The sequence below is a fragment of the Devosia sp. genome, assembly GCF_036676215.1.
In the GTDB taxonomy this organism is placed as follows: Bacteria; Pseudomonadota; Alphaproteobacteria; order Rhizobiales; family Devosiaceae; genus Devosia.
The window spans coordinates 1-55,546 of the sequence record NZ_JAKFDJ010000036.1 but is presented as its reverse complement, the minus strand read 5'-3'; the positions used below and the strand labels follow the sequence as shown (position 1 = coordinate 55,546).

General features: G+C 61.1%; 56 protein-coding genes, 4 tRNA genes and 2 pseudogenes (1 of these 62 cut by a window edge). 26 read left to right on the top strand and 36 right to left on the bottom strand.

Going from position 1 to position 55,546, the window contains the following annotated elements:
• The 8 genes from rpoB to V6M52_RS02655 form a co-directional block, all read right to left on the bottom strand.
• Window positions 1-3,802: part of a DNA-directed RNA polymerase subunit beta coding region (gene rpoB / locus V6M52_RS02690; protein WP_332699177.1), annotated on the bottom strand (this coding region is incomplete at its 3' end). 175 nt of the annotated region lie to the left of the window's left edge; the window shows 3,802 of its 3,977 annotated nt.
• 369 nt (window positions 3,803-4,171) lie between these two features.
• A complete protein-coding gene (gene rplL, locus V6M52_RS02685) occupies window positions 4,172-4,546 on the bottom strand; it encodes a 50S ribosomal protein L7/L12 (RefSeq protein ID WP_332699174.1) in 375 nt (124 codons plus the stop codon).
• A gap of 67 nt (window positions 4,547-4,613) precedes the next feature.
• On the bottom strand, window positions 4,614-5,135 hold the full coding sequence (rplJ, locus tag V6M52_RS02680) for a 50S ribosomal protein L10 (protein ID WP_332699171.1): 522 nt from the start codon (window positions 5,133-5,135) through the stop codon (window positions 4,614-4,616).
• Window positions 5,136-5,449: 314 nt separating this feature from the next.
• Window positions 5,450-6,136, bottom strand: a complete 687-nt coding sequence (gene rplA / locus V6M52_RS02675; RefSeq protein ID WP_332699168.1) for a 50S ribosomal protein L1 — start codon at window positions 6,134-6,136, stop codon at window positions 5,450-5,452.
• Window positions 6,137-6,139: 3 nt separating this feature from the next.
• Window positions 6,140-6,568 carry a 50S ribosomal protein L11 gene (gene rplK, locus V6M52_RS02670; protein ID WP_291361663.1) on the bottom strand — a complete coding sequence of 143 codons (429 nt, stop codon included), beginning with the start codon at window positions 6,566-6,568 and terminating at the stop codon, window positions 6,140-6,142.
• A gap of 193 nt (window positions 6,569-6,761) precedes the next feature.
• On the bottom strand, window positions 6,762-7,292 hold the full coding sequence (gene nusG, locus V6M52_RS02665; RefSeq protein WP_056232599.1) for a transcription termination/antitermination protein NusG: 531 nt from the start codon (window positions 7,290-7,292) through the stop codon (window positions 6,762-6,764).
• 41 nt (window positions 7,293-7,333) lie between these two features.
• Window positions 7,334-7,528, bottom strand: coding sequence for a preprotein translocase subunit SecE (secE, locus tag V6M52_RS02660; RefSeq protein ID WP_332699158.1), 195 nt, complete (start codon window positions 7,526-7,528; stop codon window positions 7,334-7,336).
• 144 nt (window positions 7,529-7,672) lie between these two features.
• On the bottom strand, window positions 7,673-8,374 hold the full coding sequence (locus V6M52_RS02655; protein WP_332699155.1) for an NlpC/P60 family protein: 702 nt from the start codon (window positions 8,372-8,374) through the stop codon (window positions 7,673-7,675).
• A gap of 312 nt (window positions 8,375-8,686) precedes the next feature.
• Here V6M52_RS02655 and V6M52_RS02650 point away from each other — a divergent pair, with 312 nt between their 5' ends.
• Window positions 8,687-9,094, top strand: coding sequence for a hypothetical protein (locus tag V6M52_RS02650; RefSeq protein ID WP_332699152.1), 408 nt, complete (start codon window positions 8,687-8,689; stop codon window positions 9,092-9,094).
• 17 nt (window positions 9,095-9,111) lie between these two features.
• On the top strand, window positions 9,112-9,240 hold the full coding sequence (locus V6M52_RS02645; RefSeq protein WP_332699149.1) for a hypothetical protein: 129 nt from the start codon (window positions 9,112-9,114) through the stop codon (window positions 9,238-9,240).
• A gap of 71 nt (window positions 9,241-9,311) precedes the next feature.
• Here the strand turns inward: V6M52_RS02645 and V6M52_RS02640 are convergent.
• Together V6M52_RS02640 and V6M52_RS02635 are read right to left on the bottom strand one after the other, a co-directional pair.
• Window positions 9,312-9,387 (bottom strand) — tRNA-Trp (locus V6M52_RS02640).
• A 56-nt stretch (window positions 9,388-9,443) separates the two neighbouring features.
• Window positions 9,444-9,851: an MAPEG family protein gene (locus V6M52_RS02635; RefSeq protein WP_332699147.1), complete on the bottom strand. Its 408-nt coding sequence runs from the start codon at window positions 9,849-9,851 to the stop codon at window positions 9,444-9,446.
• 170 nt (window positions 9,852-10,021) lie between these two features.
• Here V6M52_RS02635 and V6M52_RS02630 point away from each other — a divergent pair, with 170 nt between their 5' ends.
• Entirely contained in the window at window positions 10,022-10,609 is a 588-nt protein-coding gene (locus V6M52_RS02630; protein ID WP_332699144.1) for a HupE/UreJ family protein, read from the top strand.
• Between the two features lie 25 nt (window positions 10,610-10,634).
• On the opposite strand, the gene V6M52_RS02625 is transcribed toward V6M52_RS02630, so the two are convergent.
• A tRNA-Gly gene (locus V6M52_RS02625) sits at window positions 10,635-10,708 on the bottom strand.
• A gap of 288 nt (window positions 10,709-10,996) precedes the next feature.
• On the opposite strand from V6M52_RS02625, the gene V6M52_RS02620 reads away from it, so the two are divergent.
• The 4 genes from V6M52_RS02620 to V6M52_RS02605 all read left to right on the top strand — a co-directional run bounded on the left by V6M52_RS02620 (window position 10,997) and on the right by V6M52_RS02605 (window position 13,520).
• Window positions 10,997-11,081, top strand: a tRNA-Tyr gene (locus V6M52_RS02620).
• 472 nt (window positions 11,082-11,553) lie between these two features.
• Entirely contained in the window at window positions 11,554-12,306 is a 753-nt protein-coding gene (gene rlmB / locus V6M52_RS02615) for a 23S rRNA (guanosine(2251)-2'-O)-methyltransferase RlmB (RefSeq protein ID WP_332688588.1), read from the top strand.
• A complete protein-coding gene (locus V6M52_RS02610; RefSeq protein WP_332699141.1) occupies window positions 12,306-12,749 on the top strand; it encodes a hypothetical protein in 444 nt (147 codons plus the stop codon). The genes rlmB and V6M52_RS02610 overlap by 1 nt, the downstream gene beginning before the upstream one ends.
• A 273-nt stretch (window positions 12,750-13,022) precedes the next feature.
• A complete protein-coding gene (locus V6M52_RS02605; RefSeq protein WP_332699138.1) occupies window positions 13,023-13,520 on the top strand; it encodes a hypothetical protein in 498 nt (165 codons plus the stop codon).
• Between the two features lie 9 nt (window positions 13,521-13,529).
• Here V6M52_RS02605 and V6M52_RS02600 read toward each other — a convergent pair whose 3' ends face one another.
• Window positions 13,530-13,994, bottom strand: coding sequence for a YaiI/YqxD family protein (locus tag V6M52_RS02600; protein ID WP_332687608.1), 465 nt, complete (start codon window positions 13,992-13,994; stop codon window positions 13,530-13,532).
• Window positions 13,987-14,538: an AAA family ATPase gene (locus tag V6M52_RS02595; protein ID WP_332699136.1), complete on the bottom strand. Its 552-nt coding sequence runs from the start codon at window positions 14,536-14,538 to the stop codon at window positions 13,987-13,989. Before V6M52_RS02595 ends, V6M52_RS02600 begins: the two co-directional genes overlap by 8 nt.
• Before the next feature lie 53 nt (window positions 14,539-14,591).
• Here V6M52_RS02595 and V6M52_RS02590 point away from each other — a divergent pair, with 53 nt between their 5' ends.
• Window positions 14,592-14,945: a cupin domain-containing protein gene (locus V6M52_RS02590; RefSeq protein WP_332699180.1), complete on the top strand. Its 354-nt coding sequence runs from the start codon at window positions 14,592-14,594 to the stop codon at window positions 14,943-14,945.
• 150 nt (window positions 14,946-15,095) lie between these two features.
• Here V6M52_RS02590 and V6M52_RS02585 read toward each other — a convergent pair whose 3' ends face one another.
• From V6M52_RS02585 to xylF, 5 genes are all read right to left on the bottom strand, one after another.
• Window positions 15,096-16,223: an S-(hydroxymethyl)glutathione dehydrogenase/class III alcohol dehydrogenase gene (locus V6M52_RS02585; RefSeq protein WP_332699133.1), complete on the bottom strand. Its 1,128-nt coding sequence runs from the start codon at window positions 16,221-16,223 to the stop codon at window positions 15,096-15,098.
• A gap of 68 nt (window positions 16,224-16,291) precedes the next feature.
• Entirely contained in the window at window positions 16,292-16,930 is a 639-nt protein-coding gene (locus tag V6M52_RS02580; protein ID WP_332699130.1) for a DUF1345 domain-containing protein, read from the bottom strand.
• Between the two features lie 100 nt (window positions 16,931-17,030).
• Window positions 17,031-17,813 (bottom strand): ATP-binding cassette domain-containing protein, encoded by a 783-nt coding sequence (locus tag V6M52_RS02575; RefSeq protein WP_332687467.1) that lies wholly within the window; start codon window positions 17,811-17,813, stop codon window positions 17,031-17,033.
• Window positions 17,814-17,824: 11 nt separating this feature from the next.
• Window positions 17,825-19,126 carry a sugar ABC transporter permease gene (locus V6M52_RS02570; protein ID WP_332687474.1) on the bottom strand — a complete coding sequence of 434 codons (1,302 nt, stop codon included), beginning with the start codon at window positions 19,124-19,126 and terminating at the stop codon, window positions 17,825-17,827.
• Between the two features lie 132 nt (window positions 19,127-19,258).
• Window positions 19,259-20,302 (bottom strand): D-xylose ABC transporter substrate-binding protein, encoded by a 1,044-nt coding sequence (xylF, locus tag V6M52_RS02565; protein ID WP_332687468.1) that lies wholly within the window; start codon window positions 20,300-20,302, stop codon window positions 19,259-19,261.
• Between the two features lie 224 nt (window positions 20,303-20,526).
• Here xylF and V6M52_RS02560 point away from each other — a divergent pair, with 224 nt between their 5' ends.
• The 3 genes from V6M52_RS02560 (at window position 20,527) to galU (ending at window position 24,296) form a co-directional block, all read left to right on the top strand.
• Complete coding sequence (locus V6M52_RS02560; RefSeq protein ID WP_332687469.1) at window positions 20,527-21,744, top strand: ROK family protein; 1,218 nt, start codon at window positions 20,527-20,529, stop codon at window positions 21,742-21,744.
• Between the two features lie 172 nt (window positions 21,745-21,916).
• Window positions 21,917-23,344, top strand: a complete 1,428-nt coding sequence (locus V6M52_RS02555) for a mannose-1-phosphate guanylyltransferase/mannose-6-phosphate isomerase (RefSeq protein WP_332687470.1) — start codon at window positions 21,917-21,919, stop codon at window positions 23,342-23,344.
• 46 nt (window positions 23,345-23,390) lie between these two features.
• On the top strand, window positions 23,391-24,296 hold the full coding sequence (gene galU, locus V6M52_RS02550) for a UTP--glucose-1-phosphate uridylyltransferase GalU (RefSeq protein WP_332699127.1): 906 nt from the start codon (window positions 23,391-23,393) through the stop codon (window positions 24,294-24,296).
• A 34-nt stretch (window positions 24,297-24,330) separates the two neighbouring features.
• Here galU and cysN read toward each other — a convergent pair whose 3' ends face one another.
• The 12 genes and pseudogenes from cysN to V6M52_RS02490 all read right to left on the bottom strand — a co-directional run bounded on the left by cysN (window position 24,331) and on the right by V6M52_RS02490 (window position 35,270).
• Complete coding sequence (cysN, locus tag V6M52_RS02545) at window positions 24,331-26,217, bottom strand: sulfate adenylyltransferase subunit CysN (protein ID WP_332699124.1); 1,887 nt, start codon at window positions 26,215-26,217, stop codon at window positions 24,331-24,333.
• Complete coding sequence (cysD, locus tag V6M52_RS02540) at window positions 26,217-27,125, bottom strand: sulfate adenylyltransferase subunit CysD (RefSeq protein WP_332699121.1); 909 nt, start codon at window positions 27,123-27,125, stop codon at window positions 26,217-26,219. The genes cysN and cysD overlap by 1 nt, the downstream gene beginning before the upstream one ends.
• A 298-nt stretch (window positions 27,126-27,423) precedes the next feature.
• Window positions 27,424-28,173 carry an HAD family hydrolase gene (locus V6M52_RS02535; protein ID WP_332699118.1) on the bottom strand — a complete coding sequence of 250 codons (750 nt, stop codon included), beginning with the start codon at window positions 28,171-28,173 and terminating at the stop codon, window positions 27,424-27,426.
• 71 nt (window positions 28,174-28,244) lie between these two features.
• Window positions 28,245-28,469: pseudogene (locus tag V6M52_RS02530) on the bottom strand (universal stress protein); the annotation flags it as partial.
• 42 nt (window positions 28,470-28,511) lie between these two features.
• The gene (locus V6M52_RS02525) at window positions 28,512-29,651 is read right to left on the bottom strand and encodes an AAA family ATPase (protein ID WP_332699115.1); all 1,140 of its coding nucleotides are present in this window, start codon (window positions 29,649-29,651) and stop codon (window positions 28,512-28,514) included.
• A gap of 13 nt (window positions 29,652-29,664) precedes the next feature.
• Window positions 29,665-30,333, bottom strand: coding sequence for a TadE/TadG family type IV pilus assembly protein (locus tag V6M52_RS02520; protein WP_332689452.1), 669 nt, complete (start codon window positions 30,331-30,333; stop codon window positions 29,665-29,667).
• 2 nt (window positions 30,334-30,335) lie between these two features.
• Window positions 30,336-30,845, bottom strand: a complete 510-nt coding sequence (locus V6M52_RS02515; protein ID WP_332689449.1) for a TadE/TadG family type IV pilus assembly protein — start codon at window positions 30,843-30,845, stop codon at window positions 30,336-30,338.
• 5 nt (window positions 30,846-30,850) lie between these two features.
• Window positions 30,851-32,350, bottom strand: a complete 1,500-nt coding sequence (locus V6M52_RS02510) for a TadE/TadG family type IV pilus assembly protein (protein ID WP_332699113.1) — start codon at window positions 32,348-32,350, stop codon at window positions 30,851-30,853.
• Between the two features lie 80 nt (window positions 32,351-32,430).
• Window positions 32,431-32,694: a hypothetical protein gene (locus V6M52_RS02505; protein ID WP_332689443.1), complete on the bottom strand. Its 264-nt coding sequence runs from the start codon at window positions 32,692-32,694 to the stop codon at window positions 32,431-32,433.
• A 4-nt stretch (window positions 32,695-32,698) separates the two neighbouring features.
• Window positions 32,699-34,078: a type II and III secretion system protein family protein gene (locus tag V6M52_RS02500; RefSeq protein WP_332689440.1), complete on the bottom strand. Its 1,380-nt coding sequence runs from the start codon at window positions 34,076-34,078 to the stop codon at window positions 32,699-32,701.
• Window positions 34,079-34,118: 40 nt separating this feature from the next.
• Window positions 34,119-34,979: a Flp pilus assembly protein CpaB gene (gene cpaB, locus V6M52_RS02495; RefSeq protein ID WP_332699110.1), complete on the bottom strand. Its 861-nt coding sequence runs from the start codon at window positions 34,977-34,979 to the stop codon at window positions 34,119-34,121.
• 108 nt (window positions 34,980-35,087) lie between these two features.
• The gene (locus tag V6M52_RS02490) at window positions 35,088-35,270 is read right to left on the bottom strand and encodes a Flp family type IVb pilin (protein ID WP_332699107.1); all 183 of its coding nucleotides are present in this window, start codon (window positions 35,268-35,270) and stop codon (window positions 35,088-35,090) included.
• A 457-nt stretch (window positions 35,271-35,727) separates the two neighbouring features.
• Between V6M52_RS02490 and V6M52_RS02485 the strand changes: the two genes are divergently transcribed.
• The 5 genes from V6M52_RS02485 to V6M52_RS02465 are packed head-to-tail and all read left to right on the top strand — an operon-like array spanning window position 35,728 to window position 40,175.
• Window positions 35,728-37,125: a CpaF family protein gene (locus tag V6M52_RS02485; RefSeq protein ID WP_332699104.1), complete on the top strand. Its 1,398-nt coding sequence runs from the start codon at window positions 35,728-35,730 to the stop codon at window positions 37,123-37,125.
• Window position 37,126: 1 nt separating this feature from the next.
• Window positions 37,127-38,092 carry a type II secretion system F family protein gene (locus tag V6M52_RS02480; RefSeq protein WP_332699101.1) on the top strand — a complete coding sequence of 322 codons (966 nt, stop codon included), beginning with the start codon at window positions 37,127-37,129 and terminating at the stop codon, window positions 38,090-38,092.
• Window positions 38,093-38,099: 7 nt separating this feature from the next.
• Entirely contained in the window at window positions 38,100-39,068 is a 969-nt protein-coding gene (locus tag V6M52_RS02475) for a type II secretion system F family protein (RefSeq protein ID WP_332699098.1), read from the top strand.
• A gap of 39 nt (window positions 39,069-39,107) precedes the next feature.
• On the top strand, window positions 39,108-39,626 hold the full coding sequence (locus V6M52_RS02470) for a tetratricopeptide repeat protein (protein WP_332699095.1): 519 nt from the start codon (window positions 39,108-39,110) through the stop codon (window positions 39,624-39,626).
• A gap of 30 nt (window positions 39,627-39,656) precedes the next feature.
• Complete coding sequence (locus V6M52_RS02465; protein WP_332699092.1) at window positions 39,657-40,175, top strand: prepilin peptidase; 519 nt, start codon at window positions 39,657-39,659, stop codon at window positions 40,173-40,175.
• Between the two features lie 241 nt (window positions 40,176-40,416).
• On the opposite strand, the gene V6M52_RS02460 is transcribed toward V6M52_RS02465, so the two are convergent.
• Window positions 40,417-40,680: an antibiotic biosynthesis monooxygenase family protein gene (locus tag V6M52_RS02460; RefSeq protein WP_332699089.1), complete on the bottom strand. Its 264-nt coding sequence runs from the start codon at window positions 40,678-40,680 to the stop codon at window positions 40,417-40,419.
• A 222-nt stretch (window positions 40,681-40,902) separates the two neighbouring features.
• A tRNA-Thr gene (locus tag V6M52_RS02455) sits at window positions 40,903-40,978 on the bottom strand.
• Window positions 40,979-41,181: 203 nt separating this feature from the next.
• Here V6M52_RS02455 and V6M52_RS02450 point away from each other — a divergent pair.
• The 6 genes from V6M52_RS02450 to V6M52_RS02425 all read left to right on the top strand — a co-directional run bounded on the left by V6M52_RS02450 (window position 41,182) and on the right by V6M52_RS02425 (window position 47,912).
• On the top strand, window positions 41,182-41,865 hold the full coding sequence (locus V6M52_RS02450; RefSeq protein ID WP_332699086.1) for a hypothetical protein: 684 nt from the start codon (window positions 41,182-41,184) through the stop codon (window positions 41,863-41,865).
• Window positions 41,862-43,283: an O-antigen ligase family protein gene (locus V6M52_RS02445; protein WP_332699083.1), complete on the top strand. Its 1,422-nt coding sequence runs from the start codon at window positions 41,862-41,864 to the stop codon at window positions 43,281-43,283. The genes V6M52_RS02450 and V6M52_RS02445 overlap by 4 nt, the downstream gene beginning before the upstream one ends.
• A 200-nt stretch (window positions 43,284-43,483) precedes the next feature.
• Window positions 43,484-44,272, top strand: a complete 789-nt coding sequence (locus V6M52_RS02440; RefSeq protein ID WP_332699080.1) for a metallophosphoesterase family protein — start codon at window positions 43,484-43,486, stop codon at window positions 44,270-44,272.
• Between the two features lie 54 nt (window positions 44,273-44,326).
• Window positions 44,327-46,453, top strand: coding sequence for a GumC family protein (locus tag V6M52_RS02435; protein WP_332699077.1), 2,127 nt, complete (start codon window positions 44,327-44,329; stop codon window positions 46,451-46,453).
• Window positions 46,454-46,674: 221 nt separating this feature from the next.
• Window positions 46,675-46,938, top strand: coding sequence for a spike base protein, RCAP_Rcc01079 family (locus V6M52_RS02430; protein WP_332699074.1), 264 nt, complete (start codon window positions 46,675-46,677; stop codon window positions 46,936-46,938).
• Complete coding sequence (locus tag V6M52_RS02425; protein WP_332699071.1) at window positions 46,938-47,912, top strand: phage head spike fiber domain-containing protein; 975 nt, start codon at window positions 46,938-46,940, stop codon at window positions 47,910-47,912. The genes V6M52_RS02430 and V6M52_RS02425 overlap by 1 nt, the downstream gene beginning before the upstream one ends.
• Before the next feature lie 43 nt (window positions 47,913-47,955).
• On the opposite strand, the gene V6M52_RS02420 is transcribed toward V6M52_RS02425, so the two are convergent.
• Window positions 47,956-49,194: an oligosaccharide flippase family protein gene (locus V6M52_RS02420; protein ID WP_332699067.1), complete on the bottom strand. Its 1,239-nt coding sequence runs from the start codon at window positions 49,192-49,194 to the stop codon at window positions 47,956-47,958.
• A gap of 60 nt (window positions 49,195-49,254) precedes the next feature.
• Window positions 49,255-50,403, bottom strand: a complete 1,149-nt coding sequence (locus V6M52_RS02415) for a polysaccharide pyruvyl transferase family protein (protein WP_332699064.1) — start codon at window positions 50,401-50,403, stop codon at window positions 49,255-49,257.
• A 560-nt stretch (window positions 50,404-50,963) separates the two neighbouring features.
• Here V6M52_RS02415 and V6M52_RS02410 point away from each other — a divergent pair.
• The 4 genes from V6M52_RS02410 (at window position 50,964) to V6M52_RS02395 (ending at window position 54,505) form a co-directional block, all read left to right on the top strand.
• Window positions 50,964-51,191, top strand: a complete 228-nt coding sequence (locus V6M52_RS02410; protein ID WP_332699061.1) for a hypothetical protein — start codon at window positions 50,964-50,966, stop codon at window positions 51,189-51,191.
• Window positions 51,188-52,174, top strand: coding sequence for a glycosyltransferase family 2 protein (locus tag V6M52_RS02405; protein ID WP_332699058.1), 987 nt, complete (start codon window positions 51,188-51,190; stop codon window positions 52,172-52,174). The genes V6M52_RS02410 and V6M52_RS02405 overlap by 4 nt, the downstream gene beginning before the upstream one ends.
• 61 nt (window positions 52,175-52,235) lie before the next feature.
• Window positions 52,236-53,321 carry a glycosyltransferase family 4 protein gene (locus V6M52_RS02400; RefSeq protein ID WP_332699055.1) on the top strand — a complete coding sequence of 362 codons (1,086 nt, stop codon included), beginning with the start codon at window positions 52,236-52,238 and terminating at the stop codon, window positions 53,319-53,321.
• Window positions 53,318-54,505, top strand: coding sequence for a hypothetical protein (locus V6M52_RS02395; protein WP_332699052.1), 1,188 nt, complete (start codon window positions 53,318-53,320; stop codon window positions 54,503-54,505). Before V6M52_RS02400 ends, V6M52_RS02395 begins: the two co-directional genes overlap by 4 nt.
• On the opposite strand, the gene V6M52_RS02390 is transcribed toward V6M52_RS02395, so the two are convergent.
• Window positions 54,464-55,333: a glycosyltransferase family 2 protein gene (locus V6M52_RS02390; protein ID WP_332699049.1), complete on the bottom strand. Its 870-nt coding sequence runs from the start codon at window positions 55,331-55,333 to the stop codon at window positions 54,464-54,466. The genes V6M52_RS02395 and V6M52_RS02390 overlap by 42 nt on opposite strands.
• Before the next feature lie 66 nt (window positions 55,334-55,399).
• Window positions 55,400-55,546: pseudogene (locus V6M52_RS02385) on the bottom strand (glucose-1-phosphate thymidylyltransferase RfbA); the annotation flags it as partial.

Sequence of the window (55,546 nt, the reverse complement as noted above, 5' to 3'; positions counted from 1 at the left end):
ACGGGCCGATCGAACGGGCGTGGATCTTGTTGTCCACCAGGTGGTCGAGCTTGAGCATATAGATATACCCAACCGTCACCTGACGATCGAACTGCTCGCCCGAACGGCCGTCATAGACGGTCGACTGGCCAGAACCCTTCAGACCCGCGCGTTCCAGCATCTCGACGATATCGGCTTCCTTGGCACCGTCGAACACCGGGGTCGCGATAGACACGCCCTTGGAGAGGTGTTCGCCGAGGCGGACAAGACCGTCATCATCCAGATCGGTAATCGACTCGTCACCGGCAAAGAGCTCGCCCACTTCCTTGCGGAGCGGCTTGAGATCACCCTTCTGCTGGTAGATGCGGACCATCTCGTCGATCTTCTTGCCCATGCCGGCGCAAGCCCAGCCCAGATGCGTTTCGAGAATCTGGCCCACATTCATGCGCGAAGGCACGCCGAGCGGGTTCAGCACGATGTCGACCGACGTACCGTCTTCCAGATACGGCATGTCTTCCACGGGAACGATGCGGGAAACCACACCCTTGTTACCGTGACGGCCGGCCATCTTGTCGCCCGGCTGGATCTTGCGCTTGGTCGCGATGAAGACCTTGACCATCTTCATCACGCCCGGCGGAAGTTCGTCGCCGCGCTGCAGCTTGTCCACCTTGTCGATGAAGCGCTGCTCGAGCAGACGGCGGCTTTCCTCGTACTGAGCGTGCAGGGCTTCCATCTCGGTCATGACCTTGTCGTCATCGACCGCGAACTGCCACCACTTCGAACGGGGCTGGGCCTCGAACATCTGGTCGTTGAGCTTGGTGCCCACGACATAGCCCTTGGGGCCAGCCGTAGCCGACTTGCCGAACAGCATCTCCTTGAGACGCGCATAGACGTTACGGTCGAGGATCGACTGTTCGTCGTCACGGTCCTTGGCGAGACGCTCGATTTCCTCGCGCTCGATAGCCATGGCGCGCTCGTCCTTGTCGATGCCGTGGCGATTGAACACGCGCACTTCAACGACAGTACCAGCATCGCCCGGCGGCACGCGCAGGGAGGTGTCACGGACGTCAGATGCCTTCTCGCCGAAGATGGCGCGGAGAAGCTTTTCTTCCGGCGTCATCGGCGATTCACCCTTGGGGGTGATCTTGCCGACGAGGATGTCGCCCGGCGCCACTTCGGCACCGATATGGACGATACCGGCTTCGTCGAGGTTCTTCAGCGCTTCTTCCGAAACGTTCGGAATGTCGCGGGTGATTTCCTCAGGACCAAGCTTGGTGTCGCGGGCCATCACTTCATATTCCTCGATATGGATCGAGGTGAAGACGTCCTGCATGGCGATCTTCTCGCTGAGCAGGATGGAGTCTTCGAAGTTGTAGCCATTCCAGGGCATGAACGCGACGAGCACGTTGCGGCCGAGAGCCAGATCGCCCAGTTCGGTCGACGGACCATCGGCAATGATGTCGCCCTGGTTGACGTGATCGCCAACCACAACCAGCGGACGCTGGTTGATGCAGGTCGACTGGTTCGACCGCTGGAACTTCATCAGGTTGTAGATGTCCACGCCCGAACGCGACGCATCGGTTTCTTCCGTTGCGCGCACGACGATACGGGTGGCGTCCACCTGGTCGACAATGCCCTTGCGCTTGGCCACGATGGCAGCGCCGGAGTCACGGGCCACGATCGCTTCCATGCCGGTACCCACGAAGGGGGCCTCGGCGCGCAGCAGCGGCACAGCCTGACGCTGCATGTTCGAGCCCATCAGAGCACGGTTGGCGTCGTCGTTCTCGAGGAACGGGATCAGCGAAGCAGCAACCGACACCATCTGCTTGGGGGAAACGTCCATAAGGTCGACGTTTTCCTTGGGCGTCAGGCCGTTGTCGCCGGCATGGCGCGCCACGACCAGGTCGTCCTGCAGCGTGCCGTCCTTGTTGAACTGCACGTTGGCCTGGGCGACGTAGTGCTTGGCCTCTTCCATGGCGGAGAGATAGACCACGTCCTCGGTCAGCACGCCGTCCACGATCTTGCGGTACGGGGTCTCGATGAAACCGTACTTGTTGACGCGGGCGAAGGTCGACAGCGAGTTGATCAGACCGATATTCGGGCCTTCCGGCGTCTCGATCGGGCAGATACGGCCATAATGGGTCGGATGCACGTCACGGACTTCAAAGCCCGCACGCTCACGGGTGAGACCACCAGGCCCAAGCGCCGACAGGCGACGCTTGTGGGTGATTTCCGAGAGCGGATTGGTCTGATCCATGAACTGCGACAACTGCGAGGAGCCGAAGAATTCACGCACCGCGGCCGCAGCCGGCTTGGCGTTGATCAGGTCCTGCGGCATCACCGTGTCGATTTCGACCGAGCTCATGCGCTCCTTGATGGCGCGTTCCATGCGGAGCAGGCCAAGGCGATAGGAGTTTTCCATGAGCTCGCCGACGGAGCGAACGCGGCGGTTGCCGAGATTGTCGATGTCGTCGATTTCGCCACGGCCATCGCGCAGGTCGACCAGGGTGCGGACGACTTCGACGATGTCTTCCTTGCGCAGCGTGCGCATGGTGTCGGGCGCATCGAGTTCGAGGCGCATGTTCATCTTGACGCGGCCGACGGCAGACAGGTCATAGCGTTCGCTGTCGAAGAACAGCGACTGGAACATGGCCTCGGCGGTGTCGACGGTCGGGGGCTCACCCGGGCGCATGACGCGGTAGATGTCGAAAAGCGCGTCTTCACGCGACTCGTTCTTGTCCACGGCCAGCGTGTTGCGGATATAGGCACCGATGGTGATGTGGTCGATATCGAGGATCGGCAGCTCGTCAAAGCCCAGATCCATCATCTTGGTCAGGGTCTTTTCGTCGAACTCGTCGCCTGCCTCCATGTAGACCTCGCCGGTCTTCATGTTGATCAGGTCCTCGGCCACATACATGCCATAGAGGTCTTCATTGACCGCCAGCAGGTGCGTCAGGCCATTTTCGCTCAGCTTCTTGGCCTGACGAGCCGACAGCTTCTTGCCGGCCTCGTGCACCACGTCGCCGGTCTTGGCGTCGATCAGGTCATGGGACGGCTTGGCATTCTTCATCTTCTCGGCGTCGTATGGCTTCTGCCAGCCGGTCGCCGTCTTTTCGAAGGTCAGCGTATTGTAATAGGTGCGCAGGATCTCTTCGGTATCCATACCCAGCGCCTTGAGCAGGCTGGTCACCGGAATCTTGCGGCGGCGATCGATACGCGCAAACACCACATCCTTGGCGTCGAACTCGATATCGAGCCAGGAGCCACGATAGGGAATGATACGGCCGGCAAACAGCAGCTTGCCCGACGAATGGGTCTTGCCCTTGTCGTGATCGAAGAACACGCCAGGCGAACGGTGCATCTGGGAGACGATGACGCGCTCGGTGCCGTTGACGATGAAGGTGCCGTTCGACGTCATGAAGGGCATGTCGCCCATATAGACGTCCTGCTCCTTGATGTCCTTGACCGAACGGGCGCCGGTTTCTTCGTCCACTTCGAACACGATCAGCCGCAGCGTCACCTTGAGCGGGGCAGCGAACGTGATGTCGCGCGCACGGCACTCATCGATGTCGTATTTGGGCTGCTCGAATTCGTACTTCACAAATTCGAGAGATGCAGTGTTCGAAAAGTCGGTGATCGGGAACACCGAACGAAACACGGACTGAAGCCCCTCATCGGGACGGCCACCTTTGGGCTCGTCAACGAGGAGGAACTGATCATAGGAGGCCTTCTGGACCTCGATCAGGTTTGGCATCTCCGTGACTTCGCGAATGGAACCGAAGGACTTGCGAACCTTGCGGCGGCCGTTGAACGTGGTAGCCATGAAAGCTCCTGTTTCTTTGCGATTTGTCTCGGAGGCAGATATCCAAAGATCCGACTATCAGCCGTCGGGTCTCGGGATATATGCCCGGTAGTCAGTTCTCTTCAGGCTTCCGCATGTCTCGCCGCTTCCCCATGCCTGTCGCAGGGAGGCGGATATCGGCGAATGGCAGCAACGCAAAAAGCCCCACGGCACCCAAAGGGCACCCGAGGTCAATGAGGCGTCAGCAAGCCTGAGACATCCAGATCGTCATTATTTCCGCAAATTGGCGCCTGGACCCATCCAATCGGTCCGGCGAATCATCTCGTAGAGACGAAGTAGCGAAATGGCACATAGCGCGCCATTTCGCAAATTTCAAGGCAGGGATCGAAATTACTTGAATTCGACCTTGGCGCCGGCGTCTTCCAGCTTCTTCTTGATGTCTTCGGCCTCGGCCTTGTTGACACCTTCCTTGACAGCCTTGGGAGCGGCCTCAACCAGAGCCTTGGCTTCGCCGAGACCCAGGCCGGTGATGGCGCGGACTTCCTTGATGACGTTGATCTTGTTTTCGCCGAAGGAGGCGAGGATCACGTCAAATTCGGTCTTTTCTTCAGCAGCCGGAGCAGCGGCGCCGCCGCCAGCAGCGGCAACAGCAACCGGAGCGGCGGCGGAAACGCCCCACTTTTCTTCCAGCATCTTCGACAGTTCGGAAGCTTCCAGAACGGTCAGGGCAGACAGGTCGTCTACAATCTTGGCGAGATCAGCCATTTGATAAATCTCTCTTTTTAGGTGTTCAGTTCAAACCAGAATTGGTCCTGTGAAAGGACCGATGGGGTTACGCTGCTTCGTTGCTCTTTTCCGCATGAGCGGCCAACACACGAGCGATGCCACCCGCCGGCGCCACGATGACCGACGCGATACGCGTAGCGGGCTGCTTGAGCATCCCGGCCAGCGTTGCACGCAGCTCGTTGAGCGAAGGCATGGTCGCCAGCGCCTTGACGTTATTCGCGTCAAGCGCGGTCTTGCCCATGGCGCCACCAAGAACGACGTATTTCGCGTTCTTGTCAGCAAACTTTGCCGCAATCTTCGGCGCAGTCATGGGGTCAGCCGCATAAGCGATGACGATCGGCCCGGTAAACAGGGCCGACATGTCCGCATTGTCGGTTTCTTTAAGAGCAAGCTTGGCAAGACGGTTCTTCGCGACCTTCACGTGACCACCGGCAGCCTTCACCTCACGGCGAAGGGCTTCCAGATTGGCCACGGTCAGACCGGCATTTTGCGCGAGGACGATCGACCCAGCGCCCGTAAGGGCTGCCTGGAGCGATGCGACAAGCTCACGCTTTTCCGCTCTTTCCACTGCTAGTCTCCACATTAGGCCCGACGAAAGTCAGTCGGGCCATTGCCAATTGCTGCCCTCCGACCTCCAAAAGGAGGAGAGGAGCAACGGTTAAACGCCTGTCAACCGTGCTGCCCGCAAGGGGCAACTGGCCTGGTTCGAACCGCAATCACCCTGCCCTTGCGGACAGGAAAACTTTGGTCTTCACCCCATCTATGCTGGCATCTTGCGACATTAAGCCAACCCAAATCGGTTGGCACCGGCAGTCTCGGACAGGACTTATGTCCCTCTTGCGAGGAACAAGACCGGGCGACCGAAGCCGCCCGGAATTTGAATTACATTGCCGAAGCAGGCTCGACGTGAACGCCAGGGCCCATGGTCGAGGACACGGCAACCTTCTTAACGTAGGTGCCCTTGGCGCCGGCAGGCTTGGACTTCTGCACGGCGTCGGTGAACGCCTTGATGTTCTGCAGCAGGGCTTCTTCCGAGAAGGAAACCTTGCCAACACCAGCATGCAGGATACCGGCCTTTTCGACGCGGTATTCCACGGCGCCGCCCTTGGCTGCCTTGACGGCGCCGGCGACATCGGGAGTAACCGTACCGACCTTGGGGTTCGGCATCAGGTTGCGCGGACCCAGGATCTTGCCCAGACGACCCACCAGCGGCATCATGTCCGGAGTGGCAATGCAGCGATCGAAATCGATCTTGCCGCCCTGGATAGCTTCCATCAGGTCTTCGGCGCCAACGATGTCGGCACCAGCCTTGCGGGCCTCGTCAGCCTTGGCATCCTTGGCGAACACAGCCACGCGCACGGTCTTGCCGGTGCCGTTGGGCAGGGTCACCACACCACGGACCATCTGGTCGGCGTGGCGCGGATCGACGCCGAGATTGATCGCGATTTCGATGGTTTCATCGAACTTCGCAGACGCACGCGACTTCACCATCTTGATGGCTTCGTCGAGCTTGTAGAGCTTGTTGCGGTCGATGCCCTCGCGGGCCTTAACAGTCTTCTTGCCAGCCATCTATCAGCCCTCGACCTGAATGCCCATGGAACGGGCAGAGCCGGCGATCATCGACACAGCAGCGTCGATATTGTCGGCGTTGAGATCCTTCATCTTCTTGGCGGCGATATCACGGAGCTGAGCCGTGGTGATCGTGCCAGCCGATTCCTTGCCCGGCAGCTTGCTGCCCGACTTGAGGTTGACGGCCTTCTTGATGAAGTAGGTGACCGGCGGCTGCTTCATCTCGAAAGTGAAGCTCTTGTCGGCATAGGCGGTGATCACGACCGGAATGGGCGAACCCTTTTCCAGTTCCTGCGTGGCGGCATTGAACGCCTTGCAGAATTCCATGATGTTCAGGCCGCGCTGACCGAGAGCCGGCCCGATCGGCGGGGACGGCGTCGCGGAGCCCGCGGGCACCTGCAGCTTTACGTAGCCAACGATTTTCTTTGCCATAATCGTCCTATCTAAGTTCGCCCGCTGTCACGCGGACCGTTTGACGCTGTGGTCCGAAGTTTGACCGGATGCTTGGCAGCAACCGCCCTCTCCCACAGATTTGCTGCCAGCATGCTGGCAGTTTTCCGGCGACCTGCCGGAAACTTGCTGGCTTACGCCAGTTTGTAGTGGTCGTGCTTACGCAACGACGGGGTCAGACCTTTTCGACCTGACCGTATTCGAGCTCCACCGGAGTGGGGCGACCGAAGATCGATACTTCCACCTTGAGGCGGGCGCGCTCTTCGTCGACCTCTTCCACCACGCCGTTGAAGCTGGCGAAGGGACCGTCCGACACGCGCACATTCTCGCCCACTTCGAACGAGACGGAAGGCTTGGGATGCTCCACGCCTTCCTGCACCTGCTGCAGGATAGCCTGGGCTTCCTTTTCCGAGATCGGCATCGGCTTGTTGTCCGAACCGAGGAAACCGGTGACCTTGGGCGTGTTCTTGATCAGATGGAACGCCTCGTCGGTCATGTCCATCTTCACCAGCACATAGCCCGGGAAGAACTTGCGTTCAGCGTCCACCTTGCGGCCGCGACGGATCTCGACGACCTTTTCGGTCGGCACGATCACGTCCTCAAACAGATGCTCGAGCTTCTTCTGCGCAACCTTCTGGCGGATATCCTCCGCCACCTTGCGCTCGAAATTGCTGTAAGCCTGAACGATGTACCAGCGCTTGGCCATTAAGCGTCGCCGCTCCTAGTATAATAGTGTTCGGGACCCGCTCAGCGGATCGAAAGCATCAGTCCGACCAGAAACGAAATGACCTGGTCGGCCAGAAGGAAGAACAGGCTCGCCAGCGCGACCAGCACGAGGACCATGATCGTCGAGATCAGGATCTCATTGCGGCCCGGCCAGGTGACCTTGGCGGTTTCCTGCCGGACTTGCTGCAGGAACTGGATCGGGTTCGTACGGGCCATCAGCGAATCTACTCTTTGGTGTTTTGGTGCAAAACCAAAGGCCGCGCAGGAATCCCGCACGGCTGGAATGTCGCTATCTAGAGAAACTCCCGAACAAATGCAACAGCGTGAAGCGAGAATGCGGCGTTCACATGCACAAGGCTGCTAGGCTTGGGTGTCGGACATAGCGCCACTTGCATCCAGCCAACGCGGCCCAGCCTTGGGATCGGGCACCTGCGAGGGCCAGCGAGCGCCGAGAAACCGGCCTTTGGGCATGCGGGCGCTGCTGACGCGATTGCTCTGGTTGCCGCCCAGGATGTGATAGGCCTTGTCGTCTTCACCGACATAGAAGCCGACATGACCTTGCCAACCGCCCGGCGAGCCGCGCCAGAAGACGATCACCGCACCAAATTGCGCTGAAGACGCCTTGCCGAAGTTGAGCCAGGCCCTGGCGCCCAGCGGATTGTTGGGACGCGGTTCGGTCGGCAGCTGCGTGCCGATACAATGCGCGACGAACAGGCCGCACCAGGGCGTTTCATCATTGGCATAGCTGATCTTCAAAGCCTTGGCCCAGCCCATGATCAGCGGATTGTCGGCGTCCGACGTATCCTCCTTGACCCCCAGCAACGCCTCGGCCCCGATCATCCAGGGCACCGTCTGCCTCGGCAGGGACGATTGCCCCGCCGGCAGCGCACCACCGAAGAGCTTGGCGGATGTCATCGGCCCCACCAGCCCATCTACCACCAAGCCGTTGGCGCGCTGATAGGCCATGATGGCGGCAACGGTAGAGGCGCCACGCACGCCATCAAGCGGGCCGGGATCGAACCCCTTCTGCTTCAAGGCTTTCTGGATCTGCAGAGTTTGCATCTGGCCATTCCCCCATGGACGCAGTCTCGGTGGGAAATTTATGCAGCCGCGGGCAGCGCCCGGTAAGGCGGGGAAATACTGATGGGAGAGGCGGGACGGCTATCGCGCCAGGCCCGGGTCAAGCGGCCATGCCACGGGCCGCGGTTGGTCTCAGGGCCCGAACACGACCATGTTGGCTGCGCATCTCGCCGGTCCTGACGACTTGCTGACACCGACGTTCAGCTGTTTTTCATGTTATTTTACAATATGTTACCGGAACTCAATGGTCTGCTCGTCATTACAGACCAGGGCTTAACTGAATGGAGAAACGACATGCGCTTGCTTTCAGCATTAACCTTCGCCGCTGCCATGACCCTGTCCACGGCGGCTTTCGCACAGACCGACACGGTTAGCGTTGACCTGTCCGGCATCTCTGCGGACCTGGCTGCAGAACTGGGCATCGAACTCGATGAGCTTCCCACCAGCATCGATCTGCCGGCGGATGTCGCCGCGGAAGTCTGCGGCCTCGATGTCGGTACGCTAGGCGAATCCTGCGTGGCCATCGTCTCGACCGCAGATCTGACCGCCGCAATCGAGAGCGAAATCGACGATGGCGGCAACAGCGCCCGTGACTTTGCGCCTGGACATCAGGAAGGTCCCGCCCGTGATGCCGCTCCGGGTCAACAGGATGGCGACGCCAAGGACTTTGCCCCGGGCCAGGTGAAGAAGTCCGACCAATAACCGGCCGGGCCCGGCCTATGGGCTGGGCCCCCCTACGCTCTAACCACGAATTTCCGCGCCAGCAGCGTCCCGTCACCGCCAACCGCATCGACCTGACCGTCATCACCGCCATGCCATTGGAATGGATGCGACCAACCATGCGCTGAATCGCGTCTGGCCGAGTTTTTGGTCCGTCGAACCGGCGACAGAAACAGCAGCGATTTCAATTGATTGTGCCTGGCAGGGGCTGGGGGACTCGAACCCACGACCCTCGGTTTTGGAGACCGATGCTCTACCAACTGAGCTAAACCCCTTCAGGCGAGGGTGTGTTTAGTGGCAAAGGCCGCGTTTCGCAAGACCCCTTCGCACCCTAGCGCCAGATATGGGGCACCAGGGGAATCACCATCAGCAGCATCCCCAGGAGCGCACTCAGAAAGCTGACGGAGCGCCACGGCGACAGCCCCTTCATGTAGCAATAGGCGTGAGCCACACGCGCCACGAAATAGAGCCCTGCCCCCGCCATTGAGAGCCAGCCCTGTTCGTCCAGAACGATCGAAAGCATGGCCAGGGTCAGGAAGACCGGCAGCGTTTCCTGCAGGTTGCCCAGGGCGCGGCGTGCGCGCGCCAGTTCCCGGCTGGGCTCCGGCAAATCGTCACGCGGCCCGATCTGCATGTCGACACCGACCTGCTCGGTCAGAAAACGGCCCGGTAGCGAGACCTGCACCAGGAGCAGAAACAGCACGAGAAAGATAATGGTGAGCACGACAAACCTCAGCATTTCCCTCTTCGATACGAACGAGGGCCTCCCTCCCTAACGCATGGGAGCTCCGGAACGATCACCATTTACAACATGAGGCCCGACAGCCAATAAATGACGGGCGAGATTGTGGAAGCTTCGGCGGGCGCCGACTGGATCACTCAGGGACGATTGCTCCCGGAAGGATGACGATGCGTTTTTTGCTGGCCCTGGCCATTCTGGCCCTCTCCCCCACCCTGGCCTTCGCCCATACCGGGGCCGGCCATGCCGCCGGATTTTTCCACGGCTTTGAGCACCCCATCGGCGGCCTCGATCACGTGCTGGCCATGGTCGCGGTCGGCGTATTTGCCTATGTGCTGGGCGGGCGGGCACTGTGGCTGGTGCCGCTGAGCTTTGTCGGGATGATGGTCGTCGGCTTCGCTCTGGGGCTGGCGCAGGTCGACATGCCATTTGTTGAACTGGGCATCGCGCTGTCCAGCGTCGTCATCGGTGCCGCAGCGGCCATGGGCCGGCCAATGCCGGTAGCACTGGCCATGGGAATGGTCGGGGTTTTCGCGGTTTTCCATGGTCATGCCCATGGCGCCGAGATGCCAGCCAACAGCAGCGGCCTCACCTATGCCGCCGGCTTCGTGGCCGCGACCGCCCTGCTCCATCTCTCCGGCCTTGCGGCGACGACAGGCATTGCCAAAGGCATCGGCCGCTATGGCAAGTTCGCGGCGCAGATCGCCGGTGGCCTGTTTGCCCTGGGCGGCGCTGGACTGCTCGCTGGTTGGCTCTAGAATCGAACCAGGTGTGTGGAGGTTTTGGAGCGGGTAGCGGGAATCGAACCCGCATATTCAGCTTGGAAGGCTGCTGCTCTACCACTGAGCTATACCCGCCCGGTCGTTGACCGACACGCAAGGCAATAGCCCGTCACGCCGCCGGCTGGCAACCCCTTCCAGCGGCTCTCCTGCTCCCCTTTCTGCAAGTGTGCCGGCAAAGCAAATAGGCCCGGGCCCCAAAACCGGCGACCGGGGTACCGGCCCAGATTCGCGCAAGTCATGCCGCTCCGCCGGTTTTTTGGGAGCCATTGTGGAAGGGGTGTTGACACTCCTGTCACAGACCACCATAAACCGCCCGGACGAGACGCCCCGGCGCTTCGTTTCCTACCCAAGCGACGTTGTAGTGGAGGGGTGGGAGAGTGGTTAAATCCATCAGACTGTAAATCTGACCGCTTAGCGTACACTGGTTCGAATCCAGTCCCCTCCACCATCGCCGCTATCGCACAGGCCCAAAGGCCAGCGTTTCCGGGCTTTCCCAAAATCCAAATGTTGGACAGTTTCGGCTCTCGCGCTGAGGCCACGGCTCACACCCCGCTTGCCACAACGGTCCGGCGGGCGTTCGCCCGACGCGCCGACTTGCCATGCGCGGTCAGGTGACGATGGCAAATATCAACATACCGAGGCCGATAAAAAGGGCCCAGGACAGTATGGCCAGGCCCACAATGACCAAGCCCTTCAGGATGCGCCTGGGGGGCTTTGAAAATCGCGGCAAAGGCACGACGCCCGATTGAATCCGCATGGCCACCAACTCCAATCCTTGAGACAGGTTCAGTTTCGGCGAGACGGACGCTGCCGTCGACGGACGGAGGTCGGTCTATGCTCGGGACTAAAGTCCGGTCGGCCACCACGCCCCCGCAGTCAGAAGCTTGCTGCCCCCGCGCAAATTCGCTACGGCTGGCTCCATGAGCTTCAACAAATTTCCGCCCAAGCCCCGCTACGATCCCGATACCGGTCCGGTCTATCTCTATGGCCTGCACACGGTGCGCGCCGCGCTGGACAACAAGAACCGCATCAAGAAGGTGCTGCTGGCCACGCCCAATGCGCTGATGCGCCTCAAGGAGACCGGCGAGATCGGCAAGGTCGCCGTCAAGGAGACCACGCCCAAGGAGCTCGACAAGCTGCTGGGCGACGATGCCGTGCACCAGGGCGCGGCGCTGGAAGTCGATCCCGTGAGCCGCTTCGGGCTGGATGATATCCATCCGCTCAAGCTCGTGGTGGTGCTCGACCACATTACTGACCCACACAATGTCGGCGCCATCCTGCGCACCGCCTGCGCCTTTGGCGCCGATGCCGTGATCACCACGGCCCGCCATTCGCCACGCGAAACCGGCGTCATGGCCAAATCGGCCTCCGGCGCGCTCGATCTGGTGCCGATGATCGAGGTCCGCAACCTTGGCGATGCGCTGGAAAAGCTCAAGGCCCGCGGCATGTTGGTGCTGGGTTTTGATTCTGAATCAGAACATCAGCTCAAGCCCCGGACCGACGATCAGCCAATGGCCATTGTCATGGGCGCCGAGGGCAAGGGCCTGCGCCAGCGCACCCGCGAGCTTTGCGACGAGATGGTCAAGCTCGACATGCCGGGGCCGATCAAGTCGCTCAATGTTTCCAACGCCGCTGCCATAGCGCTCTTTGCGGCCACCGCTGGACGGGTCTGATGAGCCAGTTCTCGCCCTTTGCCATTGCGCTGCGACTGTCCGGCGTCGCGCTGGGGCAACCTGAACGAGATCCAACGGCCGGCCGGCTGTCGAGCGCAGCCCGGCAGCAGCTGGCGCTCGACGGCGCGCTCAAGCAGCTGACCAGCCGCTTCGAGCCGGAGGACGCCCCGGACAGCTTCTACGCGCAGGTCGATATCCCCGTAACCAATCCGGTGCGGGCGCTGCTGGAGCTGGCAGAACGCTCGGGGCCGGCCATTGCTGCCATGCTCGACGACCGCCGCATCGGTATGGCCGTGCTGGATATCGCCTTCGACTATCCCGAGCATGGCGAAGCCATGTCAGCCCGCCTGCCCGCCCATGTGGCGGCGATGATCGGCGGGTTTGGGATCGACATCGAGATCTCGGTCTATCTGACCGATGTCGAGGAAGACGAAGAGACCTGAAAGATACGCACAAGACGAACCTTGTCGGTCATCTGAGTTACTGATTAGATCGCCCATCCAAAACGGAAGGGAGGCGACTAAATGAAACGGTATCTCCTAGTATTCGTAACGGTATTTCTTGCAAGCTGTACGACACAAACGCCACAGAACCCTACGCTAGCGCGGACGACAAGCCCAACTGCGGCGCCCACTGCTATCGCGGCGGTACCTGCCTCGGCGCCCGCTTTCTTCGCTACCGGCCTCAGGGCCTATCGGACCAATGGTTGGGACACCATGCTGGGCCAGGCCATAGCCGATCTTGGCGCAAATCTCACCCGGGCAGTTCCGTCCGACATAGCTTCCTATTGCCCGAACTACCCGGCCATGGTGTCGGCGCAGCGCGCTACAGTCTGGCAGAGCATCTTCATCGCCCTCACCAAATTTGAGAGCAACTACAAGCCCGGCGAACTGCTCGACGAAACCACGTTCGACCCGGACATGCTCGAAAGCAATGGGGACCCGATTATCAGTCGCGGCCTACTGCAGATCTCAATTGGAAGCGCCAACGGTTATGCCTGCCGTATCGGAAATGCGCAGGAATTGCATGATCCGGCGACCAACCTGCGCTGCGGCGTGCGCATCGCCAGCCAGTGGGTCGAAAGGGACGGCGTCATCTCAGGCGGATCAAAAGACGCCGGGTGGCGAGGTATGGCACGCTATTGGAGTCCATTCCGGCGCGCCGATCGGCTGAGCGATATTCAGCAGGCCGTTCGGTCGACACCCGGCTGCTGAAGCTGGTTCCTAAGGCTTCGCGAGGGACTTCGCCTTCCGCCCCAGCGTATCCAGCGCACTGAGAAACGCCGAGCGATCGGCCGGGCGGAAGCTGGCATTGTAGCCCTTGCTTTCACCCGTTTCGCGCAGGTGCTGGTTGAGATCGCGCATGGCCAAGGCCATGCCGATCGAGGCGGGCGTGAAGGGCTTGCCGGTAAAGCCCAGCACATGGCAACCCTTGTCGATAGCCCGGCTGGCCAACGGGATATCGGCGGTCAGCACGATGTCATTGGCGATGGCATGCTCAACGATCCAGTCGTCCGCCGCATCGGCGCCGGCGGCAACAACCACGACCCGCACCATCGGATCGCGCGATGGGCGGATGCCGCCATTGCTGACAAAAGTGACGACCAGCCCCAGGCGCTCGGCCACGCGCATGGCCTCGTCCTTGACCGGGCAGGCATCGGCGTCGACGAAAATGGTTGGGTCAGCCATGAGCAATCACGTCCTGAACAAGGGCCAGCCGCTCGGCGACCGGCGCCTTGGGCAGTTCGACTATGCGATAGCCCATCTCCACGTAGGCGTCACGCATCGGCGCATAAATGCGCTGGGCATGCTCCCAGCCCTCGATCCGTTCGGCATCGGTGGCGAATATCTCGCGCCAGGGCGGCGCGAAAAACACGATCCGGTTGTAGCGGTAGAGCCTGGCCGCGCGCTCGAAATGGTCGGTTTCGGCCAGCCCCATAATGCGGCCAAAGGCGACGAGATCGGGGATGCCCCGGTCGCACAGGGCCGGCCCTGAGCCGGACAGCAGTGCCGCATGCGTCTGGATATCCCGATCCAGCATCAATTCAGCAAAGCGGGCGCTGTCGCGCCATTGCAGGGCCGGCCCGTCAATGCTTGTCTGCGCCTGAATAACGCCCCGGGCCGCCTCTCGACCCACCCGGACTCCCTGGGCCGCGGCGGCATCCAGCAAGGTCGTCTTGCCGGCGCCCGGGGCGCCGGTAACGATGAACAGATTGTCGAAATGATTGGACATGACTCGTCGTCCTCATATGCGAGTGGCCGCGTGTGCGGCATGGAGATGGAATGATGGGAACGGTGACCGACAAGGCGTCATGGGCCGATGCCATGGCGGGTTTCAGCAGCTGGCGGGGAGAATTGGAAGGTGGCGCCCATGGCGCGGGCATCAGCCTGATCTTCGTCCACACCGAAAAGGTCGGGGACGGGCCGCGCCTGCACAGGCATCCCTATCCCGAAACCTTCATCATCCGCAACGGTCGGGCGCGGTTCACCGTTGGCGATGAAACGATGGATGCGTCAGCAGGGCAAATTATCGTCTGCCCCGCCAATGTGCCGCACAAGTTTGAAAATCTGGGGCCCGGTCTGCTGGAGCAGATCGATATCCACGACGCAGGCAAGTTCGAGACGGTGTGGCTGGAGTAGCCTGGAGGCGAACGTCTTCACCTCTCCCTTTGGGGGAGAGGTCGACCCTCTTGGGTCGGGTGAGAGGGCCTTTACCGGGTGCGGTGCGAGGGGAAGGCCCCCTCACCCGGCCTTCGGCCGACCTCTCCCCCAAAGGGAGAGGTGAAGGGCCTAGTAAACCACCACGCCGCGGATGCTTTCGCCCGAATGCATCATCTCGAAGCCCTTGTTGATGTCTTCGAGCCGCAGCGTGTGGGTGATCATCGGGTCGATTTCGATCTTGCCGTCGAGATACCAGTCGACGATTTTTGGCACGTCGGTTCGCCCCTTGGCGCCGCCAAAGGCGGTGCCCATCCAGGTGCGGCCGGTGACGAGCTGGAACGGGCGGGTGGAGATTTCCTTGCCCGCGCCGGCCACGCCGATGACCACCGACTTGCCCCAGCCGCGATGGCTGCATTCCAGCGCCTGACGCATAACCGTGGTGTTACCGGTGCAGTCGAATGTGTAGTCGGCGCCGCCGATCAGGTCGCCGCGGCGCTTGGTGAGGTTGACCAGATAGGGGACGATATCGCCCTCGATCTCCTTCGGATTGACAAAGTGCGTCATGCCGAAGCGTTCGCCCCAGGCCTTCTTGTCGTTGTTGAGATCGACGCCGATGATCATGTCGGCGCCGGCCAGGCGCAGGCCCTGGATGACGTTCAGGCCGATGCCGCCGAGACCGAAGACGACGGCGGTGGCGCCGATCTCGACCTTGGCTGTGTTGATGACAGCGCCGATGCCGGTGGTGACGCCGCAGCCGACATAGCAGACCTTGTCGAAGGCCGCCGACGCGTCGATCTTGGCCACCGCGATCTCGGGCAGCACGGTGAAATTCGAGAAGGTGGAGCAACCCATATAGTGGTGGATCGGCCTGCCTTCGAAGGAGAAGCGCGAGGTGCCGTCGGGCATCAGCCCCTGCCCCTGCGTCGCGCGGATGGCGGTGCAGAGATTGGTCTTGCCGGAGCGGCAGGAATAGCATTCCCGGCATTCGGGCGTATAGAGCGGAATGACGTGGTCACCCTTCTTGAGGCTGGTGACGCCCGGACCGACATCGACCACGACGCCCGCGCCCTCATGGCCCAGAATGGCCGGGAACAGCCCCTCAGGATCGGCGCCCGACAGGGTGAAATCGTCGGTGTGGCAAATGCCGGTGGCCTTGATCTCGATCATCACCTCACCGGCCTTGGGACCGTCGAGATCGACCTCAACGATTTCAAGCGGCTTGCCGGCCTGGAAGGCGACGGCGGCACGGGTCTTCATGACGGGATTCTCCTTGGCCTGTCTTTTGCCAAGGTGTGGCACGCGGCCCGCCCAGCGGCAACCCGGCGCTAGCCGCCGCCCAAGCTCATCATCACGTTCACCGCCGCCGCCAGGATGATGGTGTTGTAGAGGTGCGAGAACACCAGATGCACCGTCACCCTGCGCCGCATGGCGTTTGAGGTCAGCTTGGTGTCAGAGGTCGCGACCGACGTGCCGACCGTGTAGGAAAAGTACATGAATGCTGTGCCGTCGGGCTCTTCCTCGCCCGGAAAGTCCAGCCCGCCCACGACCTGTCGCTTGCCGCCGCCACTCGCCTCGCGCGCCTGATAATATTCATAGGCGTAGTGGAACGCCCCCACGGCCTGAACGGTGAACCAGCCGAACAGCACCGAGGCAAGGCTCAGCACCACTTCAGCAGCATCGGGCTGCTCGCCGTTGAGGGCGAGAAACAGCGATACCACCGAGGCGAGCACCACAATGAGCACCACAAGGAAGATACCGCCTGCGGGCGTATCTTCGTCATGCGCATGGGCATGGAGATAGTCTGCGCTCAGCCGCGGCAGCTTGATTGCGGCCAGCGCCAGATAGACCACGAAGAGGGCATTGGCGCCGATGGAGACCGCAAACTTGGGCACCAGAACGAGCGAGATGACGAAGGCGATGATGCCGGCAGCGAGGCCGAAGTAAAACGGCGCATGACGGGGCATGACCCGATCCAGGGGTGACCGGCGCGTGGAGGCTGGGCGTTGCCTTGTTGCTGGCATGGAGACCACGGGGTGACGCTGCTGTTGCAGCGTCACAACGCAGTCAGCCGGCAATGGCTCCCGGACCCGGCGTGGCGCCGGGCGGCACCTTGCCGAGGATGATCATGCCCAGCACTTCGTCCTTGGAAACATCGCTGGTGCGGGCGCTGCCGACCACCTGGCCGTTTTTCATCACCACAACGCGGTCGGCGAGATCGAATACGTCATGAATGTCGTGGCTGATCAGGAAGATGCCGATACCGTCTGACTTGAGCTGCTTGATGAGGTCGCCCACCTGGGCCGTTTCCTGCGGGCCCAGCGCCGCCGTGGGCTCGTCCATGATCAGGATGCGGGCATTGAACAGGATGGCGCGGGCAATGGCCACCGACTGGCGCTGGCCGCCCGAGAGCGCCTTCACCGGCTCCTTGAAGCGCCGGAAATTGGGGTTGAGACGCCCCATCACTTCGCGCGCCTTGGACTCCATCGCCGCATCATCGAGCGTGCCGATGGGCGTGGTGATCTCGCGGCCCAGGAACAGATTGGCTGCGGCGTCGACATTGTCGGCCACGGCAAGCTGCTGGTAAATCGTCTCGATGCCATAGCCCTTGGCATCGCGCGGATTGTTGATCGTGGCGTCCTCGCCATCGATGCGGATCGAGCCGGTATCGCGCTTGTAGGCGCCCGACAGGATCTTGATCAGCGTCGACTTACCGGCACCATTGTGCCCGAGCAGGCCGACGACCTCCCCGGGAAACAGGTCGATCGAAGCGTGGTCCACGGCACGAATGCCGCCGAAGGAAATCGAAATGTCATTCATTTCGACGAGAGGCGTTCTGGTGTCCAGCATGACAAGGACTCCTAGTTTTTATTGCGGCGGTAGAGCGTGTCGAGCCACACCGCGAAGACAAGGACCGCACCGACGACAATGGATTGCAGCGGGCTATCAAGGCCCATCAGCACCATGCCCGATTGCAGCGACTGCATAACCACCGCACCCAGCAGCGCCCCCGCGATACTACCGACGCCGCCGGCCAGCGAGGTTCCCCCGATCACCGCCGCGGCGATGACATAGAGCTCGTCCAACGTGCCCAGGGCGTTGGTTGCGGCGTTGAGGCGTGCCGTCGAAATGGCCGCGGCAATGGCACATAGCGCACCCATCAGCATGAATATCTTGACGGTGACCCAGCGAGTATTGATGCCGGCCAGCTCGGCCGCTTCGGGATTGCCGCCCATGGCGAACACATAGCGACCGAAGCGCGTGCGGGTCGCGATGAAGGTCATGACCACGCCGACACCCAGCGCGATCAGCACCGGAACGGCGATGCCGTGCGAGATGAAGAGGCCCGTCTCCGGAACCGTCAGGTTGTTGGCTGCAGCGTAGTTCTCGGCGATACGGCGCGGCCAGGGATAGGCGTTGGCCACCCACACCGCGCCAATGGCCAGCGCGCAGCCGATGGCTCCCAGCGTGGCTTCGGCCCACAGGGGGCGCAGCGGAAAGCTGAACCGGCGACGCTGCCGGCGGCCCCAATAAAGCCCGATAAGAATGGCCGCGCAGGCCACGACCGCGACGATCCAGCTCCAGAGTGCGCCAACCGAGCCGGACGGCCCACCGCCCATGAGCTGGAAGGTGGGATCCATCGGCGCCACGGTGCGGCCCATGGTGACCCACCAGGCGGCGCCACGCCAGACCAGGTAGCCGCCCAGCGTGACGATGAAGGCCGGCACGCGCAAATAGGCGATGATGGTGCCCTGCAGGCCCCCGATACCGACGCCGACGATAAGCCCGGCCGCCAGCGACAGTGCCCAGATCAGCGGATGGCCCAGGCCCAGGCCAAGCTGGTTGGGCAGGATGTCGGTCTGCATCACGCCCATCACCATGCCGACCAGCCCCAGAATGGAGCCGACCGACAGGTCGATATTGCGGGTCACGATGACCAGCACCATGCCGGTGACCATGACGGCCACCGAGGCCGTCTGTACCGAAAGGTTCCACAGGTTGCGGGGAGTCAGGAACAGGCCGCCCGAAAAGATGTTGAAGCCGATCCAGATGATGGCCAGTGCGCCGATCATCCCCAGCAGGCGGGTATCGAGCTCGGTGGCGACCAGGAAACGTTGCAGCGGATTCTGTACGAACCTGCTGGGATGGATGTTGGTCGGAATGGCTTGCTGTTCTGCCACGTTCTGTCTCCCCGCTGGGCTGCGCTGCCTGCCCGGCAGCGCGGTCCCGTCACGACAGTGCCGCAGCGCGAACGCCGCGGCACTGTCTCAATGCCAGACTATTATGTCTGCGCCCTAGTTACACGCAGCAACCGAACCGGCGGCAACGCCGGCGCAGACCACATCCTTGGCCACCCAACCAGCGTCGATGACGACGTTGAGGTTGTCCTTGGTCACGGCAACGGGGGCGATGAAGAACGCGTTCATCGCGACGCCCTTCGGGCCACCAGCGAAAGGCACAACGCCGGTGACGGCGTCTAGAGCGGTGCCGCCAGCCAGTTCGAGGGCCACTTCAGCGGCCTTCTTGCCGAGCTCGCGAGCGTCCTTCCAGACCGAAACGGTCTGGGTGCCGAGCGCGATGCGGTTGAGGGCGGCATGGTCGCCGTCCTGACCCGAGACCGGCACGGAGCCAGCCAGACCCTGGGCAGCGAGGGCGGCGATGGCACCGCCTGCAGTACCGTCATTCGAAGCGACAACGGCGTCGACTTCGTTGTTATTGGCGGTCAGGAACTGTTCCATGTTCGCTTGGGCGACTTCGGGGTTCCAGTTGTCGGTATAGGCTTCGCCGACATTCTTGATGGCGCCGGAGTCGATACCGGCCTGCAGCACTTCCATCTGGCCTTCGAACAGGAAGTCAGCGTTGGGATCGGCACTGTTGCCCTTGATGAAGACGAAGTTGCCTTCGGAAACCACAGCGGCAACGCCGGCAGCCTGCAGACGACCCACTTCCTTGTTGTCGAAGGTGAGATAGAAGGCGTCCGGGTTCTCGATCAGGCGGTCATAACCAACCACCGGAATGCCTTCGGCAACGGCAGCGGCAACGGCTGGGCCGACAGCTTCGCTATCCTGGGCCAGCACGATGATGGCATCGGCGCCCTGAGAAATCAGGCTTTCGATGTCCGTGAGCTGCTTGGAGGCCGACGACTGCGCGTCAGCCGAGATATAGGTCGCGCCGGCGGCATCGAGCACGGCCTTCATGGCCGCTTCGTCGGTCTTCCAACGCTCTTCCTGGAAGTTGTTCCAGGAGACGCCGACGACGACACCGTCCTGCGCATAGGTAACGCCGGCCGTGCCGGTGATGACAGTCGTGCAAAGCAAGACCGCTAGAAACTTGTTCATGTCTGTCCTCCCGTGTGGGCCAGTCCTCCTGCCCACATATGTGCCGGTGGTGTTACCCCAGCGGGCCCGCTCCACCGGCGCCCTGAGCATTAATTTCACTGCTCGAAAAAAGAAGTCGCATAAGTGCCGCGAACGAGTCAACTTCAATTTCGAAACTCGAAATAAATACGATTGCGATAAGCGCGGAGGAATGGTGTGTTGCGTTTGGGTGAGGAGTAAGCTGCTTGGCGCGGAACGTCAGCGATAGCGACAGCGTCCGGCGGCAGAACCGGGGCCTGGTGCTTGGTGCCCTGCGCGTGCAGGGTCCGCTGTCACGCACCGCGCTGGCCGCGGGCACCGGGCTGAGCCACGCCAGCATCACCGCCATCACGCACGACCTGATCGAACAGCAGGTCATCGCCGAGCTGGAGCCGGCGGAACGGCATGACTCTCGCGGTCGCGGTCGTCCGGCCACGCTGGTTGGCTTCAACCGCCATGTAGGCGCGGCGGCCCTGTTCGAGATCGACGTCAACCGCGCACGCCTGTCGCTGGTCGACTATGGCGGCATACTGGTGGATCGCATCGAGGCCCCGGTCACGCCAACGACCTTCGCCGAGTCGTCGCCGTCCACCTTCCTGGCCGATCGCCTCCGACAGCTCCAGGCACGCAATCCAGTCAAGGCCGGCGTCCTGCGGCGCGTGGCGATCTCGGTGCAGGGCATTCTCGACCGCGATGGACAAAGCCTCAAATGGTCGCCCATCGCCCATCTGGCCAACAAGCCCTTTGCCCTGGAACTGGCGGAGACATTCGCCCTGCCGGTATCACTTCATAAGCGCGGACGGCTGCTCGCCGAGGGTGCACGCTGGCTCGATCCGGCGCTGCATGACGCCAGCGTTGCGACCGTGTTCGTCGGCTCGACGGTTGCCATGGGGATGACGTTTCGGGGCCAGATCCTGGGCCGGGGCGATGAAGGCGCAACCGAATTCGGCCACATGAACCATCTGCCGAACGGCGCGCTCTGCCGCTGCGGCATGCGTGGCTGCATTGAAGCCTATGCGTCAGACTATGGGGTATTGCGCACGGCCTATTCCGTTCCTGAAACAACCCCTCCTGCCCCCGCTGTACCAGCACAGCAATATGAAGACCTCATCGCCCGCGCCGAGGCCGGCGACCGCAACGCCAGCCATGCCTTTAATGTCGCAGGCCGCGCCATTGGCTTCGGGCTCAGCCGCATGATGGCGGTATTCGATCCCTCCCATATCCTGATTGTCGGCCCCGGGGCGCGCGCCTTCGGACTGATGCAGACCGAGATCAACGCGGCGCTGGCCAGCGCGCTCATCTGTCGCGTCAACGGCCTGCCCCGGGTGGTAGCCTATCGCGACGAGCGGGAACCCGTATTCAAGGGGCTGTTGATGAAGACCCTCAACGAAATCGATCAGACCGACTTTGCCACGCTCGCCTGACTGCATGGCAGCCAGACGCCAGCCGGCATGGCCAATCGATTGTATTCGCGTATGAAATCAGGCTGGGCGCTGTTAACCACCCAGAAATATCTACTGCCATGTTTCTGCCAGACATAGTATCGAAAGCGCCGGCATCATTGTGTATTTCCCCAGCGAAGTAGGGCCTGCCACCATGACCAAACTGATTGTGCCTGTCATCCTAGCCGGCGGACAGGGAACGCGGCTGTGGCCAATGTCGCGGGCAGCGCGGCCAAAGCAGTTCCTGCCGCTGATCGGGCCCCAGAGCCTGTTCCAGAAAACCCTGGAGCGAGTGGGCGACAGATCCCTCTATGCCCCCGCAATCGTCATCACCAATTCAGACTATCGTTTCATCGTTGCCGAACAGGCCATCGAGGCCGGCGCGACGCTGTCCGCCATCTTGCTCGAACCCGTCGCACGGAACACGGCGGTCGCCATCGCCGCGGCCGCTGCTTATGCCGACGAGATTTTCGGCGCCGATACGGTGCTGCATGTACTGCCCTCCGACCACGATATCGCAGTCGATGACGGCTACGGGCTTGCCGTACGGCAGGCGGCGGAAGCCGCGCAGGCGGGCCAGCTGGTGACATTCGGTATCATGCCCACCCATCCCGAAACCGGCTTCGGCTACATCAAGGCGGATGCCGAGATCGGCGCCGGCATACGCCCGATCGAGCGCTTCGTTGAAAAGCCGAATGCCGAACGCGCCGCCCAGATGCTCTCAGAGGGTGGCTATTTCTGGAATTCCGGCATGTTCATGATCGGAGCCGGCGCCTTCCTGCGCGAATGCGCGACCCTGTCGCGCGACACGCACAAAGCAGCGCGCGAGGCGGTCAGCAAAGCCAAGGCAGACCTCGATTTCATTCGCCTTGACGAGGCCGCCTTTGCCACCGCTCCCAATATCTCGGTGGACTATGCCATCTTTGAAAAGACCGACAAGGCGGCGGTCGTGGCCGTCAATTTCGGCTGGAGCGATCTTGGTAGCTGGGATGCCGTGTGGAAGAACGCCGCACGCGACAGCGAGCAGAACCTGACCCAGGGCTCGGTAACACTGTCCGGCGTCAGCAACTCGCTGGTGGTCACCGACCACGCCCATGTTGCCGTGGATGGTCTCGACGACATTGCCGTCATTGCGACCAATGATGCCGTCTATGTCGGGCGCCTCTCCGAGGCCCAGAAGGTGGGCGCCATGGTCAAGACCCTGCGCGCCGACAGGGGCACTGCCGGGCTGACTGAAACCCATCGAACAGCCTATCGACCCTGGGGCGGCTACGCTTCCGTGCTCAGTGGCGAGCGTTTCCAGGTCAAGCGCCTGTTCGTCAAGCCGGGCAAGAAACTCAGCCTGCAGAAACACCACCACCGCGCCGAACACTGGGTCGTGGTGCGGGGCACGGCGGAGGTCACTCTGGATGGCACCATCATCGTGCTGAGCGAGAACCAGTCGATCTACCTGCCCCTGGGCTGTACTCATCGCCTGGCTAACCCTGGCAAAATCGATCTGGAACTGATTGAAGTGCAGACCGGTTCCTATCTGGGCGAAGACGACATCATTCGTATCGAGGACGAGTTCGGGCGCGCCTAGGTGTCTCGACCGTCCTGCCGATAAAGCAATTAGTGAAAGGAAAGTCATGGCTTCGAGCAAGCGCGTCAGGACCGCGGTATTTCCCGTGGCCGGCCTCGGCACCCGGTTTTTGCCGGCAACCAAGGCCCTGCCCAAGGAAATGCTGACCGTGGTCGACCGGCCGTTGATTCAATATGCGGTCGATGAGGCGCGTGAAGCCGGTATCGAGCACTTCGTTTTCGTCACCGGCCGCAACAAGGGCGTCATCGAGGATCATTTCGACCGCCAGTTCGAACTCGAAACCACGCTCGAGAGCCGTGGCAAGACGGCAGCGCTGGAAGAACTGCGCCAGGACCTGCCATCGGCGGGCCGCACCAGCTTCACCCGCCAGCAGGAGCCGCTTGGCCTGGGTCACGCCGTCTGGTGCGCCCGCCACATCGTCGGCGGCGAGCCATTTGCGTTGCTGCTGCCCGACATGCTGTTCAAGGGCGAGCCCGGCGTGCTCAAGCAGATGATGGACGCCTACGAAGAAACCGGCGGCAATGTCATTGCGGTCGAGGAAGTGCCCGAGCAGGAAGTGTCGTCCTATGGCGTAATCGCCCGCGGCGCGGGGCCGGACGATGGCTTCAAGGTTACCGGCATGGTGGAAAAGCCCAAGCGCGAGGATGCGCCGTCCAATCTGATCATTTCGGGCCGCTATATCCTGCAGCCGGAAATCTTCAATCTGCTGGCCGACCAGCCCAAGGGCGCCGGCGGGGAGATTCAGCTTACCGATGCGATGCAGACCCTGATGAAGTCACAGTCCTTCACCGGCGTGAAGTACCAGGGACAGAGCTTTGACTGCGGCTCCAAGATCGGCTTTCTGACCGCCAATGTCGTCTATGCGCTCGATCGCGACGACATCCGCGACGGCTTCCTCAAGGAACTGCGCAAGCTCGACCTGGACGACGCCCTGCAGGTACCCGCGCAGTAAGAAAAAGGGCGCCTCCTGGCGCCCTCTCTTCTATCTATCGATCCAGCCATTCGTGCAGCTGGTCGGCCAGCACGAGCGGCTCGGCCTCGGCGCCGTGCAGCACCAGTTCGGCATTGGTAGGCGCCTCGAAGGGGCTATCGATACCGGTGAAGTTCTTGATCTCGCCGGCGCGGGCGCGTTTGTAGAGACCCTTGGGGTCGCGGGCCTCGCAGACCTCGATCGGGGTATCGACATAGACCTCGATGAAGTCGATATCGCCGGCAATCTCGCGCGCCAGCCGCCGTTCGTTCTCGAAGGGCGAGATGAACGATACCAGCACGATCAGCCCCGCATCGGCCATCAGCCGAGCGACCTCGGCCACGCGGCGGATATTTTCCACCCGTGCTGCCTCGGTGAAGCCGAGATCACGGTTGAGGCCATGCCGCACATTGTCGCCATCCAGGATATAGGCGTGGCGGCCCTCGGCGGTCAGCCGCTTTTCCAGCAGGTTGGCGATGGACGACTTGCCCGAGCCCGAGAGCCCGGTGAACCAGATGATCCTGGGCGTCTGCCCCTTCATCTGCGCCCGCACATCGCGGTTCACGTCGAACGACTGGTAGGTCAGATTCTGCGCCCGTCGCAGGCCGAATTCGATGGTGCCTGCACCCAGCGTCGCATTGGAGATGCGGTCCACCAGGATGAAGCCGCCGGTCAGCGCATTGCTGGCATAGGCGTCGAAGGCGATCGGCTTGCCGGTGGCGATGGTGACCGTGGCGACTTCGTTGAGATCAACCTTGGTCGCCGCCGTATGCTCCAGCGTGTTCACGTTGGTGCGGAACTTGAGGTCGGTAATCGTCGCCGGCACCAGCTGCGTGCCCAGCTTGAGCAGATAGGAGCGCCCCGGAAAGGCCGGCTCTTCGCTCATCCACACCAGGCGCGCCTGGAACTGGTTGGAGAATTCCGGCGTCTCGCCAGGATGGCTCAGCATGTCGCCGCGCGAAACATCCACTTCGCGGTCCAGCACCAGCGTCACCGCCTGCCCAGCCACGGCGCGCTGCAGGTCGCCATCCATGGTCACGATGCGGCTGACGACCGCCGGCTTGCGCGACGAGGCAATCAGCACATCGTCGCCCACAGCCACGGCACCCGATGCGACCGTACCCGAGAAGCCGCGGAAATCCAGATTCGGCCGGTTCACCCATTGCACGGGAAAACGCAGCTTGCCCGCACTGCGGTCCTCGGCCACTTCGACCGTTTCGAGATAGGGCACCAGCGGGGAGCCGTCGAACCACGGCGTCCGCTCGCTCTTGGCCAGTATGTTGTCGCCGCGCAGCGCCGAAACCGGCACCGCCGCCAGTGTGCTGAACCCCAGCGGCTCGGCAAAAGCGCGATATTCGGCGACGATGCGGTCAAACACTGCCTCGTCATAGTCGACGAGGTCGATCTTGTTGACCACCAGCACCACGTGCTTCACCCCGATCAGCGACAGGATGAAACTGTGGCGCCGCGTCTGGGTCAGCACGCCCTTGCGCGCGTCGATCAGCACCAGGGCCAGGTCGGCATTGGAGGCGCCGGTCGCCATGTTGCGGGTATACTGCTCATGACCGGGCGTATCGGCGACGATGAACTTGCGCTTGTCGGTGGAAAAAAACCGATAGGCGACGTCGATGGTGATCCCCTGCTCCCGCTCGGCGGCCAGGCCATCGACCAGCAGCGAGAAATCGATCCCCTCGTCGCCGGTGGTGCGGTTGCGGCTTTCCTTCTTCAGGCTCGCCAGCTGGTCGTCGAGAATGAGCTGGCTGTCATAGAGCAGCCGCCCGATCAGCGTGGATTTTCCATCGTCGACGCTGCCACAGGTCAGAAAGCGCAGCAGCGACTTTTCCGTCTGCTGGTTGAGCCAGAGGGCGATGTCGGTGTCGGGCGTAGCCAGGGAAAGGCTCATCAGAAATACCCTTCCTGCTTTTTCTTTTCCATCGATCCCACAGAATCGCTGTCGATCAGGCGCCCCTCGCGTTCCGAGGTGCGGCTGGCCTGCATTTCCATGATGATCTCGGGCAGGCTCGCCGCGGTGGAGCGCATCGCTCCCGTCAGCGGATAGCAGCCCAGCGTGCGGAAGCGCACCAGTTCCTCGCGCGGCACTTCGCCCTTGGCCAGCGGCATGCGGTCATCATCGACCATGATCAGCGTGCCGGAGCGCTCCACCACCGGGCGCCGCTTGGCATAGTAGAGCGAGGGCAGCTCGATGCCTTCGGCATAGATATAGGTCCAGACGTCCAGCTCGGTCCAGTTCGAGATCGGGAACACCCGCATGCTCTCGCCCGGGTTGAGCCGCGTATTGAACACGCGCCACAGCTCGGGACGCTGGTTCTTGGGGTCCCAGGTATGGCTGGCATTGCGATGGGAAAAGATGCGCTCCTTGGCGCGCGACTTTTCCTCGTCGCGCCGCGCCCCGCCGATGGCCGCGTCATAGCGGCCGGCATTGAGCGCCTGGCGCAGGGCCGCAGTTTTCATGATGTCGGTATAGCGCGAGGAGCCGTGATCGAACGGATTGATATTGTCGCGCAGTCCGTCCGGATTGGAGTGGGTGATGAGATCGAACCCGAACTGCTCCGCCATCCGGTCACGGAAGGCGATCATCTCGCGGAACTTCCACGTCGTATCCACATGCAGCAGCGGAAACGGGATCTTGCTCGGAAAAAAGGCCTTGCGCGCCAGATGCAGCAGGACGCTGGAATCCTTGCCGATGGAATACATCATCACCGGCCGCTCGAAACTCGCCGCCACCTCGCGCAGGATCTCGATGCTCTCGGCCTCAAGGCTTTGCAGATGCGTCAGGGAACCGCTGGTCACTCTGTTCCATACTCCAAACAGCCCCCGCAGACAGGAGCGCAATCCAAGCCCGTTGGTAAGGCGGGAGCGGTCCCTCCATCAAGTCCAAAAACGCCGGAAACCCTTCTGGCAAAAGACTTTGGGTATATTTGTCTGCCTTTGCCGCCCACGCGGACACAGCGCACCAGACGCCCTGCCCCGTGACGGTCAAAATGTGCAGGATGCCCACCGCAGGCGGAAAAAAAGTTCCGCATGCCAAAGAGCTCCGAAGAGGCTATCGGGACCCTCGTGGCGCGCGCCGCCGCTTCCTGAAATGCAGTCATCCCAGTTGGGCGGGCTGCAGCGACAGTAGTGCCAGCGGGGCATCAACCGGGAAAGCGCACTCCACCATGTTGATCAGATCGGCCGCCGACCACATGACCTGCTTGATTGAAACACGGTTCTCGGCAGACGCGATTGCAGCCCTGGCGCCCAAGGCGATAGGCAGGATTGCGTGCCCACTTTGACGTGCAGCCGCCAGCGCGGACGTAATGTCCTTGCGCTGGTCACCCACATACCAAATCACATCGGAGCGCCTTATCGGGCGACCGATAGAGCCAAGCGCCTTCAGAACCGGCTCCGCCGTCGGCTTGCCGTGTGTGACGTCCTCTCGGAAAATGCAGGTCGCGAAGTACTTTCGCAGGTCGAAAGCATCCAGCACGTCATGCCCATAGCCCTTGCCGAGCCCGTTGCTGACCATACCCATCGGAATGCCGTTGGAACGAAGCAGGTCGAGCACAGAGCGCATGGCGTCACATGGCTGAAGCATCGCCTCGACCGACTTGCGTCGCAGTCGGTGCATCGTCCGATGCACGACGAGTGAGGGCGTCTTTGGCCCCGTGACCAACTGGCTTCGCCGCATCAGCCGGAAGCGCGCGGCGAACCGCCCACTACCGTGCGAAAGGTCATCCAGGAACTCCAGCATCTGGAGGACTCGAGGATTGATATGGTGAACCAGAGTTCCGTCCAGATCGAACAGAACAATGGTTGGACGCGCTGGACTGTGCCCCAGAACCTGCCCTCCGAACACTTGCGAAATCGAACGTCGACCACTTTGCCCGTGCTGGCAACCAAAAAGCGGTGAAACGCTGGTGCCAGGCTCTACCGGAACAGCATAACCGGAATCTTGACCGAGCGGACCATCTCGTTCGTCGTGCTACCGATGATGAAGTTGCGGATCCGTGAATGGCCATAGGCCCCCATGACCAGCAGGTCGATGTGATCCGCCTCGGCATGGCGCGCAATCACCTCGTCCGGCTCGCCTTCTTCGAGGTGCGTTTCCACTTCGAACGATGCGCCTCGCGACAGGTTTGCGGCCGCTTCAAGCTTGCCGCGCGCTTCGAGCGTTTCTCGCCCGAATCGAAGGCGTTACCGAGCGGACTTCCTGACCCCGAAAACCGAGCTCAGGAACCGGTGCGCCTGCCGCACGAAGCTGGCATGCGAGGAGACCTCGGAAGGGAAGATGGCGCGATTGACGGCGTCGGTCAGCAGGTCGTGGTCGCGGACCGCAGTGTGGAAATGATCCACCCCCAGCAGCTTTTCCACATCCTTGCGGGAGATCGGGTTGCCGAACATCCTGAACCGGGTCTTGTTGGCCAGAAGGGCAATCCCCTTGCTGCCGCCCCGCGCCGCCTCGACCCGCCGCAGCAGCATCTTGGCCTGGCGCAGCGCCGCCACATTGGTTTCGAAGACGATGACGACATCGTCGCTATGCCGGACTACGTCGTCGAACCACGGTGTCGACAGGTTGGGCAGGTCGATGACGACCTCCTTGTGGCGCAAGGTCAGCAAGTCGAGCAGCCGCAGCGCAAAGCGCCTGGCGGTCGGTGCAAAGACGAGGTCCGGCCGCTCGAAGGAATAGAGCTCGAGATTCGCCCGTTGGCCGGCTTTGATCAGGTCGAGAAGCTCGGCGTCGAGCCGGTCGGGATTGGCGACGACCGCCTCGAGGTCGAATTCGTTCTGGCTGTTGAGATAGGCCCCGCAGCTCCCGGTCTGGAAATCCAGGTCGACGAGCGCAACCGTGCCGGACTGGGAAAGATAGTGCCCCGCCATCAGCGCCAGCGTGGTGGCGCCCGCCCCGCCCGATGCGCCGATAATGGTGGTGACCCGCGAGGAGGACGTGCTTCCCTCCATCTGTGCGAGCACAGCCGAAATATCCTGGTCGAGCAGCGGCTTGCGCAGCCAGTCAGCAGCCTGCAGCTTGACCACCTGCCGCACGCGCTCCGGCGCCAGCGCCTCCGAAACGACGATCAGCGGAACGCCCGCGAGTTTGTCGCGCGCCGCCTGGAAGCGCGAATCCTCCAGCATGGCCCCATCCCCCACATCAAGGACGATGAGATCGTGCTTCGACGTGGTCGCGCTCGCCGACAGGAAGGATGCGGGCTCGGCCTCGACCATGGCGGCACGGCCGGTATCCGCGAGCCTGGCGGCAAACTGCGCCCGCAAACCGGCGTCCTCGGAATAGATTCCCAGTGTCCTTGTGCCCGGACGAGGCGCGCTCTTGGGCATGTGCTCTGCTCTTTCAATTTGTATAGGTCGTCGAGAGATCTTCACCGGTTATCGTGCTTAGCATGTTGGGCATGGTGATATCGGCAAAGCTGAGCAGACCGCCGAGGAAGAAAAACTCGAACTGCCGCCCCACTATGCTGACCCGGATGGTGGGAACCGCCCCCCCCGGTCGCGTCCAGTAGCCGAGCCCGGTGGCGATATATTCGATGCGCACGTTCTGCGGTTCGATACCGGGAAAGAAATCACACATGCCGGGCCGATCTCCGGCAACCACCGCTCCGCAGAGGGGAGTGTCATCAAAATCGTCTCCAAAATAGACGAGGTCGAAGGCGTCCTGGCTGGCGGTGAGGCCGGCGCAGCTACCCGAGGTGCAGGCGCAGGACGGGACGCCGGCAGCATTGGAGGAGCAGGTATAGTGATAGGTACCGGACGCCACCGGCGTACCAATGGCGGAACTGTTGGCTGGCGTGAACGCCTCCAGGACCAGCCCCTCGGCGACAGGACTTGAAACAGCAGCCAGCCGCACACCGACCTGCACGGCCTTGTTGGCGGCGTTCCATTGGTAGAAGGCATGGCCGAGATCGACGAAGCCGAGGACGAGCGTCAAGAGCAGCGTTATGACAATGGTGAACTCCACCATCACCGCCCCCGCTTCGTCGCTGAGGAAATGGCGCGCACCCATGCTCAATTCCCCAATACTCGTTCATCGTGGGAGGCCGAGAGGGTGAGGTCGCCGAAGCCGAGAAAGGACCAGAGGCCAGTGCCAGAATAGGCATAGTCGGTCGAGACGCGGACGACGTTCACCACGCCGCTCGAACTGCGATAATTTTCCTCCCCGGTATCGACGTCGATCACGGTGACGTCGATCTGTTTGGAATAGGCAATGGTGACATCGCCGACAGCCCAGCCAATGACCCGGGCGGTGCCACCGCTCGCGGCCTGGCCAGTCACCGCGATGTTCTTGCCCACCGTTTCACAAGCGGCAAAATTGCTGCCCTTGTCGCAACGGGCGAAGTAGCGGGCGCCGTCCCGCACGCCGGCCTCAACGAGCAGCTTGGAATGAATGATGCTGGAGAATTCGAAGACACCGGCGGAAAGCACCACCATCAAGGGCGTAATCAGCGTCATTTCGACCAGCGCGGCGCCGGCCTCGTCACCCCAGAAACGCTTCAGCCATGTCGTCCCCCTCCACATGGCGATCACCGGTAGAGCTGGGCTTCGTCATGCTGGAAATCTTCCAGCGTGCCGCGGCCATAACGGCCGGTGACGTCGACGAGCTCGACGAAGATGTTAGCGTCGTACTCGCTCTGTGGAATGTCCTTGACCGGCTCGGTGATGAAAAAGCTGGCGAAAACCTCGACAGGCAGGTCCTCCTCGTGCCCGCCAAGATCTTGTCCCTGGGCCTCAAGCGCCTGGCAGTTGAGGACCGCGCCATAGAGCAGACGCCGGTCGACGCCGGTCACCGGCGCCCCGCAGCCGCTTTTGGGGGTACCGACCTCCCCGCCCGTTGACTCGTCGGCAACCAGGTCGTTGTCGATTTCGTAGCGGTAGACCTCGTATCGCGTCGGCTGGTCGGCGCCCGTAGCGCTGAGCTCGACCGGCAGCGGCACCCCTGGATGATTGACCTCCCAGTAGGTGTCAATGTCCCAATTCCCATCGCCCATGCGCCCGCCCATGAGTGTGCAGGTACCCGACTGGTGGCAGTCGTCGGTGGGAAGCCCAATGAGCCCGGTCAGGGGATCGGTGGAATATTCGATCTGGTTCCCATTGGGACAATTATTGCCACTGGCCGTTTCCACCCCCTTGCGTACGTTCTCGGCAGGTCCATATTCGGCCCCGTTCCAGCTCGCGCCGGGCTCCTTGATACCGAACCGGATGTTGATGGCACCCTTGACCGGCCCGGAATTCTGTCCGGTCTTGGTGTCGACCCCCTCGCTCGAATAGCACGCGAGCGGGCGTGAACTGGCGATCATTTCGGCAAGCGCACGCGCACCATTGGCACCCCCCGCGTCGAGGAACCCGAAATTGCCCGGGAAATAATCCGCGCCGCCACCGACGCTTCTCAGGCTGATCTGGCGTCGCCTGTATTGGGTCTCTGCGACCGCGTCTTCCAGTGACAGGTTCTCGTCATTGGGCAATTCGTAGGGGTTGCAGATAAAGACCGGCGTGAAATCACAGACAGCGCTGCCGAAGCCGGCCACTGCGCTTGACCCGACATCCATGGTGTCAGCGCCGCCGAGGAAACTGGCCGGGAAAATGGTGGAGAAGCCGGTGGGCTTGACAACCACCTCTATGAAGCTGGTCTCACCCGGGCCCTCCGTCAGATAGGGATCGTCGAGGATCGGGTCGGCGTCGTTGGGCGGTAGGTCCTCGAGGAAGCGCCAGGTGATGTCGTTGCCGTCCCCCGTCAAGATGTGGGTACCGGCGTCGGAAAACCTGCTCGCGTTCTCCACCAGGTTCAGCAGCGCCCGCTCGGCCCGCTCGTGTGCATCCCCCTGCCCATCCAGCTCCGCCGCTGCCGCCAGGGCGAACGCGTCAGCGGCTTTCTGCAGGTCGTTGTGGAGGTTGTTGACCCGCGCCATGTCGATGGCAAGCAGTGACAGGCCGATCAGCACCGGCAGGGTGATGGTCACGAAAACCAGCGCAACGCCGCTTTCGTCTCTACAAAAGCGCCTGATCGTTGCTCTGAGCCTGATCATAACGCGCTCCCATCTCCATTACCGGCGGGCCCTGCCTCGGGCCTGCGGATGGGTGCAATTGATGGCGGAGCAAAGACCGGTCACGGCGCTGCCTCCGTGCTTTCCTCGTCGGGGATGACGATCCCATTCCTGCCGAGCCCGCCGACTCGGTACATCGAGTCCTTGGAGGGATTTACCGTCTCGCGCTCGAGATTGGCCCGCACCGCATTGCCCGCCGCAAAGGTGACACGGTCCGAATGATTGCGCTGGTCGTAGCTGCAGCCGGCGGCCACCGCGCCAAGAACGACCATGGTGCCGGCCTTGAGCAGCAGGTCTCCGAACCGGAACGCGGGGAATTTCGGCATCGGCCTACTCCGTATCCACGATATGACCGAAGGGGCCGATAATGCCGGAACCGTCTTCGAAATACTGCACCAGCTCGCGCGTCACCTCGACCTGACCCAGCAGGAAAAATTCGGCATCGTTGCTGGAGCGCGAGTTGTCGAAGGGCGTGGCGGCGACCTGCCCCGGCACGCTCGGCTGCACCAGGCGCGGGGTGACGATCACCACCAGCTCGGTTTCGCGCTTCTGGAAGCTCGATGACCGGAAGAGCGTGCCGAGAATCGGGATGTCGCCAATCCACGGAATCTGGTCCTGCTGGCGCACATTGCTACTCTGCAGCAGTCCGGCCACGGCAAAGCTCTGCCCATCGCGCAGTTCGATCGTTGAGTCGAGATTGCGCGTGGTGAAGATGGGATCGCCGCCCGACGTCAGGCCGGTCAACTCGCTGACTTCGGGCGTCAGCCGGATCTGGATGCGGTCCCCGCTCAGGACCACCGGCAGGAAATCGAGCTTAACACCGAAATCCTTGTATTCGAGGGTCGTTGACCCCTCCGCGTCGCGCAGGCGGACGGGCACTTCGCCGCCGGCAAGAAAGCTGGCCGGCTGGCCCGACAGCGTGGTCAGGTTGGGCTCGGCAAGCGTGCGCACCGCGCCCTTGCCCTCGAGCGCGGTGATGATCAGGTCGAGATTGTGGGTGCCGGAGATGACGCTGGTGATGAAGGTAGCAAAGGAATTGCCCGTGTCTGCGGTGTTCGAGCCGGAATTACCCGGATTGACGTTGATCGGGCCGAAGCGCCAGTTGATCCCGAGTTCCTTGCCCGCATTGCGCGACGCCTCGAGAATGCGCACCTCGAGATTGACCTGCTGGCCGCCCTTGATGGCCACGGTATTGATGATGTCGTCGCTGCCATATTGGGAGGCGACGGCGAGAACCTGCGCGAGCGTTCCCGCGTCGGGCACGTCACCCGAAAGCCGCACCCGGCCGTTGACGGTGCCGACCTGGACGTTTGCATTGGGCACCACGCTGCGGATCGATTGGGCGATGTCGGCGGTGTCGACCCCGACCTCCACCTCGATCAGCCCGACCGGCCGCTTGTCGGCATTGAAGAGGCTGACCGTCGTGCGGCCGAGGATCTTGCCCACGATATAGAGCGACTGATCGGTGATCGGCTGGGCATCGGCGATTTCGGAATTGGCGACGACGAGTTCGCCGATCGGAACGTTGACCGTAATTGTGGCCGATTGCGATTGCGGCAGGTTGATCCGCAGCACCGACGTCGTGGTCAAATCATACTCGATGACCTGGGCGCTTGACGCAACTGTCTGGCAACCAATGAAAAGCAGGACGGCCGCGAGCCTGGTGAAATTCTCAAGCAGGCCGCCCCGAACGAACGCAAACAACTTCATGTACCCGCCTCCGGCAGGGCTCCCTCGCCCCGCAATGCCATTACCGGCCGATCGGCACGTCGTAGGTATCCCGCACCACGCCGCGGGTTACACCAACAGACACTGTTGTCGGCCGGACAGGAACTACGTTGGGCGCAATTTCCTTAATATCCGGTTCGACTTCGGCAACGACTGCCTCTGGTACCAGAATCCTCGCAGGCTCACCAGACAAGTCCCCCAAAGAAATGCGGCGTGTGACTTCTTCATCACCCGAAGCCGACTCGCGCAGCGCCAGCGACAATTGTCCGACGCCGGCCGCCAGCACCAGCTTTTGTGCTTCGACGGTCTGCACCTCGACTGTTACCGTCTTGACAACAATAGGGTTTTCCTCGCGGTCGTTGGCGCTCTGGTCGATGGCGAGGACCTTGACGCCCTGCAACAGCACATCGACAAAGGTTTCCTTGTTTTCCTCCCGGGTCAACATGATGTCGACGCGATCCCCCGGCAGCACGAAGCCGGCCACGCCAAGAACGTCGTTGACTCGGATGGACACCGCCCTCGTGCCGTCTGCCAGCACCGACGACAGCGACGCCCGTTCCCCTGCCCCGGTGATCTTCCAGTTGAGAATGGGCTCATTGGCCTCGATCGAGGTCAGGACCTGCCGGTCCCCTTCCTCGCTTTCGATCAGTTCGGCGCGCGTGCGGAAGCTGCCATCGGGCAGGACCGACGCGGTCCAGGGGATTTCGCGGGTATTTTCCTCGGTGAGGCGGTCACCAAACCGCAAGGGAATTGCCGCGACGACCACGGTATCTTCAAGTTGGACATTGTCCGAGGCCGCGGCCGCAACCGGCTGGCGGCTCTCCAGCCAGATATTGGAGAGGAACACCGCGCCTACACCGAATACAACGGCGAACACGAGCATCAAAACTGTTCCGATACGCATTGTACTTCTCCAGCCATGTGATTGACTGATCTGTCGCCGATCAGGAGAATATCGCGGCAGGCAGTCTGCCCGCCGCGATTGGCATTACTAGCAGACCTGTCCAACAGCAGTACAAAGCAAAGTCCACTGCGTGCCCATCCACGCGGCCATGACTACGATTGCCGCGATCACGCCAGCCGTAATCATCCCGACCAGCACCGTATATTCGATCATTGCGGCGCCATCATCCTCCGAGCGGAAGCGACGGGCCAGTTTCGCAAACTTTGACATTCCAAAACTCCCATTTACACAGCGAATTCGGGGAAAGCTCCTCAGCTCTTCTACGCCCCTGTTTCGAATTAGCGCTTTGTTAGGGATTTCCGTCATTGACAAGCATCAACGCCGGCAGCTGGCGCGCCTGCTGTAAAGTCGGGCCGCGCCACAACTGGCTGAATTGATTGCGACTTCCTGGATTTAACTATGCCGCAGAATTCAAGTAAAGGCTGCCTTTCAGGCACTCTTTTCACGGGCATTGAATAGGAATCAACCCCGATGCGTCAGCAACGATGACGTACTTTTCCTGATTCTGGCCGTTCGTCCAAAGACGACTGGCAAGCATCTGCACATGTCTTCTGGCATCTGCCGCGCATCCCTATTAGCAAACCGGTCACACCTCCAACCGTAAACTTGTGCTCGGTCGGTCTTGATGCGATCATTGCACGCAGGGTCGCCAGCAGAGGGTGTAGCGATGTGGGGACGCTTTTCCAGTGACAATCGCCCGACGCATGAGACGCCGGCAAAGTCCGACGCCGCCATCGCCGTGCCCGCGGCGGCCGCTGTTTCAGAACAGGACGGCGCGACCGACCTGCGCCACAGCGACCAATATCTCGCGCTCAAGCTCAACCTGCACGCCTACCTGATCGAGAAATACAACCTCGCTGCCCTCGACGACACCGACGGCGCCCGGCTGCTTAGCGACATCCGCCCCATCGTGCGCGACTATGTACGCGACCAGGGCGTTGCCCTGAACGCGGCCGAACTCGATACACTGGTGTCCGACACGGCCGACGAAATGCTTGGCCTCGGGCCTATCGAGCCCCTGCTCAAGGACGATTCCATCGCCGACATCCTGATCAACACCCATCGCAGGGTCTATATCGAGCGGCGCGGACAACTCGAGATTACCCCGGTGCGCTTCAGCGACGAGGCCCACCTGCTGCGCATCATCAACAAGATCGTCTCCGGCATTGGGCGGCGCGTCGATGAATCCTCCCCCATGGTCGATGCCCGCCTCGCGGACGGCTCGCGCGTCAACGTGGCGGTGCGCCCTGTCTCGATAGACGGCCCGCTGGTGTCGATCCGCAAGTTTTCGCGCCAGCCCTATACGCTCGAACGCCTGATCGCCTTCAACTCCATCTGCCCCCCGATGATCGAGTTCCTGCGCATAGCGGTGCAGACCCGCAAGTCGATCCTGGTTTCGGGCGGCACCGGCAGCGGCAAGACCACGCTCCTCAACGCCCTCTCGCACCACATCTCGGATCGCGAACGGCTGATCACCATCGAGGACGCCGCCGAACTGCAATTGCAGCAACCCCATGTGGGCCGGCTCGAGACCCGCCCGCCCAATGTCGAGGGGCGCGGGGAGATCCGCCAGCGCGAACTGGTCAAGAACGCCCTGCGCATGCGGCCCGACCGCATCATCGTGGGCGAGGTGCGCGGCGAGGAGGCGTTCGACATGCTCCAGGCCATGAATACCGGTCACGAAGGGTCGATGACCACCATCCACGCCAATACCCCGCGCGACGCACTGGCCCGCCTCGAGCAGATGGTCGGCATGGCGGGCATGCCCATGTCCCAGGAGAGCATACGCGGCCAGATCGCCTCTGCAGTCGACATCATCGTGCAGACCCAGCGCCTGTCCGATGGCGGCCGGCGGGTAACCAGCATCGCCGAGATCACCGGCATGGAAGGTACCGTGGTGCAGATGCAGGAGATCTACCATTTCGTACGCACCGGTACCGGCGAGGGCGGGGCTGTGCTCGGTCACTTCAAGGCGACGGGCGTGCGTCCCCGCTTCGCGTCGGAGGCCGAGGCGATGAACCTGGCCTTCGCCCCCGATGCCTTCAACCCCCAGGCGACGTTCTGACATGACCAGCGAGCAGCTCGTTCTCTATGCGATCTATGCCCTGGCCGCCGCGGCGGCAGCGCTGCTGGTCGTCGCGCTGGGGAGCCTGTTCGCTGATCGCGGGCGCCACAAGGCCATCAATCGGCGGCTGGCAAGACTGGCCAGGGACGAGCAGCCGCAGGTGGCATTGGGCACGCTCCTCACCGAGCGCGGCCTGACCGCGTCTGGCGACTACCTGATGCGCGTCGTCTGGCTCAACCGACTCTACCTGCAGTCCGGCCGCACCGGCGGGCCCCTCGCCTATTTCCTGAAATACGCGGTCGTGGGCATGGGGCTGACCGCCGTCCTGACGCTCTTGCGCTTCCCTCTTTTGGTCAGTGTGCCCAGCGGTCTGGTCCTGGCCGCGGCATTGCCGCTACTGATGCTGCGTCGGGCCCGGCACAAGCGGATTCGCACTTTTGAACGCCAGTTGCCCGACGCTCTCGACATGATCGTGCGCAGCCTGAGGGCGGGCCACCCGACCTCGGTGGCCATCGGTCTGGTTGCCCGCGAAATGTCCGATCCGATCGGCACCGAGTTCGGCATCGTGTTCGACGAGGTGAGCTTCGGCTCCCAGTTCGAGACCGCCACCCAGAAACTGGCCGAGCGCGTCGGGTTCGAGGGACTGCAATTGCTCAGTGTCGCCGTCGGCATCCAGGCCAAGACCGGCGGCAATCTTTCTGAAATCCTCGGCAATCTGAGCGCCACCCTGCGCGAGCGCCACATATTGCGCCTCAAGGTCCGCTCCCTCGCCTCTGAGGGCAAGATGTCGGCGATCATGATGTCGCTGTTTCCCCTGGTCATGCTCGGCATCCTCTTGCTGATCGCGCCCACCTACTACGGCGCCGTCTGGAACGACCCGCTGATCGTTCCGGTCTTCACCGCATTCGGCGCGTGGGCGTTGCTGGGCGACTTCATCATGTACCGAATGGTCAATTTCGATTTTTAGGTTGAACATGCCTGACTTCATCGCCAACCTCACCAACAGCGACCAGACGAGCCTTTACATCTCGATCCTGGTGTTCCTGGCGGCCGCGGCGATCTTCCTGGCAATCGCCTTCCTGATGCGCCCGGTGCTGCAGACCCAGTCGCGCCTCAACCGCGAACTGCACGAAGAAGGCCTCGGCGACCGGCGTGCCCTGGGCGCCCAGGCCCACCTGCGACGCCTCCAGACCCAGAAGCCCGTCGAGGCCTATTTCCGCGCCATCGAGCGGAGCGGCGGGCGCACCGACGCGCTCGAACAGAAATTGTTCCAGGCCGGATTCTACGGTCGCGCCGCACCGTTGCTCTTCCAGTTGTCGCGGATTACCCTGGTGGTCATTGCCTTCGTCGTCACCTTCGGGGCCGCAACGCTCCTGCTGCCCAGTTCCATCCCGACGCCCCTGGTCTTTGCTGTCTGCATGGTGTTCTCGCTCGGCTTCATGGTCATTCCAAGCATCGCCCTCGACGCCTACGCCAAGGGCGTCAAGGAACAGCACCGCCGCGGCTTCCCCGATTTCATGGACATGATGATCACCTGCGCAGACGCCGGAATGAGCCTTGAGGCCGCCGTCAGTCGCGTGAGCACCGAGTTTTCCGCTACCCACAAGCATCTGGGCGTCCAACTCAGCATCCTCATGCTGCAACTGCGGGCGGGCAAGTCGCTGCGCGAAGCGCTGCGCGATCTCGCCGATCGGATCGGGCTTGAGGAAGCCAAGTCGTTGGCCGTATTGTTCCGCCAATCCGAGGAACTGGGAACGAGCCTTGTCGACGCCCTGCGTGTCTATAGCAATGAAATGCGTCGCCAGCGTATCCTGCATGCCGAGGAAAAGGCGAACTCCCTACCCGTGCGCATGGTTCTGCCGCTTGGCCTTTGCGTCTTTCCCGTCGTTTTGATGATTATCATGCTGCCTGTCGTGATACGGATGCGCGGCATATTCTTTTAGAGGCGGCGGACCCGCCAGGACTACCAGGAGCAAACGCCTATGCACCCATCCACTCGCAATTTGGCCACTCTGCGCCTGATGGTGCCGATCGTGTTCGCAGTTGCCCTCGCAGGGTGCAGTACCCTTGGTCAAAGCTCGTTTGGCGGCAAGCCGGGGAACTTCGCGGACGTTCCGGGGGTGGAATTCTACGCCTCCGACCGGGCCCTGGCTGAGGCCAAGGCCCATTTCCAGCAGCGCAACTATGGGCACTCGGCAACGCTCTACAAGCGGGCGGTGGAACTCAACCCCAAGGACGCCGAGGCACTCAACGGGTTGGCTGCGTCCTACGACCGGCTCCGCAGGTTCGACCTTGCGGACCGGGTCTACACGCAGCTCCATCAGCTGACCGGCGGCACCGTGGCCTACTACAACAACGTCGGTTACTCCTACCTCCTGCGCGGCAACCTGATTTCGGCGAGGACGAACTTCCTCAAGGCCCGTGACCTTGATCCGGGCAACGTAACCGTCGCCAACAATCTCCAATTGCTGGGGTCGAGCTATAATGTGGCTCAGCGCTGAACCGGGTCACTCCATCATGAGGCCTCCCACATGCTGCTGGGCCTGACCTGGCTGATCCTCATCGCGGCGGGCGTCGTGGTATTAGGTCGCATCGTCATGATCGACTTCCAGCGCCAGAAAATCAGCAACGACAATGTCATCCAGTTGCTGGTGGTCGGGTTGGCGCTACGGGCCCTCGACTATTCCGCCCGATTGGACGCGGCCCTGGTCTGGCAGCCCATGGCTATGTCGGCCGCCTTGTTCGTCGTCCTGATCGGGTTCTGGCTGGCCGGAAAGATGGGCGCTGGTGATGTCAAGCTGCTGTCTGTCATGCCGCTTGCCGTGGGGATGAGCGGCATTTTTCCCTTCGTCGCAACCTTCCTTCTTTTCGCCATCCTCACCTATCTCGGCCTGAAATACCCCACGCTCGTGCCCCAGGGACAATGGCGCGACCATGCCGAACGATTTGCCGTCAGCAACCGGGTGCCGTTCGGGGTCCCTATCGGAGCAGCCGGCATCGTCGCCCTGCTCGGCCTGCTGCCGACAGCGGCGGCCGCCCTGGCGCAATAGTCGCCGGACGTCCGGGCTGGCTGCAGCTGTCCATCGTCGTCCATGATCCGACTTGGCAAGTTCCCGATCGACAAGATGTGTCCGGCACCGAAATTGTCCAAGTGAACCCCTGGACCGACCGGTCAGCGGTTACCGGATCGACCTTTGCTATCCCAAAGAAGGTGAGCTCTGACGGTCGAACCCGCTGGCCCGCTACGCGCCATGCGATAGCGGCTGAGGCATTCCCGAACAACCTATTCCATTACTTGCTATCGCGAACGTTATACATGGTGCGCGTGATCGCAGGATAGGCTTTGTCGACGTCCTTCCTCAACTCGGACTTTTGCAGGTACGCTTCGGCAGCATCGCGGCTGTCCCAGATGGTCACCACGACGCCGTCTTCGGCGTCCTCCACGCCTTGTAGGTTATAGGCGTGGTGGAGGCCTGGAGTTTGCTTGAATCGCCTGAAAAACTCGTCGCTTTGCGTATCGGTGGGTGCGTGAAGCCTTAGTATGTACGAGAACATGGCATCCTCCCCTGAGGCGCCCCCTGTATGGGGCGGCGCGATTGTAGCAGGGGGTGATGGCTAACGGAAGCAAGGCATGTCGCCGGCCACCATCGGATGGATCGATTCCAGACAGGTCGCCGAGAGCTGCACCCGGTTCCTGCCGTTGGCGTCGCCGCAATACGCGGAAGATGGTTCGCGCGGATGCAAATGGCTGAAGGGCGCACAAATACTGGAGATTTCTGGTGCCGGCAGCAGGGTTCGAACCCGCGACCCCCTGATTACAAATCAGGTGCTCTACCAACTGAGCTATACCGGCGACGGGACGCATCTATCACCACGCGCGTTTGCCTGCAACCGCGCCATCTTGGACGCCGATCGTTGTGGCGGCCTGGCAGGGCGTTCTGCATGCGTCACAGCCTTGCCGGTCATGCGCGGCACCGCCCATAACCATTTTGCTCATTCGGCAATTGTCAATTCTGCCTGTGTAAGCTAACCGCTCGTTGTCATGGAGCAGTGGTAATGAAGCTATCTGTCGTCGGCGCATTGGCGGCCGGATTGTGCACGGCGTTACTTGGGGCATGGTGCGTCTATCAGGAAAGCGCGCCCGTTCTTCGTGGCGGCAGCAATTCCTTCGAACGACTGGCCGCCACAAGTGCCAATGACCTCGGTATCGGCCTCAGTCTGTTGTCGCAATCTACTGCCCTGCGTGATTGCCAGACCGTGCTGCTGGCCTATGAATCGGCGCGCATGGCGGTCATGCCCGACGACTTCAAGGCGGGATTGCCATCGCAATGCGCCGGCCTGGCCCAGCGCGTGCTGCAGACCACCCCAATTCACGGTTTTGCCGAACTGGTGCTGGCTCAGGTGGCCGATATCCAGGGGGATGCCGGAGCGCTGGACCGCCACCTCCAGCGTTCACAGGCAATGGCGCCAAGCGAGGCACGCGTGATCCTGCCGCGCGTGAGCCTGGCCGAGGCGCATATCGAGGCGCTGTCCGATCCCACCCTGGAACGCCATCAGCAGGATATCGGCACCCTGCTCAAGAGCTCGCAGGGCCTCTGGCTCCTGGCCAGTCTTTACGTCCGTGACGAAGCCGCGCGGGGCCGTATCCAGGCCGCCCTTCCCACGGCCAGCCCGGCCGATCAGTCGCGTTTTCTCTGGGCGGTGCGCCAAACCATCGATCTGCGCGGACGCTCCTCATGACCATTCTGGACGACAGCATGCCAATGCCGCGCTCCGGTCGCCGCCAGAGCGAAAGCGATATCGCCGCTCGCAAGTCGCTTAACCGGGCGACGATGGGCGCACTCATCGCGCTGCTTGCTCTGGTACCCTTGCCCTTCGGCGCCGTGCATGCCTTCAGCTGGGGATTTTTTGCGCTCTATACCGGCGCAGCGCTGACCCTTTATATGCTGCGGATGTCGACACTCGACATTGGCCTGTCGGCACCGCTGGCCAATATGCGTGTCTCGATCGCCCTGTTTGCCCTCTATTGTGGTTACCTGGTGCTGCAGATGGCGCCATTGGGCTGGATAAACACCGGGCTAACCAGCTTTGTCGCCAATGGCATGAGCATCGAGTCGGCCACGATTTCCGTGGCGACCAACCAGACCGCCCTGATGCTCATGCGGCACCTGACCTATGGTGCGTTGTTTCTGCTGGTCATTCAGGTCACGCAAAATCCGGCGCGACGCGAAGTGTTCCTCAACGCCATACTGACGATTATCGCGATCTATTGCCTGCAGGCGCTAGTGAGCTTGCAGACCGGTGACACAGTGCTCGGCGTGACCAAACGCGCCTATATCGGCTCGGCAACCGGCCCATTTGTGAATCGCAATTCCTTCGCCACCTTCCTGGCGATGGGCGCCATGATTGCGCTGGTGCAGGCCGGCCGCAATCTCATCCATCAGACCGAGCGTCACCCCCATGATGGGCTCGTCCCAGGCGCCATCAGCAATTCCGTGCTCTATGGCGTGGCCTATCTCGTTCTGGTGGGCGTCGTTTTTGCTACCAATTCCCGCATGGGGGCCTTCTGCACGCTGGCCGGCTCCGCAGTTGTCATCGCCATCATCATCGGGCGGGTGGTGCGCTCGCTCACCGCCGTGATTGTTCTGCTGGCGGCCATTTTCGGTTCCTTCATCCTCGCGCTGGTGCTGTTCGGCGAACAGTTGTTCAACAGGCTGGTGGAAGTGGAAAGCTCGACCATTGTCCGCTCCGATCTCTATGAACAGGTCATGCAGTTGATCGCCATGCGCCCCTGGCTGGGCTTTGGCGGCGGCGCCTTCGAACAGGCCTTCCAGATCGTCCATCAGTTTCCCGTCAGCCCAGACCTCCGCTGGGACCGGGCGCACAACAGCTTCCTCTCCCTCTGGTCCGAGATGGGGCTGATCGCCGGTTCGCTTCCTGTGCTGGTGTTCGTGTGGATCGGCATCAGGCTGATGAGGGCGTTGCGACAGGAAGGGCCCGAATGGCCGATTCAAGCCGTGGGCCTCGCCGTTCTGGTGGTCGCCGGCTTGCACTCCCTGGTCGATTTCAGCCTCGAAATCCAGGCAAATGCAGTGTTCTTCGTCGCCCTGATCGCCATGGCGCTGGGAACGACTTTCCGGAACGAAACGACGCGCTAGCAAAAAGGCGCGGGCCACCTGTCGATGCAACACCCGGGTTTTCATAGGTAGGTTGCGTGTCAAATACTTGCCCTCCCGCGATTTTTGCAGAATATCCAACACCAGCGTCGGATTAACAGGATCATGCCCATCTCAACGTTTCCTATCAAAGCCGGATATGTCGTGGCAGGGTGGAACGTCACTTCGGGTTGCGAGGCTTGATGCTTGGTCTTTTTCGACGCCGCACCACGACATCCCTGCCCTTCCAGCGGCGGCGCCTCACGGCCGATGAGCCGGCAGTGGTCTATGCCATAGGCGACATCCATGGCTGCTTCGATCAATTGCAGGAATTGCTCGACAAAATTGCCGACGACGCGCGCCATATCGCCGGCCGCCGGATTCTGGTGACCCTGGGCGATTATATCGACAGAGGGCCCAAATCCGCATCGGTATTGGATTGGCTGTGTGGCCCGGCGCCCAAGGGCTTTGAGCGGATCAGTCTCGCCGGCAATCATGAACTCATGATGCTGGACTTTCTCGACAACCCCAGCCCCACTTCGCGTTGGCTGGAGTTTGGCGGCAACGAGACCCTGGCCTCCTATGGTATCGACATCCGGGACTTCAGCCGCACCAGCCCGCGCGAGCGCCTTGCAATACTGCGGGCAAACATACCGCAGGAGCATATCGACCTGCTGCAGAACCTTCCCGGTTTGCTGGAGCTGCCAGGCGCAGTCTTCGTGCATGCCGGCATCCGACCCGGTATCGCGCTGGCCGAGCAGCATGATGAAGACCTAATGTGGATTCGCGAGCCCTTTCTCAGCAATGTGTGGGAACACGGTCCATTGCTGGTCCATGGGCACACGCCCGACGTCGCGCCCGTTGTCGCTGGTCGCCGCATCTGCGTGGATACCGGCGCCTTTGCCACCGGGGTGCTGACGGCAGTCCGCATGGCCGGGACCAACATTTCCTTTCTGAATACCAAAGCCCACCCCCAACAGGTTGGCAGCTAGCGCCAGCGCATAAACATCAGCCTGCGCCGCGCGCAATGACGAGGAAGCCGGACCATGGACGAAACCACGATTGACCTGCGCCAGATATTCGAGCTGCTGCGCCGCCAGCTCAGGCTGATCGCGGTGACCGTCATTGCCGTCATGGTCATCTCCGGCTTCGTGGTGTTCTCGCTGGCGCCGGTCTACACCTCTTCGGCGCTCATTCTGGTAGACCCAAGCCGGAAGAACCTGCTGGCTGGCGATGCACAGGCCATGGGGTCGACCGGCGATAGCGCCAGGATCGACAGTGAGGTCGAAATCCTGCGCTCCGACAATGTGCTGCTGAAGGTTATCGAATCCGAGAACCTGCTCGCCAATGCCGATATTGTTTCCCTGTCGCTGACTTCGCGGATCCTCGCCTTCCTCCGCCTGGGCGAGCCGGAACTGCCGACCGCCGAGCAGGCCCTGAGCCAGGCGCTCACCACGTTGCGATCGAGCGTATCGGTACAGCGCCGGGGCCTGACCTATCTCATCTCGATCCAGGCCCGCTCCGGCGATCCGGCCCAGTCCGCGCAACTCGCCAATGCCGTGGCAACCGCCTATATCCAGGATCAGCTCTCTTCCAAGATCGACAGTAGCCTGGCGTCCCGCGACCTGTTGCAGGCCGGCATCGCCCAGGCTCGTCAGGCCATGATCAGTTCCGAGGGTTCGTTCGACGCCTTCATCGAGCAGAATATCCAGCAACTGGCCGATGCGCCGGGCGGCACGCAGGTCGCCAGCATTCGCGACCAGATTGCCCAACTCGAGCAAGCCCGCAGCCGCAACGCGCAACTGGCCGATACCGTGCGTCAGGACCTGACGGAAAATGACTGGGCCTCGCTGGTCGATACCCTGGGTTCCACTGCCCTCACCCAGCTCGAACAACAGCGCGCAGATCTACTCGCGCGCCTTGATGGCTCCCCCGCCAATTCGCCCGCTGCAACCGATCTGACGGCCGCCCTTGCCGAACTCGACGAGCGTTTGCGCACCACAGCCTCCAGCGAAGTCGAGGGCCTCCAGGCCTCGATTGCCCAGTCGCAGCAGCGCGAAACCGAGCTGCGCAGTCAGTTGCGCACCGCCGTGCTCGGCAGCCAGCTCTCCACCGATACCCTCACCCAGCTCTACAGCCTGCAGCAAGGTGCCGAAGGGGCGCGGCGCCAGTATGACACCCTGCTGGCACGCGTCCAGGACGTGGAGACCCAGGCCGACCTGCAACTCGCAGATAGCCGCATCGTCTCGGCAGCCCTGCCCCCGCTGAGCCCCTCCTTCCCCAACAAGCCGCTGCTGCTGGCCATTGCGGGCATTCTTGCGCTTGCCCTGGGCGTGGCCCTGGCATTCCTCTACGACAGCCTGATCGGTGGCTTCACCAGCGAAACCCAGCTTTCCTCGGTGCTGCGTACCCGCACAGCGCTGGCCGTTCCCCGCGTCCGGGCCAAGTCCGAGAAGGAAAGCCTGGCCAATTTGATGGCGACCGCCCCGCTTTCCATATTCCCTGAATCGATCCGCCGCATCCGCGTGGCTCTCGAACAGTCCATCCGCGCCAGCCGCGATGCGGATAACGCCTATGGTGGCAAGGTCATCGTCGTCTCCTCGACCGCGCCCAACGAAGGCAAGACCACACTGGCCCTGGCCCTGGCGCGCTCCTACGCCCTGTCCGGCCACAGCACGCTGCTGATCGACTGCGACCTGCGTAAGCCGAGCCTGCATCGGCACCTTGGCATCGAGCCCTCGCGCGGCCTGCTGGACTTCCTCGACAATGAAGAAGCCGAAGACCTCAGCGCCATCGTCAACCTCGACAGCCTTTCCCCATTGACGAGCATTGTCGGCGCGCGCCGCAGCGACGTGCCGACTGACCAGCTCCTGGCTGGTCCGTCTTTCACCCGCCTCATGCGCGCCGCCCGCAGCACCTTCGATTTCGTGGTCATCGACACTCCCCCCGTCGGCCCCGTGGTGGACAGCCTCTATGTCGCTCCCTTCGCCGACGCCATCCTGTTCGTGACCCGCTGGGCCTCAACCTCCCAGCTCGACGCCAAGCGCGCCGTTGCGGACCTGGTCAAGAGCAAGGCCCCCAATGCCGAGATCATTGGCGTGGTCAACCAGCAGGACCAGGCGCGCGCCAGCTATGTGCGCCGCTATAGCGGCTACTACGCAACCGCCGACTAGGGCATCGCGCGGAACACAGTGGGGCCGTTTCTCCACGAAATGATGCGACAATAGGCTGACGGAGCGCCATCTCGGTGTCCGTCAGGACGCAGAGCGCTCCGGCACGTCTGGCGCAGCAGATATCTGCGCTCACGGCCGGGGGCCGCCTCGCATTTGTGCCCCCTTTATCCCCGCCCCACGGCGCGGCCCTATCATGGCCTCTCCATTCAGAGAGGATCATCATGCCAGATCGTTTTGCCGAACACGCCATAGGGCTGGATTCGCCAGCCACGCACGGCTTCCACGTTTCCCCCAATGATGCCGTGGATTTGCCTGACGTCACCCGCGCCATCTATGTCGGCGGCAGCGGCGCCCTGGAGGCCACGCTGGTGTCGGGCGCCGATATCAGCCTCGCCGGCATTGCCGCCGGCACAATCCTGCCGCTCCGCATCCGGCGCATCAAGGCCACCGGCACCACCGCCACCTTCATCGTGGGGCTGCTGTAATGCCCGGCCTGGGTTTGAGTGACACACAGATCGGCCCGCGGCACTGGTGGCCGGCCGATGCCACCTTCGCCATCGACTTCGCCAGCGGCATTGCCATGCGCAACCGGGTCATCTGCCCGCTTGCCGAGGCGATGAGCCTCACCCGCCCATCCGCCAAACTGGCCCGCGACAGCACCGGCCGCTGGCACAGCTTTGCCGCCAATGTCCCCGCCATCACCGATCTGGGCCTGTCTATCGAGCCGGAGCGGACCAATCTGGTCCTCGCCAACACCGCCAATAGCGGCGCCGGTTTCGGCCCGAACAACACCGCGATCCGCACCAACCTCGCCCCCGGCGACAGCCCGTCCGGCGATGCCTTCGGCAAGCTGGTCACCCAGGGCGCCGGCGCGTCCGATGCGCTCTACATTGGCGGGTTTACCGGGCTCATCACGGCCGGCTCCACCCACGCCGTCAGCGCCGCCTTCAAGTACAGCGGCAGCACGCGCTACCTGCGCATTGTCCTGTCGGACAATGTCTCGGTCGTCCGCGAATGCTGGGTCGACCTGCTGGAAAAAGTGGCCAGCAACACCTCCCCCGGCTCAACCGCCCGCCTCACCCCCCTCGCCGACGACTGGCTCGGCCTGGAACTGATCGCCGCAAACTTCCCCAACACCACGGGGAGTGGGGCGATGGGAATCATATCCGTCGCGTCAATAGGCAACACCGTCCGCCAATCTGGGTCGTATAAAATGTGGGGAGGCCAGCTCGAGAGGGGCCAGACAACAGCCACCTCGCCGATCTTGACGACGGGCATGGCCGTCACGCGGGTAGCAGACGACGCAATTCTGCATCTCCCCGTAGGAAGCCAGTCGGTGACATTCGACCTAACAGATGGCCTCTCGCAAACTCTCTCAACGCAGGGCGGGAACTATACAATTCCGGTTGACCTGCAGCGCTCCGTTGTCCGCCGCGTTACCAGCCTTGTCGGGTCATGAGTCGTCCGATACGTCCCATGCCGCGAGACCCGCAGGAGGCCTCCTATGCGCCGTCCACGAGAGGTCGGCGTAGCGTTCTGAGGGCAATAATGTAGACAACCATGGTAGCCAAGGTAGCGCCAACCAAAGTGATCGGGGCGGCAATCAATCCAAAAGCAGGCAAAAATAGCGGTAGCCCAACGGCAACTATTAGGACACCGAGTCCTTGCCCCAACACACGAAACCGCACGCCACGTCGCGCGACGAGTGCGACACCAAAAGATGCTGCGACAAACCGCAAAGCCACAAAAACACCGAACGCTGCCCAAACTTCAAACGGCGCGGAAAACTCCTGGCCAAACGCAACGGGCGCAAGCAACGGCATTACAACGGCGAAAAGCACGCCGAATAAAAGACCAAGTACAAGGAATTCGAGCTCCATCCGACGTTCCAAGTCGTGTCCGCTTTGGCCGGCGTGATGCTGGGCCGACAAAGATGGTATGTAGACCCCGGCGAACACCTGCGCCGGTAAAAGCAGGTATCCTGCAATGCGCGACGCGATTTGATAAATGCCGACCGCCTCCAGTCCGAGCAACGCGCTTACGAAAATGATGTCGACCTGGGTCGACAAGGTCGTAAGTATGGCATCGAGAGCCAATCCAACGGATTTTTTGGTGAAACTCCAGACTTCACCAGCTGGGCCGAGTACCGGATTTTCAAACTTCACGTTACGGCTAACACAGACTAGCGCGATGGCCATATAGGTCAGGCGGGCCAGTAGCAATGCCAGCGAAACAGGCAGTATCTGGGGGACAAGAACCGCTGTGGGGCCAACCACGATGGCAAATAGCAGCGCCCCTGCGACCGCAATATATGCCTCCTGGCCGTATCCGCCGATACCGCGGAATGTGACAAGAACGAGATCGGCATAGGACAGACAAATTATTGAGGCATAAAGCAGAACGCAGGCCAGCATCGTCTCCGGCCGAAGCGGCAAGACCAGCAACGCTGTCAACGCCAGCACCGAGGCCATAGCCACTAGAATATTTTTGACTCGGAGACAGGCGGATATGATTGCACCCGCCCGATGCGGCTCGGCACCTATGTCGCGCAGTGCCTGGACGCCGAAACCAAAATCGGTCAGCATTGCGATGAGCTGGGAATAGGCCAAGACGGTTACGACAAAGCCATAGTCCGTCGGGCCAAGTGCGCGGGCCAGAAACAGAAGCATCACCACGCCAGCACCGACTCGGCTGGCTAAGGAAATTGCTAAATATACTTTCTGCCGGCCCATATTACTCATGGATAGACGCACCATCTGTCTTCGCGAGTTGACTGGCAGAAAATGCTAGATCAACTATGGCTAAGCCAGCCCCAGATGTGCCCGCAAATCGGCCATCGCCAACTCTGGCATCGATCCACCATTTTCGTAGTCGCGCGGCTTATAGAATGTCAGTTCTTCAATCTGGAAATCGGGAACAGCCCAAGTATTCAGGTACGCAGTGAGCTTTGAGACCCCGTTTGGCACTAGTGCCGCCGCAGGCACCCCATACGACAAAGACGTAATTGCACCATGGAGACTAGATCCCGCATACGCTGACGCGCCAGCGATTGTAGCCATAATCTGAAAAATGTGCATTTGGGGAAGAAGTACGGCATCAACGTTGATGTCCGAAAAACGCGATTTCAGCTCTCTCAGGAATTTGTCGTCATCATGGGCGGGAGCTGTTCCAATAGGCAGCAAGACAATTTTGGCACCCCGTTCTTTACCCAGTGCAACAGCCCGTCGCATGATGTTTTCTATCTCGGACTTCCCAAGATACAACGCACATTGAACCACTACATATCGAGAAGGCAGCACGACGGGCCTGTGCTGGCTCAGAAATTTCATGTCGTACATCAATGACATGCTTGAGGCAGAATCGGGCCTGAGTGTTACTGCAACGCCGCGATCTTTCAAAAAGGCGAACGCTTGAGCATCTCGAACTGAAATACTTGTTGCCCTTGATAACTTATGTATAATTTCTGAAAAAAGAGAACTCCCCGGATTGTTCATAAATCCAGATGCGCCAACCGCATTATAAATCACGTCTGGCTGAGAGGTAAAATCATCGGGGGAAATAACAAATGGAAAATCCAAATCGGATCCATATAATTTCCCAGCAAATTTTCCGGCGTATCTTTCGCCAAATATCTTTCTAATGATTCTGAGAAAATTGTAATACGTATATCCAGAACTATGGCCGATAAGGGTTGGCCAGTCGGCGGTAAGCACATCTCCGCCAGCAACAAAAATCAAATCACTTGAGCTTACTGAATTCCTGTCAAACGACTTAATTGGCTTCGTGACAATTCCACCAAATGGCCGGAGGTCTGAAGAAGAAACCGAGTAATAATACCGTGCTGGATTGTCTGACCGCTCACTAAGCAAGTCGTCTACAATTCTAGAAAATAGAATGTCGCCGTAGTTGAATCGGTCAAACGCGCCAAAAACGTGATAGGTCATATGCATTCGACTTTCGGAATTGCGCGCCAAAGCGTTCTGCTAGAATACAGAGTTCACAGATTTATATGCATATGAACGGCTTTTCTTGACTACAAGAATTCATTGAGCAACGCACGGCTCATGGTCAGCTTGGACTACGGTAGAGTGGGCATCTTTGCGTAGAGCGGCCATGTCGGTGTGTCTAGGCACATCTACTCCGAGATTCGGCCAACCGAATGTTTGGTTCAGCAGACCAACACGAACTGCCATAATGTCCCTTTCGCTGCTTCGGCCACACGCTAATGCAGGGGCGAATACAAAACAACAATGTAGCATCCATGCATGGGAGCCATGCTGCTGTACTGATCCATGGCCGCCGGCAGCCGCCCTGATATATTCGGTAGAGCCATTTAGGGAGTTTGGCCTGTTTGATAGCATTGATGTTTCCCGCGATTTCCCAGCGGAAGTCCACCCTGATTGCGTCGCGACCTTACCGTTGTTGGCCAACCATACCCGCCCAGCATAGAGGCCTCCGCCGTTAGCAGTCATCGCTATGCCGGGACCTCAGCGTTAGGAGACAAGCTACAATGACCGAGACCTCCCACCGCGGGATCGATGTCGCGCTGTCCAGCTTCCGTGGCGGCCCCTACCTCGCCGAAACGTTCGGCAGCATCGCTATGCGGGATCACCCCGCTACGCGCGCCCTGCCATCCGGTAATGGCTTCAGCCAAGATACGCTTGTGATCGCCCACCGCCACGTCGTGACCATGGCGTTGGCGATTGTCGGTGGCCCACCCAGCGGTTGGCTCCAATGATCGCCATTGTCATCGTGAACTACAACGGATGGCGCGACACCATTGAGTGCCTGGATTCCTTGTCGCGGCTTGAAGGCGGCGACTGGCGCATCATCGTGGTCGACAACGGATCGCATGACGGGTCCGTCAAGCAGTTGGAGGACTGGGGGGCGTCCACAGCGGCCGCGTTGCACGTCCTCGACAGTTCGGAAAGCGTCCACGCCCTGCCTCGGGCCGGCGTCACCCTCATAGGCAGCAACGACAATCTCGGCTTTGCCGGCGGCAACAATGTAGGCATCCGACACGCGCTCAACGACCCAGCATGCACCCATGTCTGGCTGCTCAACAACGACACCGTCGTCGAAAAATCCGCCGGTCTTGCCTTGCTGCATCGCATCCAAAGTGACGACCGTGTCGGAATCGTCGGCTCCACACTGGCCTATTATCATCAACCGGACCGGCTGCAGGGCGTTGGCTTCGCGTACAATATCTATGCGGCAACCGGACGTCAGCTTGGGCATATGCGCATGGTGACAGACTTGCCGGCGCAGATGGAAGTGGAAGCCCAGATGACCTACGTCATCGGGGCCAGCATGATGGTCTCGCGCGCCTTCCTTGAGGCCGTTGGCTTCATGTCCGAGCGATATTTTCTCTATTTCGAAGAACTGGACTGGGCCGTCCGCGCGCGCGGAAAGTACCGGTTGGCCTGGGCGCCTGCGTCACTGGTCTACCACAAGGAGGGCGGCTCCATCGGCACCTCCACCACATCGCGACCAAGCGATCTGTCGACCTTCTACATGACGCGCAATCTGCCCGTTTTCTACTGGACCTTCTTCCCCGCTCTGATGCCGGTTGCCATTGCGCGTCTGGCATTCAACATGTTTCGATTTGTCCTTCGGCGGGACTGGGCCGCATGGACCGCCGCCGCAAGAGGGCTATTTAGCCTGACCCAGAAAATCCCACCCGAAAGACCGCCGCATACGCTATTTGACTGGAAGCGGTGATGCGGACGGTTGGCCGACCACAAATTGATCAAACACGGGGCAAAGCCTGATGACTAGGGCATTGTTTGTATCGGCCTATTTCCCCTCAAAGGGCGTTCCTGCGGCGGGAAACAAACTCAGCGCGGCAACGCTCGACGACCTTGTCGGGAAATATGACCATGTCGATTTGATCACGTTTACGAACGCGCATGAGCGGCAAAGCAGTCCGCGCTTGCAGGCGGCACCTGGCATCGTTCCTCATGTGTTCGACATAACCACTTGGCACAGGCTTCTGGGTGCCGTTCGGCACCCGACACTGCCCTCGGGCGTAGCGGTGCGAAAGCATCTAGCGCGCTCCACGGCAAAGAACCTGCTGCTGCGGCATGAGTATCAGGAGATATATGTCGACTTTACCCAGGCCATGGACGTGCTTCCCCGTTCTGCTCTCGCCAAGTCCACTGTCAGGGCACATGATGTCATGTCCCAACTCTACTCCCGGCACTCCCAAGCCGCTGGAGCAAGAGCCTTGCTGGGACAGTTTGAGCATTTCAAGTCGCGCCGATGGGAAAGCCGTGCATTGTCACTCGCTGGACAGATCAGGGCGCTTTCAGGCAAGGATGCAGGGCTTATCACGCAACTGACTGGCCGACGTGATATTGCGGTGGAGCTCCCCACTGAATATTACAAGGTCCAGGGCCGGACCGAAGTTACGATAGAACCCGGGCTGCTGCTGTTTTGGGCTAATTATGCTCGCAATGAAAATATTGAGGCGGCCCGCCTGCTCATCGACGACATCTTTCCGCGTGTAAGCGCGGCGGTGCCCCATGCCCGACTGGTTCTGGCCGGAGCTAACGCTCCAGTCACCATGGTCAAGAACGCGCCACCAAACGTCGAATGGACGGGCTTTGTCGAAGATCCCACCGACCTGTTCCGCAAGTGCCATATAGGCTTGGTCCCACTGAGAACGGGCGCCGGTATCAAGATCAAGACGCTGGAATTTCTCTATGCAGGCATTCCCACCATCGCCACGCAAGTGGGGGCCGAGGGAGTGCCCGCGTCCCCCCTCCTGCATGTTGTCGACGATCCACGCCAAATGGCGCAGTTGTGCGTGGACATGCTGACTGGTCACTACGGCATGGCAGAAACTGACAAGACCGCCCAGCCATGACCACCGCAGAAGCAGTCTTGGAAGAAAATCGTTCAACCATAGATCGCGTGATTATCGTCGTATTGATAGCATGCAATATAATATCAACATCCGGTGTCTTCGAGAATTACATAGGCGGAATTGACCGAGCAGCTCTGGTAACTATTGCATTAATTTCAACTTTCTACATAATCTACTCGATTGCCTCAATAGACAATACGGCCTCGATGTTCTCCATCGGGTTTATAATCCTGTTTACACTGCAAATATCGACATTTTACTTTCACACTCAAATACCCATAAACCCACTTCCGCTATCTATTTTTGCGCCTATATTTACTTTCTCGGTTTTCTTTCGAGTTCGTCTCGATGCCGAAGAAATACTTCGAATCGCCTACTATATTGGACTTACTTATGCGTTGCTCTATGTGCTGATCAGCCTGCTGCCTGGTCTACTACTCCCCCAAAGCAGTTCCCTGTCCGGCCTATTGATAGGCTATGAAGGCAGAGCCGATAGATTTATAGCCAGCTCCTCCTATTTGGCGTTTGTTCTAATCTATTCTCTGTTGCACAAAGGAGCTAAGTTCAGGGTCTTCGCGATTACATTATCACTTGTGGCGATATATCTTACATATTCGCGAGTTTTCCAGGCGTGCTTATTGGCCACGATAGTTCTCCACTATGCTGGAGTGGGCATAAGAACCACATCCATATTGTTCAGAACGATCTTCCTGGGTTTCACGGCGGTGATGTTATGGGGGGTCATTGACAGTGGCTGGATGCCCTTTGAGCCGTTCATGCAAGATGCATCAGGCTACATAAGGCACTTGGGTTACATGCAGGTCACGACCTTCCTGTCGCATTCACCCATTTTTGGAGCCGGACTGCCGTCCAGTCTCGACGCTATGAACGCGCTGCTGGGCAGCGCAGTTGACGTGTATGGGGCCGACTATGGAGCCCTGGGCATATGGCTCAATTGGGGGCTCGCGGGCGTCGTACTTTACATTCTGGGGGTATATTTCTTGACCTCGACGGGCGGCGCATCCGGCAAGGTCTATATGCGCGCGGCAAGCGAAGACCAGAAGACGCTGAGGCTGCTGGGGCTGCATTTCGCACTATATTGTTCCACCGCTCCGGTTATCTTCGGCGGCAGCGGTACGGTGCTATTTTGCCTGATCCTCGCTTACCGGTTGCGCAATCGCTGACTGCCACGCGGGCTTGATCCGGTCAATGGAAGGCCTGGCTGCGGACCACCCGTTTCTCAGATAATACCTAAACGCGTCGACGACATGAATGCGCATGGTTCGGCTTGAAAAAACACCAAGTATCCCGCCTTGACTTGCCCGTATGCCGTCCGCTCGGACACCGGATATGGGGGTTAACGCGACGCGAAAACCGCGCCTCCAGGCCTCGAGGCAGAATTCGATATCCGCCATAAACAGGAAGTATTGCGGATTTAGGCCGCCAATTTCAGCAACAACCTCTTTGCGGATCATCGAAAAAGAGGACTGCAGCCAGTCTACATCCAAGATGGCTGGAGCTTTATCTCGGACGAGGGTTTCCGTTATCAAGACTTCATCGGACTGCCGCCACAAGCGTCGGGCTATCTGCTTTAGGGGATTTGGAAACTGCCGGCCAATCTCTGGGATGGAACCGTCGTCATTGACCTGAACGGGAGAAATAATACCGATATCCCGATTGTTGGCCATCAATCGAACAAGACCGGAAACTACGGATTTGTCCCCAATTACGATGTCCGGGCTCATGAGCAAGAAATAGTCAGAGCTCTCAAAGGCCTCAATTCCCAAATTGACGGCCCTCGTATAGCCAATATTTTCGGTGGAAAACATTGTACGAAAATTAAAGTCACGAAGGATGTCGTTGATCGCAGATCGCTCGGAATCGTTGTTAGAGTTGTCAATCACTATGCAATTGATACGCCCATCAAAGTCCTGCAAAAACACCGATTCAATGGCAAGGCGCAATCTTTTTGCTTTAAAGTAGTTGACGACAATTACGGTAACACTCTTCATCGACATACCACCCAAACTGGAGTTGAGAAGTGGCAGCAAGCTCCCTTTTGGGGTGCTCGCCGGCCTCTACCGCTGTTCCCTAACCTTCAAAACAGACTTCAGATACGCCCCATACGCGCTCTTCTTCAGCTTCTCCGCCAGCGTCTCGAGCTGCCGTTCGCTGATATAGCCCATGTGGAAAGCCACTTCTTCCGGGCAGGCGATCTTGAAGCC

What these genes read in the sequence shown, in the direction of transcription:
- rplK (WP_291361663.1), bottom strand. Translation starts at nt 6,568, where the DNA reads ATGGCAAAGAAAATCGTTGGCTACGTAAAGCTGCAGGTGCCCGCGGGC.
- V6M52_RS02390 (WP_332699049.1), bottom strand. Translation starts at nt 55,333, where the DNA reads ATGAAGAGTGTTACCGTAATTGTCGTCAACTACTTTAAAGCAAAAAGA.
- xylF (WP_332687468.1), bottom strand. Translation starts at nt 20,302, where the DNA reads ATGAACAAGTTTCTAGCGGTCTTGCTTTGCACGACTGTCATCACCGGC.
- V6M52_RS02410 (WP_332699061.1), top strand. Translation starts at nt 50,964, where the DNA reads ATGACCGAGACCTCCCACCGCGGGATCGATGTCGCGCTGTCCAGCTTC.
- V6M52_RS02500 (WP_332689440.1), bottom strand. Translation starts at nt 34,078, where the DNA reads ATGAAGTTGTTTGCGTTCGTTCGGGGCGGCCTGCTTGAGAATTTCACC.
- V6M52_RS02580 (WP_332699130.1), bottom strand. Translation starts at nt 16,930, where the DNA reads ATGCCCCGTCATGCGCCGTTTTACTTCGGCCTCGCTGCCGGCATCATC.
- V6M52_RS02650 (WP_332699152.1), top strand. Translation starts at nt 8,687, where the DNA reads ATGCGCTTGCTTTCAGCATTAACCTTCGCCGCTGCCATGACCCTGTCC.
- V6M52_RS02405 (WP_332699058.1), top strand. Translation starts at nt 51,188, where the DNA reads ATGATCGCCATTGTCATCGTGAACTACAACGGATGGCGCGACACCATT.
- V6M52_RS02630 (WP_332699144.1), top strand. Translation starts at nt 10,022, where the DNA reads ATGCGTTTTTTGCTGGCCCTGGCCATTCTGGCCCTCTCCCCCACCCTG.
- V6M52_RS02435 (WP_332699077.1), top strand. Translation starts at nt 44,327, where the DNA reads ATGGACGAAACCACGATTGACCTGCGCCAGATATTCGAGCTGCTGCGC.
- V6M52_RS02420 (WP_332699067.1), bottom strand. Translation starts at nt 49,194, where the DNA reads ATGAGTAATATGGGCCGGCAGAAAGTATATTTAGCAATTTCCTTAGCC.
- V6M52_RS02425 (WP_332699071.1), top strand. Translation starts at nt 46,938, where the DNA reads ATGCCCGGCCTGGGTTTGAGTGACACACAGATCGGCCCGCGGCACTGG.
- V6M52_RS02490 (WP_332699107.1), bottom strand. Translation starts at nt 35,270, where the DNA reads ATGTCAAAGTTTGCGAAACTGGCCCGTCGCTTCCGCTCGGAGGATGAT.
- V6M52_RS02575 (WP_332687467.1), bottom strand. Translation starts at nt 17,813, where the DNA reads ATGCTGGACACCAGAACGCCTCTCGTCGAAATGAATGACATTTCGATT.
- V6M52_RS02510 (WP_332699113.1), bottom strand. Translation starts at nt 32,350, where the DNA reads ATGATCAGGCTCAGAGCAACGATCAGGCGCTTTTGTAGAGACGAAAGC.
- cysN (WP_332699124.1), bottom strand. Translation starts at nt 26,217, where the DNA reads ATGAGCCTTTCCCTGGCTACGCCCGACACCGACATCGCCCTCTGGCTC.
- V6M52_RS02445 (WP_332699083.1), top strand. Translation starts at nt 41,862, where the DNA reads ATGACCATTCTGGACGACAGCATGCCAATGCCGCGCTCCGGTCGCCGC.
- V6M52_RS02525 (WP_332699115.1), bottom strand. Translation starts at nt 29,651, where the DNA reads ATGCCCAAGAGCGCGCCTCGTCCGGGCACAAGGACACTGGGAATCTAT.
- V6M52_RS02645 (WP_332699149.1), top strand. Translation starts at nt 9,112, where the DNA reads ATGGGCTGGGCCCCCCTACGCTCTAACCACGAATTTCCGCGCCAGCAG.
- V6M52_RS02605 (WP_332699138.1), top strand. Translation starts at nt 13,023, where the DNA reads ATGCTGGGCCAGGCCATAGCCGATCTTGGCGCAAATCTCACCCGGGCA.
- secE (WP_332699158.1), bottom strand. Translation starts at nt 7,528, where the DNA reads ATGGCCCGTACGAACCCGATCCAGTTCCTGCAGCAAGTCCGGCAGGAA.
- rplA (WP_332699168.1), bottom strand. Translation starts at nt 6,136, where the DNA reads ATGGCTGGCAAGAAGACTGTTAAGGCCCGCGAGGGCATCGACCGCAAC.
- V6M52_RS02480 (WP_332699101.1), top strand. Translation starts at nt 37,127, where the DNA reads ATGACCAGCGAGCAGCTCGTTCTCTATGCGATCTATGCCCTGGCCGCC.
- rlmB (WP_332688588.1), top strand. Translation starts at nt 11,554, where the DNA reads ATGAGCTTCAACAAATTTCCGCCCAAGCCCCGCTACGATCCCGATACC.
- V6M52_RS02440 (WP_332699080.1), top strand. Translation starts at nt 43,484, where the DNA reads ATGCTTGGTCTTTTTCGACGCCGCACCACGACATCCCTGCCCTTCCAG.
- V6M52_RS02655 (WP_332699155.1), bottom strand. Translation starts at nt 8,374, where the DNA reads ATGCAAACTCTGCAGATCCAGAAAGCCTTGAAGCAGAAGGGGTTCGAT.
- V6M52_RS02600 (WP_332687608.1), bottom strand. Translation starts at nt 13,994, where the DNA reads ATGGCTGACCCAACCATTTTCGTCGACGCCGATGCCTGCCCGGTCAAG.
- V6M52_RS02475 (WP_332699098.1), top strand. Translation starts at nt 38,100, where the DNA reads ATGCCTGACTTCATCGCCAACCTCACCAACAGCGACCAGACGAGCCTT.
- rplL (WP_332699174.1), bottom strand. Translation starts at nt 4,546, where the DNA reads ATGGCTGATCTCGCCAAGATTGTAGACGACCTGTCTGCCCTGACCGTT.
- V6M52_RS02595 (WP_332699136.1), bottom strand. Translation starts at nt 14,538, where the DNA reads ATGTCCAATCATTTCGACAATCTGTTCATCGTTACCGGCGCCCCGGGC.
- V6M52_RS02590 (WP_332699180.1), top strand. Translation starts at nt 14,592, where the DNA reads ATGGGAACGGTGACCGACAAGGCGTCATGGGCCGATGCCATGGCGGGT.
- V6M52_RS02430 (WP_332699074.1), top strand. Translation starts at nt 46,675, where the DNA reads ATGCCAGATCGTTTTGCCGAACACGCCATAGGGCTGGATTCGCCAGCC.
- cpaB (WP_332699110.1), bottom strand. Translation starts at nt 34,979, where the DNA reads ATGCTCGTGTTCGCCGTTGTATTCGGTGTAGGCGCGGTGTTCCTCTCC.
- V6M52_RS02505 (WP_332689443.1), bottom strand. Translation starts at nt 32,694, where the DNA reads ATGCCGAAATTCCCCGCGTTCCGGTTCGGAGACCTGCTGCTCAAGGCC.
- V6M52_RS02635 (WP_332699147.1), bottom strand. Translation starts at nt 9,851, where the DNA reads ATGCTGAGGTTTGTCGTGCTCACCATTATCTTTCTCGTGCTGTTTCTG.
- V6M52_RS02415 (WP_332699064.1), bottom strand. Translation starts at nt 50,403, where the DNA reads ATGCATATGACCTATCACGTTTTTGGCGCGTTTGACCGATTCAACTAC.
- V6M52_RS02555 (WP_332687470.1), top strand. Translation starts at nt 21,917, where the DNA reads ATGACCAAACTGATTGTGCCTGTCATCCTAGCCGGCGGACAGGGAACG.
- V6M52_RS02585 (WP_332699133.1), bottom strand. Translation starts at nt 16,223, where the DNA reads ATGAAGACCCGTGCCGCCGTCGCCTTCCAGGCCGGCAAGCCGCTTGAA.
- V6M52_RS02460 (WP_332699089.1), bottom strand. Translation starts at nt 40,680, where the DNA reads ATGTTCTCGTACATACTAAGGCTTCACGCACCCACCGATACGCAAAGC.
- V6M52_RS02465 (WP_332699092.1), top strand. Translation starts at nt 39,657, where the DNA reads ATGCTGCTGGGCCTGACCTGGCTGATCCTCATCGCGGCGGGCGTCGTG.
- V6M52_RS02470 (WP_332699095.1), top strand. Translation starts at nt 39,108, where the DNA reads ATGCACCCATCCACTCGCAATTTGGCCACTCTGCGCCTGATGGTGCCG.
- V6M52_RS02610 (WP_332699141.1), top strand. Translation starts at nt 12,306, where the DNA reads ATGAGCCAGTTCTCGCCCTTTGCCATTGCGCTGCGACTGTCCGGCGTC.
- V6M52_RS02520 (WP_332689452.1), bottom strand. Translation starts at nt 30,333, where the DNA reads ATGGGTGCGCGCCATTTCCTCAGCGACGAAGCGGGGGCGGTGATGGTG.
- V6M52_RS02515 (WP_332689449.1), bottom strand. Translation starts at nt 30,845, where the DNA reads ATGTGGAGGGGGACGACATGGCTGAAGCGTTTCTGGGGTGACGAGGCC.
- nusG (WP_056232599.1), bottom strand. Translation starts at nt 7,292, where the DNA reads ATGGCCAAGCGCTGGTACATCGTTCAGGCTTACAGCAATTTCGAGCGC.
- V6M52_RS02450 (WP_332699086.1), top strand. Translation starts at nt 41,182, where the DNA reads ATGAAGCTATCTGTCGTCGGCGCATTGGCGGCCGGATTGTGCACGGCG.
- V6M52_RS02485 (WP_332699104.1), top strand. Translation starts at nt 35,728, where the DNA reads ATGTGGGGACGCTTTTCCAGTGACAATCGCCCGACGCATGAGACGCCG.
- V6M52_RS02395 (WP_332699052.1), top strand. Translation starts at nt 53,318, where the DNA reads ATGACCACCGCAGAAGCAGTCTTGGAAGAAAATCGTTCAACCATAGAT.
- galU (WP_332699127.1), top strand. Translation starts at nt 23,391, where the DNA reads ATGGCTTCGAGCAAGCGCGTCAGGACCGCGGTATTTCCCGTGGCCGGC.